This window comes from Thermus sp. H19.2, assembly GCF_054979525.1.
Genome location: NZ_CM143429.1, coordinates 1901878 through 1954931 on the forward strand (window position 1 = coordinate 1901878; position 53054 = coordinate 1954931).

The 53054-nt window shown below is 68.4% G+C and carries 60 protein-coding genes, 1 rRNA gene and 2 pseudogenes (2 of these 63 only partly in view); 37 read left to right on the forward strand and 26 right to left on the reverse strand.

Annotated elements, in window-relative coordinates; all coding sequences use genetic code 11:
- A protein-coding gene (locus ACY5J6_RS10255) for a YgfZ family protein (protein ID WP_462844931.1) crosses the window boundary here: on the reverse strand, window positions 1-147 show its 5' portion. 630 nt of this gene lie to the left of the window's left edge; 147 of the gene's 777 nt are visible here — the first part of the coding sequence; its start codon is at window positions 145-147; its stop codon lies beyond the left edge, outside the window.
- A 39-nt stretch (window positions 148-186) separates the two neighbouring features.
- Between ACY5J6_RS10255 and ACY5J6_RS10260 the strand changes: the two genes are divergently transcribed.
- Complete coding sequence (locus ACY5J6_RS10260; RefSeq protein WP_462844933.1) at window positions 187-1236, forward strand: MFS transporter; 1050 nt, start codon at window positions 187-189, stop codon at window positions 1234-1236.
- Entirely contained in the window at window positions 1229-1855 is a 627-nt protein-coding gene (locus ACY5J6_RS10265; protein ID WP_462844935.1) for an HAD family hydrolase, read from the forward strand. Before ACY5J6_RS10260 ends, ACY5J6_RS10265 begins: the two co-directional genes overlap by 8 nt.
- Here the strand turns inward: ACY5J6_RS10265 and ACY5J6_RS10270 are convergent.
- Both ACY5J6_RS10270 and ACY5J6_RS10275 read right to left on the reverse strand, forming a co-directional pair.
- Window positions 1841-2926: an enolase C-terminal domain-like protein gene (locus ACY5J6_RS10270; protein ID WP_462844938.1), complete on the reverse strand. Its 1086-nt coding sequence runs from the start codon at window positions 2924-2926 to the stop codon at window positions 1841-1843. The two genes, ACY5J6_RS10265 and ACY5J6_RS10270, sit on opposite strands and share 15 nt — an antisense overlap.
- A 17-nt stretch (window positions 2927-2943) precedes the next feature.
- On the reverse strand, window positions 2944-3657 hold the full coding sequence (locus tag ACY5J6_RS10275) for a DEAD/DEAH box helicase family protein (protein WP_462844940.1): 714 nt from the start codon (window positions 3655-3657) through the stop codon (window positions 2944-2946).
- A gap of 32 nt (window positions 3658-3689) precedes the next feature.
- Here ACY5J6_RS10275 and ACY5J6_RS10280 point away from each other — a divergent pair, with 32 nt between their 5' ends.
- Window positions 3690-4181 (forward strand): bioflim formation protein, encoded by a 492-nt coding sequence (locus ACY5J6_RS10280; protein WP_462844942.1) that lies wholly within the window; start codon window positions 3690-3692, stop codon window positions 4179-4181.
- 4 nt (window positions 4182-4185) lie between these two features.
- A complete protein-coding gene (locus ACY5J6_RS10285) occupies window positions 4186-5031 on the forward strand; it encodes a carbohydrate ABC transporter permease (protein ID WP_462844944.1) in 846 nt (281 codons plus the stop codon).
- Here ACY5J6_RS10285 and mltG read toward each other — a convergent pair.
- Genes mltG through alaS form a run of 4 tightly spaced genes read right to left on the reverse strand, consistent with a single transcriptional unit; the run spans window position 5010 to window position 9745 of the window.
- Window positions 5010-6029, reverse strand: a complete 1020-nt coding sequence (mltG, locus tag ACY5J6_RS10290; protein ID WP_462844946.1) for an endolytic transglycosylase MltG — start codon at window positions 6027-6029, stop codon at window positions 5010-5012. The two genes, ACY5J6_RS10285 and mltG, sit on opposite strands and share 22 nt — an antisense overlap.
- Window positions 6013-6420: a Holliday junction resolvase RuvX gene (gene ruvX / locus ACY5J6_RS10295; RefSeq protein WP_462844948.1), complete on the reverse strand. Its 408-nt coding sequence runs from the start codon at window positions 6418-6420 to the stop codon at window positions 6013-6015. The genes mltG and ruvX overlap by 17 nt, the downstream gene beginning before the upstream one ends.
- Complete coding sequence (locus ACY5J6_RS10300) at window positions 6401-7087, reverse strand: hypothetical protein (protein WP_462844950.1); 687 nt, start codon at window positions 7085-7087, stop codon at window positions 6401-6403. The genes ruvX and ACY5J6_RS10300 overlap by 20 nt, the downstream gene beginning before the upstream one ends.
- A 9-nt stretch (window positions 7088-7096) precedes the next feature.
- The gene (gene alaS, locus ACY5J6_RS10305) at window positions 7097-9745 is read right to left on the reverse strand and encodes an alanine--tRNA ligase (RefSeq protein ID WP_462844952.1); all 2649 of its coding nucleotides are present in this window, start codon (window positions 9743-9745) and stop codon (window positions 7097-7099) included.
- 31 nt (window positions 9746-9776) lie between these two features.
- Between alaS and ACY5J6_RS10310 the strand changes: the two genes are divergently transcribed.
- The 16 genes from ACY5J6_RS10310 (at window position 9777) to ACY5J6_RS10385 (ending at window position 25825) form a co-directional block, all read left to right on the forward strand.
- Window positions 9777-10052, forward strand: a complete 276-nt coding sequence (locus ACY5J6_RS10310; protein WP_462844954.1) for an NIPSNAP family containing protein — start codon at window positions 9777-9779, stop codon at window positions 10050-10052.
- Window positions 10053-10097: 45 nt separating this feature from the next.
- On the forward strand, window positions 10098-11240 hold the full coding sequence (locus ACY5J6_RS10315; protein ID WP_462844956.1) for an ABC transporter permease: 1143 nt from the start codon (window positions 10098-10100) through the stop codon (window positions 11238-11240).
- Window positions 11241-11924, forward strand: a complete 684-nt coding sequence (locus ACY5J6_RS10320) for an ABC transporter ATP-binding protein (RefSeq protein ID WP_462844958.1) — start codon at window positions 11241-11243, stop codon at window positions 11922-11924.
- Window positions 11925-12023: 99 nt separating this feature from the next.
- Window positions 12024-13355 carry an FAD-dependent oxidoreductase gene (locus ACY5J6_RS10325; RefSeq protein WP_462844960.1) on the forward strand — a complete coding sequence of 444 codons (1332 nt, stop codon included), beginning with the start codon at window positions 12024-12026 and terminating at the stop codon, window positions 13353-13355.
- 185 nt (window positions 13356-13540) lie between these two features.
- Window positions 13541-14857, forward strand: coding sequence for an isocitrate lyase (gene aceA, locus ACY5J6_RS10330; protein ID WP_462844962.1), 1317 nt, complete (start codon window positions 13541-13543; stop codon window positions 14855-14857).
- Between the two features lie 230 nt (window positions 14858-15087).
- Complete coding sequence (locus tag ACY5J6_RS10335; protein WP_462844964.1) at window positions 15088-17850, forward strand: hypothetical protein; 2763 nt, start codon at window positions 15088-15090, stop codon at window positions 17848-17850.
- An 85-nt stretch (window positions 17851-17935) separates the two neighbouring features.
- Entirely contained in the window at window positions 17936-18688 is a 753-nt protein-coding gene (gene sufC / locus ACY5J6_RS10340) for a Fe-S cluster assembly ATPase SufC (RefSeq protein WP_462844966.1), read from the forward strand.
- Window positions 18685-20091 carry a Fe-S cluster assembly protein SufB gene (gene sufB, locus ACY5J6_RS10345; protein WP_462844968.1) on the forward strand — a complete coding sequence of 469 codons (1407 nt, stop codon included), beginning with the start codon at window positions 18685-18687 and terminating at the stop codon, window positions 20089-20091. The genes sufC and sufB overlap by 4 nt, the downstream gene beginning before the upstream one ends.
- A 60-nt stretch (window positions 20092-20151) precedes the next feature.
- Window positions 20152-21444, forward strand: coding sequence for a Fe-S cluster assembly protein SufD (gene sufD, locus ACY5J6_RS10350; protein ID WP_462844970.1), 1293 nt, complete (start codon window positions 20152-20154; stop codon window positions 21442-21444).
- Between the two features lie 74 nt (window positions 21445-21518).
- Window positions 21519-21821 carry a Rieske (2Fe-2S) protein gene (locus ACY5J6_RS10355; protein ID WP_462844971.1) on the forward strand — a complete coding sequence of 101 codons (303 nt, stop codon included), beginning with the start codon at window positions 21519-21521 and terminating at the stop codon, window positions 21819-21821.
- 119 nt (window positions 21822-21940) lie between these two features.
- Window positions 21941-22141: a CopZ family metallochaperone gene (locus ACY5J6_RS10360; protein ID WP_462846526.1), complete on the forward strand. Its 201-nt coding sequence runs from the start codon at window positions 21941-21943 to the stop codon at window positions 22139-22141.
- Between the two features lie 2 nt (window positions 22142-22143).
- On the forward strand, window positions 22144-22428 hold the full coding sequence (locus tag ACY5J6_RS10365; RefSeq protein ID WP_054638354.1) for a metal-sensing transcriptional repressor: 285 nt from the start codon (window positions 22144-22146) through the stop codon (window positions 22426-22428).
- A 4-nt stretch (window positions 22429-22432) separates the two neighbouring features.
- Window positions 22433-24811 carry a heavy metal translocating P-type ATPase gene (locus tag ACY5J6_RS10370; RefSeq protein WP_462844973.1) on the forward strand — a complete coding sequence of 793 codons (2379 nt, stop codon included), beginning with the start codon at window positions 22433-22435 and terminating at the stop codon, window positions 24809-24811.
- A gap of 37 nt (window positions 24812-24848) precedes the next feature.
- Window positions 24849-25061, forward strand: a complete 213-nt coding sequence (locus tag ACY5J6_RS10375) for an SHOCT domain-containing protein (protein WP_054638423.1) — start codon at window positions 24849-24851, stop codon at window positions 25059-25061.
- A 285-nt stretch (window positions 25062-25346) separates the two neighbouring features.
- Window positions 25347-25616 carry a DUF4258 domain-containing protein gene (locus tag ACY5J6_RS10380; RefSeq protein ID WP_462844975.1) on the forward strand — a complete coding sequence of 90 codons (270 nt, stop codon included), beginning with the start codon at window positions 25347-25349 and terminating at the stop codon, window positions 25614-25616.
- A complete protein-coding gene (locus tag ACY5J6_RS10385) occupies window positions 25613-25825 on the forward strand; it encodes a DUF2283 domain-containing protein (RefSeq protein ID WP_462840765.1) in 213 nt (70 codons plus the stop codon). Before ACY5J6_RS10380 ends, ACY5J6_RS10385 begins: the two co-directional genes overlap by 4 nt.
- Window positions 25826-25842: 17 nt before the next feature.
- Here the strand turns inward: ACY5J6_RS10385 and ACY5J6_RS10390 are convergent, their stop codons facing one another.
- Entirely contained in the window at window positions 25843-26469 is a 627-nt protein-coding gene (locus tag ACY5J6_RS10390; RefSeq protein WP_462844976.1) for a class I SAM-dependent methyltransferase, read from the reverse strand.
- Window positions 26470-26552: 83 nt separating this feature from the next.
- Here ACY5J6_RS10390 and ACY5J6_RS10395 point away from each other — a divergent pair, with 83 nt between their 5' ends.
- From ACY5J6_RS10395 to ACY5J6_RS10440, 10 genes and pseudogenes are all read left to right on the forward strand, one after another.
- Window positions 26553-26792 (forward strand): SHOCT domain-containing protein, encoded by a 240-nt coding sequence (locus tag ACY5J6_RS10395; protein WP_462844977.1) that lies wholly within the window; start codon window positions 26553-26555, stop codon window positions 26790-26792.
- A complete protein-coding gene (locus ACY5J6_RS10400) occupies window positions 26789-27403 on the forward strand; it encodes a peptidase M4 (RefSeq protein WP_462844979.1) in 615 nt (204 codons plus the stop codon). The genes ACY5J6_RS10395 and ACY5J6_RS10400 overlap by 4 nt, the downstream gene beginning before the upstream one ends.
- A gap of 22 nt (window positions 27404-27425) precedes the next feature.
- Window positions 27426-27815, forward strand: coding sequence for a DUF302 domain-containing protein (locus ACY5J6_RS10405; RefSeq protein WP_462844980.1), 390 nt, complete (start codon window positions 27426-27428; stop codon window positions 27813-27815).
- A gap of 28 nt (window positions 27816-27843) precedes the next feature.
- Window positions 27844-27948 (forward strand): annotated as a pseudogene (locus tag ACY5J6_RS10410) (multicopper oxidase domain-containing protein); the annotation flags it as partial.
- Between the two features lie 190 nt (window positions 27949-28138).
- Window positions 28139-28504, forward strand: a pseudogene (locus tag ACY5J6_RS10415) (HAD-IC family P-type ATPase); the annotation flags it as partial.
- 37 nt (window positions 28505-28541) lie between these two features.
- Window positions 28542-28778: an SHOCT domain-containing protein gene (locus ACY5J6_RS10420; RefSeq protein WP_462844981.1), complete on the forward strand. Its 237-nt coding sequence runs from the start codon at window positions 28542-28544 to the stop codon at window positions 28776-28778.
- A gap of 36 nt (window positions 28779-28814) precedes the next feature.
- Entirely contained in the window at window positions 28815-30029 is a 1215-nt protein-coding gene (locus ACY5J6_RS10425) for an aminotransferase class V-fold PLP-dependent enzyme (protein ID WP_462844983.1), read from the forward strand.
- A 7-nt stretch (window positions 30030-30036) separates the two neighbouring features.
- Window positions 30037-30453 (forward strand): Fe-S cluster assembly sulfur transfer protein SufU, encoded by a 417-nt coding sequence (gene sufU / locus ACY5J6_RS10430; protein WP_462844984.1) that lies wholly within the window; start codon window positions 30037-30039, stop codon window positions 30451-30453.
- Entirely contained in the window at window positions 30450-30656 is a 207-nt protein-coding gene (locus ACY5J6_RS10435; RefSeq protein WP_462844986.1) for a hypothetical protein, read from the forward strand. Before sufU ends, ACY5J6_RS10435 begins: the two co-directional genes overlap by 4 nt.
- A complete protein-coding gene (locus tag ACY5J6_RS10440) occupies window positions 30653-31363 on the forward strand; it encodes an alpha/beta fold hydrolase (protein ID WP_462844988.1) in 711 nt (236 codons plus the stop codon). The genes ACY5J6_RS10435 and ACY5J6_RS10440 overlap by 4 nt, the downstream gene beginning before the upstream one ends.
- Here the strand turns inward: ACY5J6_RS10440 and ACY5J6_RS10445 are convergent.
- The 6 genes from ACY5J6_RS10445 to ACY5J6_RS10470 all read right to left on the reverse strand — a co-directional run bounded on the left by ACY5J6_RS10445 (window position 31360) and on the right by ACY5J6_RS10470 (window position 37097).
- Window positions 31360-31896, reverse strand: coding sequence for a Uma2 family endonuclease (locus tag ACY5J6_RS10445; protein ID WP_462844990.1), 537 nt, complete (start codon window positions 31894-31896; stop codon window positions 31360-31362). The two genes, ACY5J6_RS10440 and ACY5J6_RS10445, sit on opposite strands and share 4 nt — an antisense overlap.
- 113 nt (window positions 31897-32009) lie before the next feature.
- Window positions 32010-32975 carry an NAD(P)H-dependent glycerol-3-phosphate dehydrogenase gene (locus tag ACY5J6_RS10450; protein ID WP_462844991.1) on the reverse strand — a complete coding sequence of 322 codons (966 nt, stop codon included), beginning with the start codon at window positions 32973-32975 and terminating at the stop codon, window positions 32010-32012.
- Window positions 32972-33970 (reverse strand): hypothetical protein, encoded by a 999-nt coding sequence (locus ACY5J6_RS10455; RefSeq protein WP_462844993.1) that lies wholly within the window; start codon window positions 33968-33970, stop codon window positions 32972-32974. The genes ACY5J6_RS10450 and ACY5J6_RS10455 overlap by 4 nt, the downstream gene beginning before the upstream one ends.
- Before the next feature lie 3 nt (window positions 33971-33973).
- A complete protein-coding gene (pyrE, locus tag ACY5J6_RS10460) occupies window positions 33974-34525 on the reverse strand; it encodes an orotate phosphoribosyltransferase (RefSeq protein ID WP_462844995.1) in 552 nt (183 codons plus the stop codon).
- Between the two features lie 5 nt (window positions 34526-34530).
- Window positions 34531-35304, reverse strand: a complete 774-nt coding sequence (pyrF, locus tag ACY5J6_RS10465) for an orotidine-5'-phosphate decarboxylase (RefSeq protein ID WP_462844997.1) — start codon at window positions 35302-35304, stop codon at window positions 34531-34533.
- Between the two features lie 273 nt (window positions 35305-35577).
- Window positions 35578-37097 (reverse strand): 16S ribosomal RNA (locus tag ACY5J6_RS10470).
- A 127-nt stretch (window positions 37098-37224) separates the two neighbouring features.
- Here ACY5J6_RS10470 and ACY5J6_RS10475 point away from each other — a divergent pair.
- A complete protein-coding gene (locus ACY5J6_RS10475; RefSeq protein ID WP_462846527.1) occupies window positions 37225-37893 on the forward strand; it encodes a PIG-L deacetylase family protein in 669 nt (222 codons plus the stop codon).
- Window positions 37884-38303: an archease gene (locus tag ACY5J6_RS10480; RefSeq protein WP_462844999.1), complete on the forward strand. Its 420-nt coding sequence runs from the start codon at window positions 37884-37886 to the stop codon at window positions 38301-38303. Before ACY5J6_RS10475 ends, ACY5J6_RS10480 begins: the two co-directional genes overlap by 10 nt.
- Here ACY5J6_RS10480 and plsX read toward each other — a convergent pair.
- From plsX to ACY5J6_RS10505, 5 genes are read right to left on the reverse strand one after another with little or no spacing between them, the layout of a single operon-like run.
- Window positions 38292-39272, reverse strand: coding sequence for a phosphate acyltransferase PlsX (gene plsX, locus ACY5J6_RS10485; RefSeq protein WP_462845000.1), 981 nt, complete (start codon window positions 39270-39272; stop codon window positions 38292-38294). The genes ACY5J6_RS10480 and plsX overlap by 12 nt on opposite strands.
- Window positions 39269-39601 carry a thioredoxin gene (trxA, locus tag ACY5J6_RS10490; protein ID WP_054638712.1) on the reverse strand — a complete coding sequence of 111 codons (333 nt, stop codon included), beginning with the start codon at window positions 39599-39601 and terminating at the stop codon, window positions 39269-39271. Before trxA ends, plsX begins: the two co-directional genes overlap by 4 nt.
- A gap of 58 nt (window positions 39602-39659) precedes the next feature.
- Window positions 39660-40034: a S1 RNA-binding domain-containing protein gene (locus ACY5J6_RS10495; protein ID WP_054638711.1), complete on the reverse strand. Its 375-nt coding sequence runs from the start codon at window positions 40032-40034 to the stop codon at window positions 39660-39662.
- 56 nt (window positions 40035-40090) lie between these two features.
- The gene (gene folK / locus ACY5J6_RS10500) at window positions 40091-40570 is read right to left on the reverse strand and encodes a 2-amino-4-hydroxy-6-hydroxymethyldihydropteridine diphosphokinase (protein ID WP_462845002.1); all 480 of its coding nucleotides are present in this window, start codon (window positions 40568-40570) and stop codon (window positions 40091-40093) included.
- A gap of 13 nt (window positions 40571-40583) precedes the next feature.
- The gene (locus ACY5J6_RS10505; RefSeq protein ID WP_462845004.1) at window positions 40584-41378 is read right to left on the reverse strand and encodes a hypothetical protein; all 795 of its coding nucleotides are present in this window, start codon (window positions 41376-41378) and stop codon (window positions 40584-40586) included.
- Between the two features lie 141 nt (window positions 41379-41519).
- Between ACY5J6_RS10505 and lysJ the strand changes: the two genes are divergently transcribed.
- From lysJ to ACY5J6_RS10530, 5 genes are read left to right on the forward strand one after another with little or no spacing between them, the layout of a single operon-like run.
- Window positions 41520-42707, forward strand: coding sequence for a [LysW]-aminoadipate semialdehyde transaminase LysJ (gene lysJ, locus ACY5J6_RS10510; protein ID WP_462845005.1), 1188 nt, complete (start codon window positions 41520-41522; stop codon window positions 42705-42707).
- Between the two features lie 4 nt (window positions 42708-42711).
- Entirely contained in the window at window positions 42712-42915 is a 204-nt protein-coding gene (locus ACY5J6_RS10515) for a DUF1902 domain-containing protein (RefSeq protein ID WP_054638177.1), read from the forward strand.
- Window positions 42912-43151 carry a type II toxin-antitoxin system HicA family toxin gene (locus ACY5J6_RS10520; protein ID WP_462840793.1) on the forward strand — a complete coding sequence of 80 codons (240 nt, stop codon included), beginning with the start codon at window positions 42912-42914 and terminating at the stop codon, window positions 43149-43151. Before ACY5J6_RS10515 ends, ACY5J6_RS10520 begins: the two co-directional genes overlap by 4 nt.
- The gene (locus ACY5J6_RS10525; protein WP_462845007.1) at window positions 43123-44199 is read left to right on the forward strand and encodes a [LysW]-lysine hydrolase; all 1077 of its coding nucleotides are present in this window, start codon (window positions 43123-43125) and stop codon (window positions 44197-44199) included. Before ACY5J6_RS10520 ends, ACY5J6_RS10525 begins: the two co-directional genes overlap by 29 nt.
- Before the next feature lie 22 nt (window positions 44200-44221).
- Window positions 44222-45829, forward strand: a complete 1608-nt coding sequence (locus ACY5J6_RS10530; RefSeq protein WP_462845008.1) for a GGDEF domain-containing protein — start codon at window positions 44222-44224, stop codon at window positions 45827-45829.
- A 44-nt stretch (window positions 45830-45873) separates the two neighbouring features.
- On the opposite strand, the gene ACY5J6_RS10535 is transcribed toward ACY5J6_RS10530, so the two are convergent.
- The 7 genes from ACY5J6_RS10535 to ACY5J6_RS10565 all read right to left on the reverse strand — a co-directional run.
- Window positions 45874-46485 (reverse strand): helical membrane plugin domain-containing protein, encoded by a 612-nt coding sequence (locus ACY5J6_RS10535; protein ID WP_462845010.1) that lies wholly within the window; start codon window positions 46483-46485, stop codon window positions 45874-45876.
- Window positions 46486-46494: 9 nt separating this feature from the next.
- The gene (locus ACY5J6_RS10540; RefSeq protein WP_462845012.1) at window positions 46495-47628 is read right to left on the reverse strand and encodes an NAD(P)/FAD-dependent oxidoreductase; all 1134 of its coding nucleotides are present in this window, start codon (window positions 47626-47628) and stop codon (window positions 46495-46497) included.
- 83 nt (window positions 47629-47711) lie between these two features.
- Complete coding sequence (locus tag ACY5J6_RS10545) at window positions 47712-48710, reverse strand: hypothetical protein (protein WP_462845013.1); 999 nt, start codon at window positions 48708-48710, stop codon at window positions 47712-47714.
- Complete coding sequence (locus ACY5J6_RS10550) at window positions 48694-49209, reverse strand: c-type cytochrome (protein WP_462845015.1); 516 nt, start codon at window positions 49207-49209, stop codon at window positions 48694-48696. The genes ACY5J6_RS10545 and ACY5J6_RS10550 overlap by 17 nt, the downstream gene beginning before the upstream one ends.
- Window positions 49202-49720, reverse strand: a complete 519-nt coding sequence (locus tag ACY5J6_RS10555) for a DUF3341 domain-containing protein (protein ID WP_462845017.1) — start codon at window positions 49718-49720, stop codon at window positions 49202-49204. The genes ACY5J6_RS10550 and ACY5J6_RS10555 overlap by 8 nt, the downstream gene beginning before the upstream one ends.
- 9 nt (window positions 49721-49729) lie before the next feature.
- Window positions 49730-51076, reverse strand: a complete 1347-nt coding sequence (gene nrfD, locus ACY5J6_RS10560) for an NrfD/PsrC family molybdoenzyme membrane anchor subunit (protein ID WP_462845019.1) — start codon at window positions 51074-51076, stop codon at window positions 49730-49732.
- Window positions 51069-53054: the 3' portion of a 4Fe-4S dicluster domain-containing protein gene (locus tag ACY5J6_RS10565; protein ID WP_462845021.1), read on the reverse strand. 648 nt of this gene lie beyond the right edge of the window; 1986 of the gene's 2634 nt are visible here — the last part of the coding sequence; its start codon lies beyond the right edge, outside the window; it ends in the stop codon at window positions 51069-51071. The genes nrfD and ACY5J6_RS10565 overlap by 8 nt, the downstream gene beginning before the upstream one ends.

A 53054-nucleotide genomic window follows, 5' to 3' on the forward strand; every position in this document is an offset into this window, starting at 1 on the left:
GACCCCGGAAGGGCCCGAAAGCCGCCGCAGGTCCCGGGTGCCCTGCCCCTGGAGGAAGGAAAAGGCGTCGGGGCCCCGGAGGAGGAGGACCCCGGGGAAGGCGAAGAACCCTTCGCCGGAAAGGGCTTGGGCCAAAAGCCGCTCCATCCTCCCCATTATTGACCAAAGGGTCACCCAGGGGAGAGAATGCGGTCCGTGCGCTTTCTCGCCGGCTCTTTCCTCGCCCTCTTCCTCGTGGGGGTGATTGTGGCCCTCCCCGGGGCGGCCCTGCCCTACTGGCGGGAGCGGTACGGAGGGGAAGAGGGAACCTCCCTCTACTTCGCCGCCCTCCTCCTGGGCCTCCTCCTCGGGGTGCGCCTGGGGCAGGAGGAAAGGCGCCACCCCCTTCTTCCCCTGGCCCTGGGCCTGGTGGGCCTCGCCTTCCTCGGCCTTCCCTTCGCGCCCTCCTACGTCTGGATGGCGCCCCTGGCCTTCCTCCTCGGCCTGGGGGAGGGGGTGATGAACGTCCACGGGAACAGCCTCGTGGGGGAGCTTTACCCGGAAAAGCGGGTGGAGCTTTTAAACCGGGTCAACGTGGCCTTCGGCCTGGGGGCGGTCCTCACCCCTTTGGCCTTGGGCTGGCTCCCCTACGCCGCCTTTCTGGCCCTGGCGGGCCTTCTCGCCTTCCTCGGGGGGGTTCTCGTCCTCGAGGCGCCCCCGGCGGAAAGGCCCAAGGAAAGGCCCCGGGGGGCCCTCTGGCCCTTCCTCCTCGCCGTGGGGCTCTACACGGGGCTGGAAGGGGCCCTGGCCACCTGGAACCGGGTCTGGCTGGAAGCCGCAGGCCACGCCACGGCCCTAGGCGGCCTCCTCCTCACCCTCTACTGGCTCTTCCTCGCCCTGGGCAGGCTCCTCCTTGCGGGAAGGGTGGCCAAGGACCCCTTGAGGGCCCTCCGGGGGCTTCTCCTCGGGGTGATGGGCCTCCTCCTCCTCAACTTCCTCCCCCAGACCGCCCTCCTCTTCCCCCTCGCGGGCTTCCTCCTCGGCCCCCTCTTCTCCACCCTCTTCGCCCTGGTCCAGGCCCGCTTCGGCCACCGGGCCCTGGGCGGGCTCATGTACGCCGGGGCGGCGGGGAGCACCCTCATCCCGGGGCTTTTCGCCCTCCTGCCCCACGGGGGGATCCCCTTGGGGCTTTTCGCCCTAAGCCTCGCCCTCTACCTCCTCCTCCGGGGCGCGGAGCGGGAGGTGGCCCGTGCCTAAGGCGGTCCTCTTTGACCTGGACGGCACCCTGGCGGACACCGACCCCCTGCACCTCCTCGCCTGGCGGGAGGCCTTGAGGCCCTATGGCCTAAAGGTGGACCCCGCCTTCTACCGGGAGAGGATCTCGGGGAGGCTGAACCCGGAGATCGTCCGCGACCTCCTGGGCCTGGAGGGGGAGGAGGCGCAAAGACTCATCGCCGCCAAGGAGGCCCGCTTCCGGGCCCTCGCCCAAGGGCTCAGGCCCACCCCGGGGCTTCCGGAGCTTCTGGAGAAAATCAGGGAAAGGGGGCTCCTCTGGGGCGTGGTGACCAACGCCCCCAAGGAGAACGCCCGCCACGTGCTGAAGGCCCTGGGCCTGAGGCCGCCCCTCTTGGTCCTGGCGGAGGAGGTGGGCCGGGGTAAGCCCGACCCCTTCCCCTACCAAGTGGCCCTAGGGCGCCTTGGGGTGGCCCCCGGGGAGGCCCTGGCCTTTGAGGACTCCCCTTCCGGGGTGAGGAGCGCCGTGGGGGCGGGGATCCCCACCTATGGCCTCCTCACGGGGCACGGGGCGGAGGCCCTTCGGGAGGCAGGGGCGAGGGGGGTTTTCCGGGACTTCCGGGAGGCGTTAGGCCTCCTTTAAGGCGTACCGGGCGAAGGCCTCCTCGTCAAAGCGCCCCTCCACCAGGTCCTCCCAGTAAAGCCACCCCTCCCGGAAGGGGGGGAAGGGGAAGAAGCCGCCCTCGGCCTTGAGGTGGAAGGCGAGCTCATTGGGCTCCGTCACCCCCTGCTGGAAGGCGAGGAGGGCGGACTGGTAGGCCCCGAAAGCGCTTTGCGCCTGGCTTCCCACCATGGCCCTCTTGCCCCGCTCCCGGGCGAGGGCCAGCATCTCCAGGGTCCAGGTGACCCCGGTGCGGGCGGGCTTGAGGTTGAGGACGTCAAAGGTGTCCAGCTCTAGCTCCCGCCTGAGGTCCTTCAGGGTCATAGCCGAGTCGTCGGCGATGAGGGGGAGGATCCCCTTTTCCTTTAGCCTCCGCCGCGCCCCCACCTCCTCTATGGGCAAGGGCTCTTCCACGTAGCGGAGGCCAAGCTCCTTCCAGGCCAAAAGGTAGCGCTCGGCCTCCTTGGGGGGAAGGGACTCGTTGGCGTCGGCGTAGAGCTCGGCCTCGGGGAAGGCCTCCTTCAGGCGGAGGATACGGCGGGTGTCCCTCTCCAGGTCCCGCCCCACCTTCACCTTGAAGATCCTGACCCCCGCCCCAAAGGCCATGCGGGCGTCCTCCAGGACCTCGTCCTCCTCCCCGAGGCCCAGGAGGTAGGCCACCCGCACCCGGTGCTTGGCGGGCCTCAGGACCTGGTAAAGCTCCTCCCCCTCGCTCCTCGCCCAGGCCTCCCAGAGGGCAAGGTCCAGGGCGCCCTTGAGGCCGAAGTTAAAGGGGAAAGCCTCCAGAACAGCCCTAATCCCCTCCTGGTCGTCGGCCTCGAGGCCCAAAAGCCTCGGCCTCAAGTGCTCCAGCCCCGCCCTCACGCTCCCCAGGGTCTCCCCGTAGATGGTGGGGCGGATGGCCACCTCGGCCCGGCCTATGGAGCCGTCGGAGAGCTCCACCTCCAAAAGGGCGTGCTCCAAGGCGGCAAGCTCCGAGGCCTTCCCCCAGCGCAAGGGGGCCTTCAGGGGAATGCGGAAGGGGATGAGGCGCAGGTTCCGTACCGTCGGCATAGAGCCCATTCTACGGGCTAGCGAAGGTTCTCTCGGAGGAAGCGCCGCACCGCCAGGACCTCCTCCTCGGGGGAGAGGGCCTCCGTGTCCAGGACCAGGGCCCGGGGGTGGCCTTTAAGAAGGCGTAAAGGCCCCTCGGGGTCGTAGTTTTTCTTCTCCTCGGCCACGATCTTGAGCTTGGCCAGGACCTCCTCGAGGGGGGCGAGGGAAAGGGCTTCCCTTAGCTCCTCCTCCGCGAGGACCCCTTGGGCCAGGGCCCTAAGGCGGGCCTCCTCCTCGGGGGCCACCTCCACCCGGTCAAAGGCGTCCCGGCGGGAAAGGAGCCGCTTAAGCCGCGTGGCCTCCCGGGCGTGGAGGACCACGAAAAGGGCCTTAGGGAGGTGTTCCAAGGCGAAGGCCACCTCCCCCTCCCCCCTCAGGCCGTCAAAGAGGAGGAGGGGCTTGGGGGGCACGTACCCCCGGGCGAGGACCTCCGCCACCCCCCCGGGGAACTCCTCCCGGAAGCGCCGGGTGAGGCGGAAGCGCTCCTCCCGGGGGATGGGAGGCTCTGCCCCGTAGCGGGGGAGGACGTAGCGGTCCACGAGCTCGCGGCGGTCGGGGAGCCGGGGGAGGCCCAGGGCCTCCACCAGGGTGCTCTTCCCCACCCCGGTGAGCCCCACCAGAACCACGAGGGGGGCTTCCCGAAGGGGAACCAGGCCGGGAGCGGGCTCCAGGGAAAAGGCCACCTCCATGCCCCCATGCTACCTGGTAGGATGGAGGGGCCATGAAGCGGGCTCTCTCCCTCCTTGGCCTTCTTCTGGGCCTCGGCCTGGCCCAGGCCCCGGCCTACCCGGAGAACACCCTGGGCTTAGGCTACGCCCCGGACAAGGGCCTCTACCTCCAAGGAAGCGCCCTACTGCCCTTTAGCCCCTTGGGGTTGGACACCGGCTTGGACCTCCAGGTCCTCCTTTCCCAGAACCCAGAAGTCCACGCCCTCCTCAAGGCCAACCTCCTCCCCGGCCTCGTCCTCGCCGACCTCTACACCTCCTTGGGGTTGGGCCTCTCCCTCCGCTACCCCTTCGGGGTCCACCTCGGCCCCCTCGCCAGCCTGGAGCTTCCCGGCGGGGCCCTTTCCCTCGGCCTCGGCCTCGGCTACCAGGCGGGGTTCCACCTGGCCTGGGGCGCGGGGTTTAGGCTCTACCTGGAGCCTTTGGCCCTGGAGGTTTCCGCCTCCGACCGCTACCCCTTCCTTCTCTCCCTCCTCTACCTCTGGTAGCCCCGTGCGGAAGAAACTTCCCCTGCTCCTCTTCTCCCTCCCGGCCCTCCTTCCCCTCTTTCTCTTCGTCCTCTACCCCTTTTTGGACGTCCTCCGCTTCTCCACCTGGGACTGGTCGGGGCTTTCCGAGCCCAGGCCCGTGGGGCTCAAGAACTACCGGGACCTCCTCCAGGACCCCGCCTTCTGGGGAAGCCTCTGGGTCACCCTGAAGTTCATGCTCCTGGCCCTTCCCCTCTTCGTGGGACTTTCCGTGGCCCTGGCGGTGGCCCTGGAGGGGATGCCCTACGAGCGCCTGGCCAAGAGCCTCCTCTTCCTGCCGGGCCTGGTCACCTTGGGCGGGGCCACCCTAAGCTGGTACACCCTCTTCACCCCCGAGTACGGGGCCCTGGCCCAGTTCCTCCCCATCCCCCCCTGGGACCGGGAGGGGTTCTGGGCCCTCCTCATGGTCGTGGCCTTCACCTTATGGCGCCACCTGGGCTACGGGGTCCTGGTGGCCTCGGCCAGGCTCAAGGCCATCCCCAAGACCCTCCTCGAGGCCGCCTACGTGGACGGAGCGGGACCCTTTGAGGCCTTCCGTCACGTGGTCCTCCCCCTCATGCGCCCGGCGGTGGCCTTTTTGGTGGTGGTGGGAACCATCCTCGCCCTGCAGTCCTACGCGGCGGTCTTCCTCCTCACCCGGGGGGGGCCCTACGGGGCCACGAGGGTCCTGGGCTACTACCTGTACGAGACGGGCTTTGAGAACTTCCGCCTGGGCTACGCGGCGGCGGTCACCGTGGTGATCCTCCTCCTCACCCTCCTCTTCGCCTACGCCCAGCTCCGCCTCCTCCGTCAGGGGGACGGGGAGGCGTAGCGGTAGCGGGCCAGGTCCCGCAGGTGGGCCTCAAAGTCCACGTTCAGGTAAAGCTTTCCCCGGGCATGGAAGAAGTAGAGGTAGGGGCGGCCCCCCCGGTCCTGGCGCACGGGGTTCAAGACGGCGAGGAGGGCCTTCTGCCCAGGGTTGGCGATGGGCCCCGGGGGAAGGCCTGCGTAGCGGTAGGTGTTGTAGGGGGAGTCCACCTGAAAATCCCCCCCGGGGCGGGAGAGTTCGGGCAGGCGCTTCCCCAGGGCGTAGGCCACGGTGGGGTCGGCCTGGAGGGGCATGCCCCGCTCCAGGCGGTTCAGGAAGACCCCGGCGATGTAGGGCATCTCCTCCTCGCTTCCCGCCTCGGCCTGGACGATGGAGGCTAGGGTGACCCAGGCGTGCACGGAAAGCCCCCGCTCCGCAAGGAGGCGCCGCGCCACCGGGGTGAGCTCCGCCTCAAAGCGGCGGAGCATGGCCCGCACCACCTCCTCGGGGGTGGCCAGGAGGTCAAAGGTGTAGGTGGCGGGAAAGAGGTAGCCCTCGAGGCCCCTTCCCTCCACATAGGGGGGCTTCAGGGCCCCCGGGCGTTCCACGAGCCTGAGGAAGCCCTCCCCGTCCAGCCCCGCCTGGGAGAGCCTCCGGGCGTAGTCCGCCGCCCTTTCCCCCTCGGGGAAGGTGAGGGTCACGCTTAGGGGCCTTTCCCCGCCCGTGAGGGCCCGGGCCAGGCGGAAGGCCCCTTCCCCCTTCAGGCGGTAGACCCCGGGGACCAGGCGCTTGGCCCTTCCCGAAAACCTCAGGTAGGCGGAAAAAAGGTACCCCGAGCGCAGAAGCCCGGCCTCCTCCAGAATCCTCGCCACCTCCGCCCCTCTGGCCCCCTTGGGGATGCGCACCAGGGCCTCCTTCCCCGTGGGGCCAAGAAGCCATAGGGCATAGAGGAGCAAAAGGGCGAAAGTGAGGAAAAGGACCACCACCCCCCGCCAAAGCCACCTTCTAGAGCCCTCGGGCAAGGTAGTCCTCCAGAAGCACCAAAGCGGCGAGCTCGTCCAGCTTCCCCTTGTCCCGGCGAAGCCGCTTGGGAGCGTGTTTTAAGCGCTCCTTGGCGAGCCTGGTGGTGAAGCGCTCGTCCCATAGCTCCACCTCCACCCCCTTAGCCCTCAAGGCCTCCACCAGGGGAAAGACCTTCTTGGCCTGGGCGCTTTCCTTGAGGTCGGTGCGCAAGGGGAGGCCCACCACGAGCTTCCCCAGGCCCTCCCGCCGCACGAAGTCCAGGAGGGCCGCCACGTCCTCCTCGAGGGTCCGCCGCATCAGGTAGCCCCGGCCCGAGGCCAGGGGCACCCCCTCCTCCCCCACGGCGAGGCCGATCCGGGCCTCCCCCACGTCAAGCGCGCCCACCCGCATACCGCACGCTCTTGTCCGCCAGGGCCACCCCCAGGTAGAGGAGGGCCACCCCCAAAGCCCTTCCCCCTTCCTCCAGGCCCGCCACCCCGAAGCGGTTTAGGGCGCTGGTGGAGGCGAGGACCAGGGTGGCCAGGAAGACCAGGACCGTGCCCTGGGCCCTTAGGGGGTTCCTCCGCCAGAAGAGGAGGGTGGTGTAAAGGGCCACCCCGGCCATGAGGGCCGTGCCCAGGAGGTTGAAGGGGATGGTCCAAAGCCTGGGGGAGAGGAGGCCAGGGGGGGGGAAGGCCGCCCCCGAGGGGGTGTAGGGCTCGGGGAGGCGGGCGAAGTCCAGGGGGGCCGAGGCCACCAGGTAAAGGCCCCAGAGGAAGAAGGGGCCTAGGGCGAGGAGGAAGGCCCGGGCCGCCTTGGGGTTGAGGAGGGCGAGGCTCCCTAAGCCCAGGAAGGTCACCCCGTGCATGGCCCCGGTGAAGTACCAGAGGCGGTAAAGCAAGGGACTCCAACCCCCCAAGAGGCGGGCGAGGAGCTCGGCGGAAACCGCCACGGCGAAGAAGAGGAGGCCGAGGCTATAGAGGGCGTTGTGGAGAGAAGGCCTCCTTTGGTACCGGCCGAAGGTGAGGGCGAAGAGGGCCCAGGAAAGGGCCACCGCCAAAAGGCTCAGGAGAAGCATACCCCCATCTTAGGGCAAAAGCCCGGGCAGGGCGGCCTTGGCCCGCTCCGGGTCCAGGCCGCCCCCCTGGGCCAGGGCCCCCTTGCCCCCGCCCCGGCCCCCCGCCTTCTCCGCGAGGGCCCGGAAGAGGCTTCCCGCCTCGAGGCCCATTCCCTGGGCCTTCGGGGAGAGCTTCAGCACCGCCTGCCCCCCCGAGAGCACCAGGGCCACGTCCGCCCCCCGGGCCACCAGGTCGTCCGCCGCCTGGCGCAGGGCCTTGGCGTCCAAGCCGGGAAGCTCCGCCACCGTCCACTTCAGGCCCCCCTTCTCCTCCAGGGAAGGCCCCCCGCCTCCTCCCAGGGCGGCCTGGACCAGGCGGGCCTGGAGGCGCTCCACCTCCCGCTCCTTCTCCTTGAGCTCGGAAAGGAGCTTCTCCAGCCTCTCCTCCAAGGCGGCCTCCCCCACCTCGAGGCGGCCCGCCAGGGCCTTCAGGCGGTTCAGGCTCCCGCGGGCGAAGCGGATGGCCTCCTCCCCCGTCACCGCCTCTATGCGGCGCACCCCGGCGGAGACCGCCTCCTCGCCGGTGATGAGAAAGGCCCCGATCTCCCCGGTGCGGCGCACGTGGCACCCGCCGCAAAGCTCCTTGGACTCGAGGCCCTTTAGGGGGCTTCCCTCCACCCGCACCACGCGGACCACCTCCCCGTACTTCTCCCCGAAGAGGGCCATGGCCCCCTCCTTCCTCGCCTCCTCCAGGGGCATGTACCGCCAGGTCACGGGGAAGTCGGCCTGGATCCAGCGGTTCACCAAAAGCTCCACCCGCTCAAGCTCCTCGGGCTTCAGGGGCTCGGGGTGGGTGAAGTCAAAGCGGAGCCTATCTGGGGCCACCAGGCTTCCCGCCTGGCGCACGTGGGGGCCGAGGACGGCCCTTAGCGCCGCATGAAGGAGGTGGGTGGCGGTGTGGTTCCTCTCCGTGTCCCGCCTTTTGGGGTCCACCACCGCCCGCACCCTCTCCCCTACCCTCAGCACCCCTTCCTCCACCCGGGCCTTGTGGAGGAAGATCCCCTGCTCCGCCTTCTTCGTGGTCTCCACCCGGGCCAGGCCCCCAGGCCACTCCAAAACGCCGAAGTCCCCGATCTGCCCACCCCCCTCGGCGTAAAAGGGGGTCTTGTCCAGGACCACCTGGACCTCGGTGCCGGGCCCCGCCTCCTCGAGGCTTTGGTCCCCGGCGAGGAGGGCCAGGACCTCGGCCTCGGCCTCCAGGGTGTTGTAGCCCAAAAACTCCGTGGCCCCCCGCTCGGCGTAGAGCTCCTCCAGGACCTGGGCGCTCTTCTTGAAGATCTCCCGCTCAAAGGCCATGGCGGCCCGGGAGCGGCTTTGCTGCTCCTCCATGGCCTTCTGGAAGCCCTCCGTGTCCACGCCAAAGCCCCGCTCGGCGGCGATCTCCACGGTGAGGTCCAGGGGAAAGCCGTAGGTATCGTAAAGCCTGAAGGCCTCCTTCCCGGGAAGGACCTCCCCGGGCTTGAGGCCGGAGAGGAGGGCGTCCAGGCGCTTGAGGCCCCCCTCCAGGGTCTCCAAGAAGCGCTCCTCCTCGAGGCGGATCTGCTTCTCCACCGCAGGGAGGTTCTCCCGCATCTCCGGGTAGAAGTCCCCGAGGAGTTCGGCCACCAGGGGGGCGAGGCGGTGGAGGAAGGGGTCGGAAAGCCCGAGGAGGTAGCCGTGCCTTAGGGCCCGGCGGAGGAGGCGCCGGATCACGTAGCCCCGCCCGGTGTTGGAGAAGGTAGCCCCGTCGGAGAGGGCCGCCACCACCGCCCGGACGTGGTCGGCGATCACCCGGTGGCTCACGCTTCCCTTCCCCTCGTAGGGCCTGCCACTCATCCGGGCCACTTCCTGGATGAGGGGGAAGAAGGTGTCCGTGCGGTAGAAGTCCTCCACGTCCTGGAGGATGGCCGCCACCCGGTAGAGGCCCATGCCCGTGTCAATGTTCTTCTGGGGCAGGGGCTTGAGGATCCCGGGCCCGGGGATGGGGCCTTGGCGGTCGTACTGGGTGAAGACCAGGTTCCAGATCTCCACGAACCGGTCCCCACTCCCCGTGTTGGGGCCGGTCTCGTCCGGGGTGCCGTAGGCCGGGCCCCGGTCGTAGAAGATCTCCGAGCAGGGGCCACTGGGCCCATTGGGCCCGTGGGTGATGGCCCCGCCCGGCCAGTAGTTCTCGTCCTCGCCGAAGCGGCCGATTCTCTCCTCGGGGACCCCCACGAGGTCGCGCCAGATCCCGTAGGCCTCCTCGTCGTCCTCGTAAACCGTGACCCAAAGGCGCCCAGGGTCCAGCTTCAGGTGCTCCGTGAGGAACTCCCAGGCCCAGAGGATGGCCTCCTTCTTGAAGTAGTCCCCGAAGGAGAAGTTGCCCAGCATCTCAAAGTAGGTGTTGTGCCGGCTGGTGCGGCCCACGTTCTCTATGTCCCCCACCCTCAGGCACTCCTGGCAGGTGGTGACCCTGCGCCACTCCTTGCCCCCGAAGATGGGCTTCGCCCCCAGGAAGTAGGGCTTTAGGGGGGCCATCCCCGCCGAGGTGAAGAGGAGGGAGGGGTCGTCCTCGGGGATGAGGCTGAAGGAAGGAAGGCGCAAATGCCCCTTGCCCTCAAAGAAAGAGAGGAACTTCTCGCGGATCTCCGCCGTGCGCATGGCTTTGATTATAGGCGCTTACAATGGACCCATGAAGGTCCAGATGCGCCGCTACACCCTGAAGGAGGGGACCAGGGGGGCTTTTGAGAAGGTCTTTCTGGAAACCATCGTCCCCCTGAGGCAGGCCCTGGGCTTTGAGGTCCTCGGGGCCTACTGGCTCTCCGAGCGGGAGTTTCTCTGGTTCGTGGCCCACGAGGACTTTGACCGGGCCGAACAGGCCTACTACCAGCACCCCGAAAGGCAGAAGGTGAACCCTCGGGAGTTCCTGGAGGCCATGGAGACCCGCTTCGTGGAGCGCCTTTTGTAGGCCGGGCCACGCCTATGGCCCCGCCTTGGGGTAGCCTCGGGGAGGATGGAGCTTTTCCTCCTCGTGCTCCGCAACCTCCTGGCCCGGCCCGTCCGGAGCCTCCTCACCCTCCTCGGGGTCCTGGTGGCCACGGGGAGCATGGTCCTCTTCCTCTCCTTCGGAGAGGGCCTGAGGCGGGCCCTCTTCCAGGAGCTTTCCCGGGTGGGGCCCGCCATCCAGGTGGTGCCGGAAGGGGCGGAGGGCTTCGTCTTCGGCGCCCTCCCCGAGATCCCCCCCGAGACCCTGAAGGCCCTGGAGGAGGCGGGAAAGGCCCTAGGGGTGCGGGCGGTGGTCCCCACCCTCTTCCTCACCCGGGGGGGCTTTGACCCCAGCACCAGCTTCCTCTTCCAGGGCCTGCCCGAAGGAGTCCCCCCAGACCTCCTCTACCCGGGGCTAAAGGCCAAGGAAGGCCGCCTCATCCCCTCGGGGAAGGGCGCCGTGGTGGGGGCCAAGGTGGCGGGGCGGAGCGGCCTCGGCCTGGGAAGCGTCCTCAGGCTTTCCCCCAGGCTGGAGCTTAGGGTGGAGGGGGTCTTGGAGGAGACGGGAGGCCTCGCGGACAACCTGATCTTCGTCCCCTTGAGGGCGATCCAAGAGGCCTTGGGCACGGAGAACGTGACCGCGGTGCTGGTGGCCCTAAGCCCCGGCCAGAAGGCGGAAGAGGTGGCCCGGGCCCTGGAAAGGGCAGTGCCCGGGGTGAAGGCCCAGACCACGAGCGAGGTGATGCGCTTCGCCGAGCGCGCCTTAAGGATCAGCGATCTGGTGCGCTTCGGCATCAGCCTAGTGGCCCTGGTGGTGGGGGGGCTTCTGGTGGCCAACACGGTGATGATGTCCGTGTACGAAAGGGTGCGGGAGTTCGGGGTCATGCGGGCCCTAGGGGCGAGGCGGGGGTTCATCTTCCGCCTCGTCCTTTTGGAGGCCCTCCTCCTCGCCCTTTTGGGCGGGGCCCTGGGGCTTGGGCTCGGGGGCCTGGCCTCTTCCCTCATCAACCTCTACACCCTGGACCAGGTGGGCCTGGCCCTCTCGGCGGTGACCCCGAGGCTCGCCCTCTTCGCCCTGGGGGTGGCCCTTGGCCTCGGGCTTATCGCCGGGCTTCTTCCCGCCTACCACGCCAGCCGCATTCCCGTGGTGGAGGCCTTGGGGAGGGTGTAGATGACCCTAAGGGCGGAAAACCTCACCAAGCGCTACCGGCAAGGGGAGAAGGAGGTGGTGGCCCTTCTCGGCTTCACCTACGCCTTCCCCCCGGGGGCCACGGCGGTGGTGGGCCCCTCGGGAAGCGGCAAGACCACCCTCTTGAACCTCCTCGCGGGCTTTGACCTGCCCATGGAGGGCGGGGTCTACCTGGGGGACACGCCCCTCCACGCCCTCTCCGAGGACGAAAGGGCCGGGGTGCGGCTTAGGCATATGGGCTTCGTCTTCCAGCAGTGGAACCTCATCCCCACCCTCACCGCCTTGGAGAACGTGGCCTTCCCCCTCCTCCTCGCGGGCTGGCCCAGGAGGGCGAGGCTAGCGCGGGCGGCGGAGCTTCTGGAGCGGGTGGGCCTAAAGGACCGCCTCCACCACCTGCCAAGCCGCCTCTCCGGCGGGGAGCAGCAGCGGGTGGCCCTGGCCCGGGCCCTGGCCCTGGACCCCCCCATCCTCTTCGCCGACGAGCCCACGGGGAACCTGGACCTGGAGTCCCGGGAGCAGGTGGCGGACCTCCTCTTCTCCCTGGGCGAGGCGCGCACCCTCGTCCTCGTCACCCACGACCTGGAGCTGGCCCAAAGGGCGGGGCGCATCCTCCACCTAAAGGGCGGGAGGCTTTGGAGGGAGGAGGCCGGCAAGGCCCAGACCTAATACCCCTTCTCCTTCGCCTCCCTGGCCTGGGGAAGTCCCCCAGGGACCTCTTGCCAGGAGGGACATCCCGCCCACCCCTTTCGTGGCACAATACCCCCCATGGGCAAGCGCATGGTGGTCGTGGGCGGGGTGGCGGGCGGGGCCTCCGCCGCCGCCAAGGCCAAGAGGGAGAACCCCGAGCTGGAGGTGGTGGTCTACGAGAAGTCGGGGTGGGTTTCCTACGGGGCCTGCGGCCTCCCCTACGTGCTTTCCGGGGAGATCCCCCGCCTGGAAAGGCTGGTGGCCCGCACCCCCGAGGAGTTCCGGAAAGGGGGGGTTCTGGTCCACACCCGCCACGAGGTGGTGGACGTGGACTACGAGCTCCGCACTCTGACGGTGCACGACCACGCCGAGGGGAGGACCTTCCAGGACCGGTTTGACCACCTGGTCCTGGCCACGGGAGCAAGGCCCACCATCCCCCCCATCCCCGGCACGGAGCAGGACGGGGTCTACACCTTAAGGAGCATGGAGGACGGGGAGAGGCTTTTAGGGGCCCTTTCCCAGGCCCGGCGGGCCGCCATCCTGGGGGCGGGGTACATCGGCCTCGAGGCCGCCGAGGCCTTCCGCAAGCGGGGCCTGGAGGTAACCCTCCTGGAGGCCAAGGACCGCCCCCTCCCCCACTGGGACCCCGAGGTGGGCGCCCTCCTCCGGGAGGAGCTGGAGCGGCACGGGGTGGAGGTCTGGACCGGGGTGAGGGTGGAGGCCCTAAGGGGCCAGGGCCGGGTGGAGGCGGTGGAGACCTCGGAAGGGGTGGTGCCCGCCGACCTGGTCCTCCTGGCCACGGGGATCCGCCCTAACACCGAGCTCGCCCAGGCCATGGGGGTGGCCCTGGGACCTACCGGGGCCGTCGCCACCGACGAAAGGATGCGCACCAACCTGGAGGGGGTTTACGCCGCCGGGGACGTGGCGGAAAGCTTCCACCAGGTTCTCAAGCGCCCCTACTGGCTTCCCCTAGGGGACGTGGCCAACAAGCACGGCCGCACCGCAGGGAGCGTCATCGCCGGCAAGGAGGCCCGCTTCCAAGGCGTGGTGGGCACGGCCATCTTCAAGGCCTTCGGCCTGACGGTGGCCACCACGGGGCTTTCCCTGGAGACCGCCCTCAAGGAGGGGTTCAAGGCCCGGAAGGTCTTCATCCAGAGCCGGGACGGGGCCCACTACTACCCGGGAAGCCAGCCCCTCTGGGTGGAGCTGGTCTACGAGGAAGGGACGGAGAGGCTTTTGGGCGGCGCGGTGGTGGCCCACGGGCACGGCGCCCTCCGCATAGACGCCCTGGCCGCCCTCCTGGCCCGAGGGGGTACGGTAGAGGACCTCCTGGCCCTGGACCTGGCCTACGCCCCGCCCTATAGCCCCGTCTGGGACCCCCTACTCATCGCCGCTCAGCAGGCGCGCTAAGTACCTCGCCGCGGTGGGGGCTCCCCCCCAGCCCTGGTTCGGGCATTTCGTGTTGCGAAACCAAGGTGCGGGCGCTTAGGAGTGTAGCCCAAGGCCGGATACACCCGCTTGGGGTGTGAAGCCTGCGGGCTTACACCCTACACCGGAGCCTTCCCCGCCCCCAGACTGAGGGCCGGAGGTGATCCATGGAACCCTTAAGCGTGCTCACCCCGGAGATGCGGCAAGAGGCCGAGGCCCTTCGCCAGGAGTGGGAGACGAACCCCCGCTGGAAAGGCGTCCGGCGGGACTACCGGCCCGAGGACGTGGTGCGGCTCCGCCCGAGCGTGATGGTGGAGCACACCCTGGCCAAGCGAGGGGCGGAAAAGCTCTGGCGCCTCCTCCACGAGAGGCCCTACGTCCACACCTTCGGGGCCTACACCGGGGCCATGGCGGTGCAGATGGTGCGGGCCGGCCTCGAGGCCATCTACCTCTCCGGCTGGCAGGTGGCTGCGGACGCCAACCTGGCCTGGCAGACCTACCCCGACCAGTCCCTCTACCCCTATAACTCCGTCCCCCAGATCGTGAAGCGCATCAACAACGCCCTCATGCGGGCCGACCAGGTGGAGCGCGCCGAGGGCAAGGTGAGCCGGGACTGGTACGTGCCCATCGTGGCCGACGCCGAGGCGGGCTTCGGCGGGGCCCTCAACGTCTTTGAGCTCACCAAGGCCATGATCGAGGCCGGGGCCGCCGGGATCCACTACGAGGACCAGCTGGCCAGCGAGAAGAAGTGCGGCCACCTGGGCGGCAAGGTCCTGGTGCCCACGGCCCAGCACATCCGCACCCTCCAGGCCGCCAGGCTCGCCGCCGACGTGATGGGCGTGCCCACCCTGATCGTCGCCCGCACCGACGCCGAGGCCGCCACCCTCATCACCAGCGACATCGACGAGCGCGACCGGCCCTTCATCCTTTCCGACGAGCGCACCCCCGAGGGCTTCTACCGCTTCAAGAACGGGATTGAGGCCGGCATCGCCCGGGCCCTGGCCTACGCCCCCTACGCCGACGTCCTCTGGATGGAGACCTCCAAGCCCGACCTGGAGGAGGCCAGGAAGTTCGCCGAGGCGGTGAAGCGGGAGTTCCCCGACAAGCTCCTCGCCTACAACCTCTCCCCCTCCTTCAACTGGAAGAAGTTCCTGGACGACGAAACCATCGCCAAGTTCAACCGGGAGCTGGGGGAGATGGGCTACAAGTTCCAGTTCATCACCCTGGCGGGCTGGCACACCCTCAACTACTACACCTGGGAGCTGGCCAAGGGGTACAAGGCCCGGGGCATGCCCGCCTTCGTGGAGCTGCAGCAGAAGGAGTTCCTGGCCCAGGCCCAGGGCTTCACCGCCGTGAAGCACCAGCGGGAGGTGGGGGCGGGCTACTTTGACGAGGTGGTCCTGGCCCTGACCCAGGGGGAGGCCTCCACCCTGGCCCTCAAGGGCTCCACGGAGGAGGCCCAGTTCACCGAGCCCGTCCAATAAGGGCCTTCCTTCCGGGCCGCCCCTAAAGGGGCGGCCCTTGCCCCTCTTGAAGGGAGGTCCCATACCCCATGCTGGCCCAAGCCCGCATGGGGGCCCCGGTAAAAACCATCCGTAGGGCCTCCACGCCTGGGCTTAGGCGAAACACTCACGCCAAAGGGGCATCAAAGAGGTACCCTGCGCTTGCAGCCTTGTTGCCAAAGGGCACACCGGCCGGGTAAAGTGTAGATATCATGCACGAAGCTTCTACACCCTGGCTTCGCTACCTGGAAGCCCTCCGTCCCCACCTGCAGGGCCAAGACCACCGGGGGAAAAGGGGGTCCTTGCGCTGGCTCGAGGCCCTCATGGCCGAGCGGGGAGGCCGGGCGGGGACGGTGCGCAACATCCTCTACAAGGACCTGGGGAGCCCGGAGGAGAAGGAGCGGCTCTACGGGCTCATCGCCGACCTTTACCGGGAGGTGGGCCTAAAGCCCCCGCCCCCGCCGGCGGAGCTCTTCCTGGAAAGCGCCCGCAAGGTGCTGGGCCGGGACAAGCGCCGCATCTTCCGCCGCTTCCTCAAGGAGCTGGAGGCGGGGGAAAGGCCCCAGATGGTGGTGGTGGGGGGGCCGGCCACGGGCAAAGGGGTCCTCCTCTCCGCCCTGGCCCGGGCCCTTTCCGCCCTCCCCCACCAGGAACCCCACCTCCTCAACCTGGGAGGGGAGGTGGCCCAGGCCCTGGTGCCCTTGGCGGAGGCCCTGGAGGTGGGAGAGGAGGTGCGGGGGCTTCTGGCCCAGCTCTCCCCCACCCAGCCCTACGCCCTCCAGGGGGCCCTGCAACAGGAGGTCCTCACCCTCCTGGCCCAGGCCCTGAACGGGCAAGGCCGGCCCCTCCTTCTCCGGGCCGAGGCGGAGGGCACCCTGGAGGGCCTACCCCTCAGGGGCCCTGAAGGAACCCAGAAGGGGCTTGCCGCCTGGCTGGAGCCCTTCCTACGGAGGCTCAGGGTGCCCTACCTGGCCGCCCTCTCGGAGCCTCCTCCCACCCTCCCCTACCAGCCCCTCTCCCCGCCCAGCCGGGAGGAGGCCCGCCGCTTCGTAAGGGAAAGGCTTCCCCACCTCCCCCCGGAGCGCCTCGAGGCCCTGGTGAACCAGGCGGGGCGCAACTTTGGGGAGCTTTCCCGCCTGGTGCTCCTGGAGGCCGCCAAGCACGACCCCAAAACCCCCCTGCAGGACGACCCCGCCCTGAGGCCTCTCCTCGAGGCCCTTTCCGCCTTCAGCCCCGAGGCCGACCCCGCCTTTCCCCTCGCCCTCCTGGAAAAGGCCCTGGGCAAGCCCCTGGAGAGGCTTTCCCAGGCGGAGCGGGCCCTTTTGGACTGGGTAGGGGAAGGCCTGGTGCGCCCGGCCCTGAGGAGCCTCCTGCCCGAGGAAGCCCCCAAGGAGCTCCACCGCCTGGCCCTGGAACACTTCCCCCAGGAGAACACCTTCCGCAAGCTCTACCACGCCCGCAAGGCCGGGGAGCGGGGGGTTCTTTTGGATCTACTACAGGAAGATCCCGCCCGCCTGGCCCTGCTCCCCGGCCTCTGGGAGGAGGCCCAGGCCTGGCCGCAGGAGGACCTGGAGGCCTTGGCGGGGGTGGTGGTCCGCTACCGGGCGGTCCTCGGCCAGTACGCCCACCCCGAGGCGGAGGCCGCCCTAAAGGTGCTCTCGGAGTCCCAAACCCCCACCTTGCGCACCTGGGCCCGCATCAAGGCCGCGGAGGCCAAGGCGGACGCCGCCCTCTACAAGGAAGCGGAAAGCCTCCTCCCTCCCAAAGAGGACCTTGCCCTCCTGGACGAGACCGCCCAGGCGGAAGGCCTCCTGGTGATGGCCGCCGTGGAGCGGTGGAAGGGGGACTACGAAAGGGCCGCCCGCTTCGTGGCCGAGGCCGAGGCGCTCCCCGTGGCCCCTTTTCTCCGGGACCGGGTGCAGCTCTGGCGGGGCCTGGTGGCCAAGGACCTGGGGCGGTACGAGGAGGCCCTCGCGGCCCTGGACCAGGTGGGGCACGACGCCCTCCTCCTGGGCCGGGCCCGCTACCAGATGGGGGACCTCCTCATGCGGCTGGGCCGCCTCGAGGCCAAGGCCCGGATGGAGGAAGGCCTCAAGGCCCTGGAGGAGGCCGGGGCCCCCAAGGACGAGGTGGCCCGGGTGCGGGCCCGCTACGCCACCCTCCTCCGGCGCCTGGGCCTTTACCAGGAGGCGGAGGAGGCCATCCAAAGGGCCCTGGGGGAGGCGGAAGACCCCTTCACCCAGGCCCGGGTCCAGAGCGAGGCCGGCATCCTCGAGGCCGCCAGGGGCCGGCCCTTTGAGGCCCTGGCCCACTTGGTGCCCGCCGAGGCCTACTTCCGCACCACTTCCGAGCGCCCCAAGGAAGCCCGCTACCGCCACCTGCGCACCCTCTTCCGCTTGGGGGCGGCCTACCTCCTCCTGGAGGCGGGCCAGCCTTACCGCCCTCCCTTCCTGGGAGGGCTTTACGCCCCCCAAGCCAAGCGCTTGTTGGAAAACCTTCTTGAAAAAATCCCCGAGGAGCCCACCGAGCGCTACACCGCCCTCAGGCTGGACGCGGCCAGCCTCCTCGCTCTCCTCCTCCCCCCCGCCGAGGGCAAGGCCCTCCTCAGGCCCCTCCTGGAGCTGGAAAACCCCTACCTAAGGGCCCAGGCCCGCCTGGGCTACGCCGAGGCCTTGGCCCGGGAGGGTAGCCTGGGGGAGGCCCTGGCCCAGATCGTGGCCCTGCCGCCCCTGGAGGACCCCGGGCTCCTGGCCCAGGCCCGGGCGGTGGAGGTCCTGGCCCTTTTGGGCCTAGGGGAGCGGGAGGCCGCCTGGCAGAAGCTTCTGGAGGTGCGGCAAGGCCCTCTCCCAAAGACCTTCCGCTTCCAGCTCGGCCGCGCTCTGGGACGCTTCTGCCCCGAGCTGGAAAGGAGGCTTCCCCCCACCCCCTTGGGCCTGCCCGAGGCCCTGGGCTTCCACCTGGCAAATCCCGACTAAACCACTATACTTTATGAGGGAAGGGCGGTATACTCTTACTGCAAGCGGGTCGCAGTAAGAGGCCGGCCCGAACTCAGGAGGCAAGATGAACCAGCTAGAAATCCGCGACCTCTGGGCTTCCATCGACGGGGAAACCATCCTCAAAGGGGTGAACCTGGTGGTTCCCAAGGGCCAGGTCCACGCCCTCATGGGCCCTAACGGGGCGGGCAAGAGCACCCTGGGCAAGATCCTGGCCGGGGACCCCGAGTACACGGTGGAGAGGGGGGAGGTCCTCCTGGACGGGGAGAACATCCTGGACCTCTCCCCGGACGAAAGGGCCAGGAAGGGGCTCTTCCTCGCCTTCCAGTACCCGGTGGAGGTGCCCGGGGTGACCATCGCCAACTTCCTCCGCCTCGCCCTCCAGGCGAGGCTAGGCCGGGAGGTGGGGGTGGCGGAGTTCTGGGCCAAGGTGAAGCGGGCCCTGGAACTTCTGGACTGGGACGAGAGCTACCTCTCCCGCTACCTCAACGAGGGCTTTTCCGGTGGGGAGAAGAAGCGGAACGAGATCCTGCAGCTTTTGGTCCTTGAGCCCACCTACGCCGTCTTGGACGAGACGGACTCCGGCCTGGACATCGACGCCCTCAAGGTGGTGGCCCGGGGCGTGAACGCCATGCGGGGGCCCGGCTTCGGCGCTTTGGTCATCACCCACTACCAGCGCCTCCTGAACTACATCGTCCCCGACCGGGTCCACGTGATGATGGACGGGCGGGTGGTGGCCGAGGGGGGCCCGGAGCTCGCCCTGGAGCTGGAAGCTAAGGGGTACGAGTGGCTTAGGGAAAGGGTAAGGGAGGGCGCATGAACGAAACCGACCTGAAGACCCTAGGGGAGGAGTACAAGTACCACTTCATAGACGAGGTCAGGCCCGTCTTCGTGGCCGAGCGGGGCCTCACCCGGAGAGTCATCGAGGCCATCAGCTACCACAAGGGCGAGCCCGAGTGGATGCTCAAGTTCCGCCTGCGGGCCTTTGAGATCTTCCAGAAGAAGCCCATGCCCACCTGGGGCCCCGACCTCTCGGGCCTGGACCTGGACAACCTGGTCTACTACGTGAAGCCCGCCGAGGTGCGGGACGCCAAGAGCTGGGAGGAGATCCCCGAGGAGATCCGGAAGACCTACGAGCGCCTGGGCATCCCCGAGGCCGAGCGCAAGGTGCTCGCCGGGGTGGGGGCCCAGTACGACTCGGAGATGGTCTACCACCGGGTCAGGGAGGAGCTTGAGCGCCAGGGGGTCATCTTCGTGGCCATCGAGGAGGGGATGAAGAAGTACGAGGACCTCTTCAAGGAGTACTTCGCCAAGGTGGTCCCCCCCGAGGACAACAAGTTCGCCGCCCTGAACTCCGCCGCCTGGTCCGGGGGCTCCTTCGTCTACGTGCCCCCGGGGGTCAAGGTGGAGCTCCCCCTCCAGGCCTACTTCCGGGTGAACACCCCCGAGTTCGGCCAGTTTGAGCGCACCCTCATCATCGTGGACGAGGGGGCCGAGGTGCACTACATCGAGGGCTGCACCGCCCCCATGTACTCCACGGAAAGCCTGCACACCGGGGTCATTGAGATCGTGGTGAAGCGGGGGGCGAGGAGCCGCTACACCACCATCCAAAACTGGTCCACCAACATGTACAACCTGGTGACCCAGCGGGCCCTGGTCTACGGGGACGCCTTCCACGAGTGGCTGGACGGGAACCTGGGCTCCAAGGTCACCATGAAGTACCCCTCCAGCTACCTCCTGGAGCCGGGGGCCCGCACGGAGATCCTCTCCATCGCCTTCGCCAAGACGGGCCAGCACCAGGACACCGGGGCCAAGATCCTCTTCGGGGCTCCCCACACCTCGGGGACCATCGTTTCTAAGAGCATCTCCAAGGGCCAGGGCCGGGCCAGCTACCGGGGCCTGGTGAAGGTCCTGGAAGGGGCCCGCCACGCCAAGGCCAACGTGGAGTGCGACGCCCTGCTCATTGACCCCGAGAGCCGCACGGACACCTACCCCTACATTGAGATCGAGGAGGACACCGCTCACGTGGGCCACGAGGCCACGGTTTCCAAGATCAACGACGAGCAGATCTTCTACCTCCAGTCCCGGGGCCTCAAGGAGGACGAGGCGGCGGCCCTCATCGTGCGGGGGTTCATCGAGCCCATCGCCAAGGAGCTTCCCTTGGAGTACGCCGTGGAGCTCAACCGGCTCATTGAGCTGGAGATGGAGGGTTCCGTAGGCTAAGGGACTTGGCCCAGGGGGCGAGGCCTCCGCGCCTCCCCCCTTCCCGTGCAAGGAGGCAGGATGCAGGTACTGGACAAAACGCAAGTGGAGGCCCTTTCCCAGGCTCTGGGCGAGCCCGCCTGGGTGCTGGAGAAGAGGCTAAAGGCCCTCGAGGCCTTCGCCCGCCTCCCCTATCCCAGCAAAAAGGACGAGAACTGGCGCTACACCGACCTCTCCGAGGCCCCTTTGGAACAGGAGGCGGAGGCCCCCAAGGGGCTTAGGCTTTCCCGGGACAAGCTCCCCGAGCCCGTGAAGCGCCGCCTGGAGAAGACGGACGTCTCGGGGTTTTTGGTCTTCGTGGGGCCCGACCTGGTCTACGCCGAGGTGCCGGAGGGGCTAAAGGAGAAGGGCCTCGTCTTCACCTCCCTGGCCGAGGCCCTGAAGACCCACCCGGAAAAGGTGGAAGCCGCCCTCTTCCAGGCGGTCTTCACCGAGGACAAGTTCGCCGCAAAGAACAGCGCCCTCTTCACCCACGGGGCCTTCCTCTACGTGCCCGCGGGGCTAGAGGTGGAAAAGCCCCTCGGGGTCTTCAAGGTACTCCTGGAAGGGAAGGCCTCCTTCGGCCGCACCCTCCTCTTCCTGGAGGACAACGCCAAGGCCGCCTACATCGAGGAGTACCTCTCCTTGGACCTCCCCCCCACCCTCCACCTCTCCGCCACGGAGATGGTCCTGAGGCCCGGGGCCCGCCTGCGCCACGCCCACGTCCAGACCTTTGGAGAGGGGGTGTGGCACTTCCACCGGCAAAGGGCCCTTTTGAAGCGGGACAGCGGCCTCAACGACCTCGTGGTGAACCTCGGGGGCGCCTACGCCCGGAGCGAGGTGGCCTCGGAGCTTGTGGGCCCGGGGGCGGAAAGCGAGATGCTCGGCCTCTACTTCGGCCACGGCAGGCAGCACTTTGACCACTACACCCTGCAGCACCACGTGGAGCACCACACCCGAAGCGACCTCCTCTACAAGGGGGCGGTGAAGGACGAGGCCCGGGCGGTCTTCTCCGGGCTCATCAAGCTGGAACGGGGCGCCCAGAAGACGGACGCCTACCAGGCCAACCGCAACCTCCTCCTCTCCCCCACGGCCCGGGTGGACTCCATCCCCCAGCTGGAGATCGGGGCCAACGACGTGCGCTGCACCCACGGGAGCACCACCGCCCCCGTGGACGAGATGCAGCTTTTCTACCTCCAGTCCCGGGGGCTCCCTCGAGGCCTCGCCCAGGAGCTTCTGGTCAAGGCCCACCTCGCGGACGTCCTCTCCCGCATCCCCCTGAAGGCCCTGAGGGCCCACATCGAGGCGGTGATCGAGGAGAAGGTGCGCATCTAAGCACCCCGCTCTGGCTTTCGCCAGAGCAGGGGCCCCAAAAGGGCTTCTCCCTAGCCCCCATGGAGGCAGTTAGCATGTGGACGCCTGTGGCCAAGCTCGGCGAGTTTCAGAACGGCCGCCTCGTGGTGAAGCGGCCCGAGCACCGGAAGCCCATCCTCCTCCTCTACACGGGGGAGGAGGTCTTCGCCCTGGAGGACGTCTGCACCCACGACGACGGCCCCCTCCACGAGGGGGAAGTGGAGGACTGGGCCATCGTCTGCCCCCGGCACGGGGCCCGGTTTGACCTGAGGACGGGGCGGCAGACCCTCCCCGCCCCGAGGCCCGTGAAGGTCTTCCCCGCCCGGCTGGAGGGGGAGACCGTTTTCCTAGACCTTTAGGCCCAGGCCGCAACCCGCCCCGGGGACTCTGCCCGGGGCGGTGGTCCTTGACGGGGATGGGGAAAAGGGTTAGGGTAGAGATACCCACCCCCCCTGGGGAGGGGTAGGAGGTGCGCGGAATGCTAAAGCTCAAGGTAGAAGGCATGACCTGCAACCACTGCGTCATGGCGGTGAAGAAGGCGCTCCTCAAGGTGCCCGGGGTGGAGAGGGCCGAGGTTTCTCTGGAAAAAGGGGAGGCCCTGGTGGAAGGCCAAGCGGACCCCCAGGCCCTTGTCCGGGCGGTGGAGGAGGAAGGGTACAAGGCCGAGGTCCTGGCCTAGCCATGTCCCACCCCCACCTGCACCTGGACCCCAAGGTGAGGGAGGAGGCCAAGAAGCGCCTCCTCTCCGCCAAGGGGCACCTGGAGGGCATCCTCCGCATGCTGGAAGACCCCCAGGTCTACTGCGTGGACGTCCTCAAACAACTCAAGGCGGTGGAGGGTGCCCTGGACCGCGTGGGGGAGATGGTCCTAAGGGCCCACCTCCGGGACCACGTGGCCACCGCCCACGAGCGAGGGGACGTGGAGGAGATCGTAGAGGAGCTGATGGAGGCCCTCAAGTACCGGTGAGGCCATGGCCCAGGAGATCAAGGTAGGCGTCAGGGGCATGACCTGCGCCGCCTGCGTGGCCCGGGTGGAAAGGGCCTTGAAGCGGGCGGAGGGGGTGGAGGAGGCCCGGGTCAACCTCACCACCGAGGAGGCCTTTTTGCGCCTCCAAGAGGGCGTGGACCTTAGAGAGGTCCTGAAGCGGGTGGAGGAGGCGGGTTACGAGCCCGTGGTGGCCCGGGCCGAGATCCCAGTAAAGGGCATGACCTGCGCCAGTTGCGTGGCCCGGGTGGAACGGGCCATTGGCCGACTGCCCGGGGTCCTCTCCGTAAGCGTCAACCTGGCCACGGAGAAGGCCTTTGTGGAATACCTTCCGGACGCCGTGAGCCTGCCCCGCCTGCACCAGGCCATCCGGGAAGCGGGGTACGAGCCTGTGGAGGTGGCCGAGGAGGAAGCTAAGCCCCTTCCCACCTACCGCAACGACCTTCTCCTCGCCGTCCCCTTCGCCCTCCTCACCCTGCTCCTCGCCATGGGGCCCATGCTCCTTTCCCTGACCCACCCCCCCGGCTTTCTCCAGGCCCTCGCCGCCCTCCCCGTCCTCTATGCGGGTAGGCGCTTCTTCCGCCAGGCCCTGGCCGAGGCCCGCCACCTTTCCTTCGGCATGAGCACCCTGGTGGCCCTAGGGGCGGGAAGCGCCTACCTCTACTCCTTCCTGGTCCTCCTCTTCCCGGGGCTTTTCCCCGAGGAGGCCCGCCACCTCTACTTTGAGGCCGGGGCGGTGATCCTCACCCTCGTCCTCCTCGGCAAGCACCTGGAGGAAGGGGCCAAGGGCAAAGCCTCGGAGGCCATCAGGAAGCTCCTCGCCTTAAGGCCTAAAACCGCCCGCGTGGTGCAGGACGGGGAGGAGAAGGAGATCTCCGCCTTGGCCCTGATCCCCGGGGACCTGGTGCGGGTGTTGCCGGGAGAACGCATCCCTGCGGACGGGGTGGTCCTGGAAGGGCAAAGCCACGTGGACGAGTCCATGCTCACCGGGGAGCCCATCCCCAAGGCCAAGGGCCCCGGGGACGAAGTGGTGGGAGGCACGGTGAACGGCGAGGGGGTCCTTCTCGTGCGGGTGAGCCGGGTGGGCGAGGCCACGGTGCTGGCCCAGATGGCCCGGATGGTGGAGGAGGCCCAAGGCCACAAGCCCAAAGTCCAGGAGCTCGCCGACCGCATTGCGGGCGTCTTCGTGCCCGTGGTCCTGGGGATCGCCCTCCTCACCTTCCTCCTCTGGCTCTTCCTGGGCCCCGGCCTCGCCCACGCCTTCGTGGCCGCCCTCGCCGTGCTCCTCATCGCCTGCCCCTGCGCCATGGGCCTTGCCACCCCGGCGGCCATCGCCGTGGCCACGGGACGGGCGGCCCAGATGGGCCTCCTCTTCCGCAAGGGAACGGCCCTCGAGGCCCTGGCCCGGGCGGACACCGTGGTCCTGGACAAGACCGGGACCCTCACCAAGGGGAAGCCCACCCTGGTCAAGGTCCTCCCCTTCGGCCTCTCCCGGGAGGAGGCCCTAAGGCTTGCCGCCGCCCTGGAAAGGGGAAGCGAACACCCCCTGGCCAAGGCGGTGCTGGAGGCGGCGAAGGGCCTGCCCCAGGCCCAAGCGGAGGAGGTGCGGGCCCTTCCCGGGGAGGGGGTGGAGGGCCGGATGGAAGGAAGGCGCCTCCACCTGGGAGGCCCCGCCCTCATGGAGCGCCTGGGCGTGCCCCTTCCCGAGGAGGCCAAGGCCCTCCCCGAGGAAGGGTACACCCCCCTCTACCTGGCGGAGGAAGGCCGCCTTCTCGCCGCCTTCGCCGTCTTTGACCCCCCAAGGCCCGAGGCCCAGGGGGTGGCGGCGGCCCTGAAAGCCCTGGGCCTGAGGCTCGTCCTCCTCACCGGGGACCACCCCGCCCCGGCCCGGCAGGTGGCGGAAGCCCTGGGCATCCCCGAGGTCCTCGCCGGGGTGAGGCCTGAGGGAAAGGTGGAGGCCATCCGCAGGCTCCAGGCCGAGGGGCGGAAGGTGGTCTTCGTGGGAGACGGCATCAACGACGCCGCCGCCTTAGCCCAGGCGGACGTGGGCCTCGCCATGGGGAGCGGCACGGACATCGCCCTCGAGGCCGGGGACGTGGTCCTCCTCACCCCTGACCTTTGGGGGGTGGTAAACGCGGTCCGGCTCGCGAGGCGCACCTTGCGCACCATCTACCTCAACTTCTTCTGGGCCTACGCCTACAACCTGGTCCTCATCCCCGTGGCCGCGGGGGCCCTCTACCCCTTCACCGGCCTCCTCCTCAACCCCATGCTGGCCGCGGCGGCCATGAGCCTCAGTAGCCTCTTCGTCCTCACCAACTCCCTGAGGCTACGGGGTTTCCGGCCCCAAGGCTTTACTGGGGCTTAACCCAACCGAGCTAAGGTAACCCTTGGAGGTGATGGGCATGTGGTGGTGCGGAAGCGGCTGGTACCTGGGCTGGTGGGGGCCCCTCTTCGGCCTCCTCTGGTTCGTCCTCCTGGGCCTCTTCGTCTACTGGCTCGTCCGGTACCTGGCCCCGGAAAGGCGGGACCGGGCCCTGGAGGTTTTGAGGGAGCGGTACGCCAGGGGGGAGATTGACAAGGAGACCTTTGAGCGGATGAAGCGGGACCTCGCATGAAAGTCCTCCTGGTGGACGACGACCCGGCCCTCCTGGAGGTCCTCGGGGCTTTTCTGAGGGGGGCCGGGGTTTGAGGTCTTAGGAAAAGGCTCTGGCAGGGCGCGGTCTTAGCCCTCGCCGCCCATCCCCAGGAGGCGGGAAGGCTCGTTTTCATCGACGGCCAAGGGCGGGTCTGGAAGCTTCCGTAAGGACGCGTCCCTGCCGAAAGCCCAAGGATCGGGAAGGCTGCCCCCAGATCTCCTTCTGCTTGAAGGGAAGCCCAAGGGAGGCTACCCTAGCTTTAGGGTGCCGAAGCCCGGCATGGGGAGCCTGGAATACGTCCTCACCCAGCACGCACGGGAGGTTCTGGAGAAGAGGGGCATCCCCCTAGAGTGGATAGAGCGGGCGCTGGCCTTTCCAGAAGCCGTGGAAAAGGACCGGGTAGACCCCTCACTGGAGCACCGCCTCGTCCGGATTCCGGAGAGGGAGAATAAGGTACTCCGAGTTGTCGTGAACCCTAAGCCCCACCCCATGCGGGTGGTAACGGCGTTTTTGGACCGGAGGGTAGTCTTATGAGGCTAAAGATAGACCGTGAAGCGGATGCGCTCTACTTGACGCTAACCGAAGGTCCGGCCAGCCGCTCGGAGGAAGTGGCCCCCGGGATCATCGTGGACTACGACGAGGAGGGCCGGATCGTGGGGGTGGAGGTGCTCTACCTGAGCCAGCGGGCCCCTGAAGCGGAGCTGCAAAGGTTTTTGTTCGAAACCGTGCCCTCGGAGCGCTGAAGGGGAGCCCGTATCCCCTACTCCTTGAAGGCGAGCCCCGCCACGTGGGGAGCCACCACGGGAAGGGGGAGGGAAAAGGCCTCCGCCTTCACCCGGGGAAAGCAGGCCCGGATTAGGGCGAGGGTCTCGCGGTTGGGGTGGCACCCATCTCCGAAAAAGGCGAACAAAGGCGTGGCCACTCCTTGGAGGAAGCGCAAAGAGGTCCCTGGGGAAGCGGCCACGTGCTCTAGAAAGAGGTAGGCCCCGCCCGGCCTTAGGACCCGGTGGACCTCCTCCAAGGCCTTTTCGGGGTCCGCCACCGAGCAGAGGACCAGGGTGCCCACCACCAGGTCCGCGCTTTCCCCGGGGAGGGGAATAGCCTCGGCCCGCCCGGGCAGCAGGGTGAGGGCGAGGCCCCGCTTCCTCGCCTCCTCCCGCAGGTGGGGGTGGAAGAAGGGGTTGGGCTCGAGGGCCAGGTACGCCACCCCCTCGGGCAGGTGGGCCAGGTTGGTGCCGGGCCCGGGGCCGATCTCCAGAACCTTTTCCGGCCGCACCCGCCTAAGGGCCTCCTGGAAAAGGGCCCGCTTCCTCTCCGCCACCAACGCCTCGTGCCGGGCGGAAAGCCCGGGGTAGAGGCGGGCGAAGAGGCGCTTACGGATCACCAAGACCAGCCTACCCCGGCCCGCGCCTCCTTTACGCGGGCTTAACAGTACGGGGCTAGGGTATAGATGGGAGGTAGACGATGGGCATGATGGGTTGGGGCGGAATGGGCGGCTTCGGAGGCTTCTTCGGGCTTTTCAACATGCTCCTTTTCCTGGCCCTTTTGGCCTTCCTGGTCTACCTGGGCTTTAGGGCCCTGGAGGGGTGGGAGGGCCGCAAGGGAAAGGACGAGGCCCTGGAGGCCCTCAGGCTCCGCTACGCAAAGGGAGAGCTGGACGAGGAGACCTTTAAAAAGCTCAAGAGGGAGCTGGAAGGAGGGGAAGCATGAAGCGGACCGGTTGGGTTTTGGGTTTGGCGGCCCTTGGGCTTTTGGGGCTCGCCCTCACCCAGGGCATGATGGGAGGCTACGGCCCCGGCTACGGGATGATGGGGATGGGGGGCATGGGCATAATGGCCGTATATCCCCCGGAGGCGAAGCCCATTCCCCAGGAGGTGGCCAAGGCCCGGATGGAGGCCTACGCCAAGCGGCTTTACCCGGGGGCGCGCCTCAAGGACTTCATGGCCTTCAGCCAGAACTACTACGTCCAGGTGGTGGACGAGCGGGGCCAGGGGCTTTTTGAGCTCATCGCCGACCGCTACACCGGAGTGGTCTCCCCCGAGCCCGGGCCCAACATGATGTGGAACACCCGCTACGGGATGCACGGCCCCGTCCAGGCCCCGGTGCGCTACGGCCTCGAGGAGGCCAAAAAGCTCGCCGAAACCTTCCTCAAGGGCTTCCTCCCCGGAGCCCGGGTCCTGGAGGAGGGCGCCTTCCCCGGGTACTACACCCTGGACTTCGGCTGCAAAGAGGTGGAGGGCATGCTCTCCGTGAACGCCTACACCGGGGAGGTCTGGGTCCACACCTGGCACGGCCCCTTCCTGGGCGGGCACGGGGAGTAGACTATAGGGGTAGGAGGTATCCATGACCGGGATGAGCAAGGTCCTCAAGGCCAACCTTTCCGAGGCCCGGGCCCAGGTGGAGGCCGCCCTCAAGGAGGAAGGCTTCGGGATCCTGACCGAGATTGACCTGGCCGCCACCCTAAAGGCCAAGCTCGGCCTGGAAAGGCCCCCCTACCTGATCCTCGGGGCCTGCAACCCCCACCTGGCGGCGCGGGCCCTGGAGGCCCTTCCGGAGATCGGCCTCCTCCTCCCCTGCAACGTGGTGCTCCGGGAGGCCGAGGAGGGGGTGGAGGTTCTGGTGCAAGACCCCGGGGAGATGTTCCGGGTCCTCCCCGAGGCCACCCAAAGGGCCCTCGCCCCCGTGGCCGAGGAGGCCCGCGCCAGGCTTTCCCGGGCCCTCGCCCGGCTTTAGGGGCTTTACGCGCCTTAGCCCAAAGGGCATGCTGGGGCTCCCCGGGCCCACTCTCCGGGTCCGCCCCAAGGACACGGTGCACCTCACCCTGGGAAACCGCCTCTCTGAGCCCACCAACCTCCACTGGCACGGCCTGCCGCTTGCGGAAAGAGGGCCGCTTCCCTTGCCCAAGGCCCTAAGCCCCTTCCCCACCCTGCCCGCCCCCGTGGCCACCCGCCGCCTGGTCCTCACCGAGGACATGATGGCGGCCCGCTTCTTCACCAACGGCCAGGCCTTTGACCCCGGGCGGGTGGACCTGAAGGGGAAGGCCCAGACGGTGGAGGCCCACCGCCTTCGTGGGCGACGGGATCAACGACGCCCCGGCCCTCCTCGAGGCCGACCTGGGCATCGCCATCGGGGCGGGGACCAACGTGGCCATAGAGGCTGCGGACCTCGTTCTGGTGGAGAGCGACCCCCTGGATGTGGTCCGGGCCCTGAAGCTCGCCCGGGCCACCTACGCCAAGATGGTGCAGAACCTCTTCTGGGCCACGGGCTACAACGCCATTGCCCTCCCCCTCGCCGCCGGGGTGGCCTACCCCTTAGGCATCGTCCTTTCCCCGGCGGTGGGGGCCCTCCTCATGAGCCTCTCCACGGTGGCGGTGGCGGTGAACGCCATGCTCCTCCGCCGCACGGCCCTTACCGCCCTCTAACCGCCCCGGCCTACCCTGAGGCCAGGAGGTGGGAGGGATGACGGCGTGGGCCCACGGATGGTACGGCTACGGCCCTCACATGGGCCTGGGGCTCTGGGGCTGGCTTCTGCCCCTGCTCTGGCTGGGGCTTCTTGTCCTTGGGGTGTACTTGGTGGTCCGCACCCTCCCCCGGCGGGAAAGGGTGGACCGGGCCTTGGAGATCCTGAGGGAGCGGTACGCCCGGGGGGAGATAGACCAGGAGACCTTTGAGCGCATGAAGCGGGACCTCGCCTAAGCGCCCGCCCATGGAGGCAGGGCGTAAACTTAGGGCATGGACCTAAGCGCCTTAAGGGAGGACTTTCCCCTCCTCGCCCAGCGCCCGGAGCTCGTCTACCTGGACTCCGCCGCCACCAGCCAGAAACCCAAACGGGTCATAGAGGCCCTAAAGCGCTACTACGAGACCCTGAACGCCAACGTCCACCGGGGCGCCTACCGGCTTTCCGCCGAGGCCACCGAGGCCTACGAGGAGGCCCGTAGGCGCCTAGCCCGCTTCCTCAACGCCGAGCCCCAGGAGATCGTCTTCGTGCGCAACACCACCGAGGCCATGAACCTGGTGGCCTACGCCTGGGGCCTTCGGAACCTCAAGGAGGGGGACGAGGTCCTGGTCACGGAGATGGAGCACCATGCGGGCCTCGTCCCCTGGCACCTGGTGGCGGGCCTCACCGGGGCCAAGGTGAAGGCCATCCCCCTCACCGAGGAGGGAAGGCTAGACCTAAGCGCCCTGGACGACCTCCTCACGGAGAGGACCAAGGTGGTTTCCCTGGTCCACATGTCCAACGTCCTCGGCACCATCAACCCCGTGGCCGAGATCGCCAAGAGGGCCAAGGAAGCGGGGGCGTTGGTGGTGGTGGACGGGGCCCAGTCCGCCCCCCACCTCCCCGTGGACGTGAAGGCCTTGGGGGCCGACTTCTTCGCCCTCTCCGGGCACAAGATGCTGGGGCCCACGGGAGCCGGGGCCCTTTGGGGAAGGTACGAGATCCTGGAGGGGATGATGCCCTTCCTGGGAGGCGGGGAGATGATCCGCGAGGTCCACGTGAACCGCTCCACCTACGCCCCCCCGCCCCAGCGCTTTGAGGCGGGCACGCCCCCCATCGCCGAGGCCATTGCCTTGGGGGAGGCGGCCTGCTACCTCATGGAGGTGGGGATGGAAAGGGTCTTCGCCCACGACCGGGCCCTTCTGGAGTACGCCCTAAAGCGCCTGGAGGAGGTCCCGCACCTCCGGGTCTACGGGCCTAAGGGACTGGACCGGGGCGGGGTCATCCCCTTCACCCTGGGCCGCCTCCACGCCCACGACCTCGCCACCTTCCTGGACCAGGAGGGAATCGCCGTGAGGGCGGGCCACCACTGCGCCCAGCCCCTGCACCGGAAGCTCGGCCTTGCGGCCACCGCCCGGGCGAGCTTTTACCTCTACAACACCAAGGAGGAGGTGGGCCGCTTTGTGGAAGCCCTTCTAAGGATAGAGGCCAAGTACCGGGCCTGGCTATAATGGACCAATGAGCGTCCTTGACGAGCTTTACCGGGAGATCCTCCTGGACCACTACCAAAGCCCCAGGAACTTCGGGGCCCTGCCCCAGGCCACCAAGCAGGCCGGGGGGATGAACCCCTCCTGCGGGGACCAGGTGGAGGTGATGGTGCTCCTTGAGGGGGACACCATCGCCGACATCCGCTTCCAAGGCCAGGGTTGCGCCATCAGCACGGCGAGCGCCTCCCTCATGACCGAGGCGGTGAAGGGAAAGAAGGTGGAAGAGGCCCTGGAGCTTTCCCGGAAGTTCCAGGCCATGGTGGTGGAGGGCGCCCCCCCGGACCCCTCCTTGGGCGACCTCCTCGCCCTCCAGGGGGTGGCCAAGCTCCCCGCCCGGGTGAAGTGCGCCACCCTGGCCTGGCACGCCCTGGAGGAGGCCTTAAAGTGAAGCGCTACCCGGCCCACAAGGTGACGCCCCTCCTGGTGGCGCACCCCGACCTCATGGAGGCCTGGAAGGAAGCCGCCAAGGAGGGGAAGATCCGGGCCAAGAGCCTGGGCAAGGAGAACGTGGTCATCGTGGAGGACCCTGCCCTCATCGCCCGCCTCGAGGCCCTGGGCCTCAAGGGCGAAGCCGTGGTGGAGGAAGCATGAAAGGCGTGGTCTTTCTGCACGCCTTCCCCTATAGCCCCAGGATGTGGGAGAAGGAGGTGGCCCTTCTCAAGACCCGCCTCCCCGTCCTCGCCCCCCACTACCTGGGGCTCCCTTTGGGAGAGGCCGCGGGGAAGGTGCTCCGGGAAATGGAGGAAGCGGGGCTGGAGCGGGCGGTCTTCGTGGGGCTTTCCATGGGGGGGTACCTCATCTTTGAGCTCTTCCGGAGGGCCCCGGAGCGCTTCCTGGGCGTGGTCCTCTCCAGCACCCGCTCAGGGCCCGACAGCGAGGAGGCCAAGCGGAACCGGTACGCCCTAAGAGAGCGGGTCCTTAAGGAAGGGGTGGGCTTTCTGCCCGAGGCCCTCCTCCCAAGCCACCTGGGCCGGACGACCCAGGCCACCAAGCCCGAGGTGGTGGAGAAGGCCAAGGCGATCCTCCTGGAGGCGAGCCCCGAGGCCGTGGCGGAAAGCCTCACCGCCCTCGCGGAAAGGCCCGACTCCACCCCCCTCCTTTCCCGCATGCAGGTGCCCGCCCTGGTCCTCGTGGGGGAGGAGGACACCCTCACCCCCCCGGAGGAGGCCAAGCGCATGTGGAAGGCCCTAACCGACGCCCGCATGCTCATCCTCCCGGAGACAGGCCACCTCGCCAACCTGGAAAACCCCAAGGCCTTCCGCACCGCGCTTCTGGGCTTCCTCGCCGAGTTCTTTTAAAGCCGGAAGGCGTCCTCGAGGGAGAGGCAGAGGTCCAGGCAGGGCACGTACACCTCCTCGCCCTCCTCCTCCACAAACCCCTCCGGGGTAAGGCGGTAGGCGGTAAAGCGGCGCCTCTCCGGGTCCACCAGAAGGTAGACCTGGAGGCTATCCAGACTCAGGTACATGGCCCGTTTCTCCCTGCGGTCCAGGGCCTCGGTGGCGGGAGAGAGGACCTCCACCACGGCACAGGGGGCTTTCTCGTAGTACGGGTGGGGCGGGCCTTCCCCGCAGACCACCATCACGTCCGGGTAGTAGACCGCCTCGTCCCGGATGCGGAGCTTCATGTCGCTCATGTAAACCCGGCACCCCCGGGGCCGGGCCGCCTCCAGGAAGCGGGCGGCAATATTCAGGGCCACCCGGTTGTGGAGGGCGCTGGCCCCGGCCATGGCGTAGGGAAAGCCCCGGTAGAACTCCCGCTTCACAGGGCTTTCCGCCTCCTCTTCCAGATAGTGCTCCAAGGAAAGGGGCTTTCGGGCAAGCATTTTCTCCATGCTACCTCCGGACCCCCTCCCCTTTCGCTTCCTTCGCCCGGCTGGCCCGAGGAAGCCCCTTGAAAACCCCTTGCCGGGACCCCCATGCCAGCTTGGGCCAGCATGGGGTGGCATCACTCCTCCTTAGGCTCCCGGGCCATGAGGGCCTTGAGGGCCGCCAGGGGGTCCAGGCCCCCGTAGGCCACCTGGTAGACGGCCTCGGCGATGGGAAGCTCCACCCCCGCTTCCTTTCCCCAGGCCACCATGGCCTGCACCGCGTAAAGCCCTTCCACCACCCCCCGGTCCTCGAGGCGCTCCCGGGCCTCCCCTCGCACCAGCCTCTCCCCGGCCCCGCGGTTGCGGGAGTGAAGGCTGTAGGCGGTGGCCAGGAGGTCCCCAAGGCCCGCAAGTCCGTAGAAGGTGGCCTCCTCTCCCCCAAGCGCGGTGCCGAAGCGGACCATCTCCCTAAGGCCCCGGGTGAGGAGGGCGGCCTTGGCGTTGTCCCCAAGCCTGAGGCCATCCACCATGCCCGCCGCCAGGGCCAGGACGTTCTTCACCGCCCCCCCAAGCTCCACCCCCCGCCGGTCCCGGCTGGTGTAGACCCGGAAGGTGGGCCCAGAGAAGAGGGCCTGGACCCGCCGGGCGAGGTCTTCCGGCCCCGCGGCCACGCTGGCCGTGGGGAGGAAGCGGGCCACCTCCTCGGCGTGGTTGGGCCCGGAAAGGACCACGGCGGGCCTACCGGTCAAGGCCTCCACCACCTCCGCGGGCGTTTGGACTTCCTCCTCGTAGTAGAGGCCCTTGGTGGCGGAAACGTACCAGGGGGCCGGGGGAAGGATGGCGAGGGTCTCCCGCAGGGCCTTGGAGGGCACCACCACCACCGCGAGCTCCACCCCCTCCAAGGCCTCCTCGGGGTCGTGGGTGGGGTAGAGGTAGGCGGGGAGGGCCACCCCGGGCAGGTGGTCCTTGTTCTCCCGAGATGCCCTAAGGGCCTCGGCGTGCTCCCGGCGCCTCGCCCACAGGGCCGTGGGCACCCCCTTGCTGGCGAGGAGGACGGCCAGGGCCGTCCCCCAGGCCCCCGCGCCCAGCACCGCCACCCTCATAGGAGGAAGACCACCTCCCAGGCCTCGTACCAGGCGGCGAGAAGGAGCACGTAAGCCCCCAGATAAAAGGCCAGGAAAAGCCCCCTTAGGCCCCTCCTATACCCCTCCCCCCGGAGGGTCTTGAGGAGGAGCACAAGCCCCCCAAAGGTCACCAGGATGTAGGCCTGGAGCTCCAGGAGCAGGGTGGGCAGGTGGGCCAAAAACATCCCCCCCAGGAGGACCGGGGAAAGGGCGAAGCCGAAGACCAAGTAACGCAGGGCGTTCAAGAGGAGAACGGGAAGTCCCAAGAGGAGGGCAGGGAGAAGGCCGGTGAGGAGGAGCCCCTGGGTGAAGTTCCAGTGGAAGATGACCCCCGCCAGGACCAAAACCCCCTTCCCCACCGCCCCTTCCAGGCCTAGGGCCTCGAGGGCCCCCCCGAAAAGGGTCTGCAGGGCCCGGGCCAGCTCCGGCATCCCGTAAGCCATCCCCGCCCCCAGGGCGAAAAGGCCGTAAAGGAGAAGGTTGGTGAAGAGGTAAAGCCTCCGATGACCCCTAAGGAGGGCCAAGGCCTCCAGCCACCAGGCCCGGAAGGGAGAGGGCTGAAAAAGAAGCAGGGTCCAGAAGAGGGAGAGGAAGAAAAACCCCCACCCCGCCCCGGGGGTGAGGAGGTAAGGGGGCACCCCCAAACCCTGGGGGCGGAAATAGACCCGCCGCACCCTCTCCCCTTCCAGGGCCACCACTACCTCCCCCACCTCCTCCCCGAGGGCGGCCGGGAAGTAGACCCGGCCCTCCTCCACCCGGGGGCTTGCCAGGTTCACGGAAAGCCCTTCAGGGGGTGGGGGGAAGAGGGCGTAGCGCTCCAGGAGCTTCGGGACCTCCTCCGGGGGGGCCCTAAGGACCTCCTCGAGGCCCGGGGATAGCTCCCCCCTAAGCCAGCGGGAAACGGCTTCCTTGGCCACCTCCTCCGGGGCCGCGAGGGCTAAAGCGAAGAGAAGAAGGAAGGCCAGGCCCCGCATCGCCTAGACCTCCTCCAAGGGCACCCCCGCCCGGCAGAGGGGACAGGCCTCCTTCGGGTACTGGGGCGCCTCGAGGCGGGCCAGGGCCCGGAAGGGCACGCCGAAGTCCACCCCTTCCCCGCTCCGGTCTACCAAGGCCCCCACCCCCACCAGCACCCCTCCCCGGGCCTCCGCCGCTTGGATCGCCTTGCGGACGCTTTCCCCGGTGGTCACCACGTCCTCTACCGCCAGGAAGCGGTCCCCCGGGTTCACGGTGAGCCCCTTGCGGAGGGTCATGCCCCCTTGGCCGTCCTTCTCGGCGAAGAGGGCCCTGGCCCCGAGGGCCCTCGCCACCACGAAGGAGAGCACCACCCCCCCGAGGGCGGGGCCGATGACGAAGTCCACCTTCTCCTCCTCAAAAAGCTTTCCCAAGGCTTCCCCCACGGCCTCGGCGTAAAGGGGGTGCTGGAGGAGGGCCGCCGACTGCAAAAAGAGGGGGGAGTGAAGGCCCGACCTGAGGAGGAAGTGGCCCTCTAAAAGAGCCCCCGTCCTCCGGTAAAGCTCCAGGACGTCCATCCCCCCTACTCTACCAAAGCCTTAAGGAGGGCCTCCGCCACCCGCGCCGCAGCCTCCAGGTCCGGCCTTCCCTCGGGGTAGTAAAGGGCCCGGCTCGCAGCAAGGAGCAGCCCTTCTCCCCCAAGAGGCCTTCCCCCCTGGGCCCCCACCCCGGGAAGGAGGAGGGGGGCGTGGGGGGCGGCTTCCCGCACCGCCCGGACCGCCTCCGGGTAGGTGGCCCCCACCACCATCCCCACCCGGCTCCAGGGGCCCTCCCGGTACCCTTCCCCCTCCCGGGCCAGGGCCCAGGCCAGGTGGAGGTAAAGAGGCCTCCCCTCCACGGGGAGGTCCTGGAGGAAGCCGGAGCCGGGGTTGGAGGTCTTCGCCAGGACGAAGACCCCGCCCCCCGTGCGGGAGGCGGCCAGGAAGAAGGGCTTTAGGGCGTCCAGGCCCAGGTACGGGTTCACGGTGAGGGCGCTTCCCGGGAAGGCTTCCAGATACGCTTGGGCGTAGGCCTCGGCGGTGGAGCCGATGTCCCCCCGCTTCCCGTCAAAGATCACGGGGAGGCCCATGACCCGGGAAGCGCTGGCGAGCTCCACCAAGAGCTCCATCCCCCTAGGCCCCAGGGCCTCAAAGAAAGCGAGCTGGAACTTCACCGCCCCAAGGCGGGGAGCCAGGGCCTCCAAAAGCTCCAAGGTGTAGCGGCGGATGTGGGCCAAGGGCTCGGGACCGTGGAGCTTTGGCCTTGGGTCCACCCCGAGAACGAGGGGGGGACGGGAAAGGGCCTCGAGGAAGTCCATGGGCTTCACTATAGGGCCTGACACCCTGAACGCCCAAGAAGGCCGAGGTCAAACAGACCCTTCTGCACAACGCCAAAAACGCCGCGGGCTGGAACAACACCTCCGGCCACCCCCACCCCGAGCCCTTCCTTAACGTGCGTGGGTTTTAAGAAAAAGCCCCGCCGGGGCCAGGCCTCGGCGGTAAAAAAGCACCCCCCCGTTATGGGGGGGTGCGCTGCCGACCAGAGCGGAGCGGCTTGAAAGCGCGGGAACAGGCTTAGAGTTACTCCTTAGAAAGGAGGTGATCCAGCCGCACCTTCCGGTACAGCTACCTTGTTACGACTTCGCCCCAGTCACGGGCCCTACCCTCGGCGCCTGCCCGTAGGCTCCCGGCGACTTCGGGTAAAACCCGCTCCCATGGCGTGACGGGCGGTGTGTACAAGGCCCGGGAACGTATTCACCGCGGCATGGCTGATCCGCGATTACTAGCGATTCCGGCTTCATGGGGTCGGGTTGCAGACCCCAATCCGAACTACGCCCACCTTTTCGCGATTCGCTCCCCGTCACCAGGTCGCCTCGCTCTGTAGTGGGCATTGTAGCACGTGTGTCGCCCAGGCCGTAAGGGCCATGCTGACCAGACGTCGTCCCCGCCTTCCTCCCGCTTTCGCAGGCAGTCCCGTTAGAGTGCCCGGCCTCACCCGCTGGCAACTAACGGCAGGGGTTGCGCTCGTTGCGGGACTTAACCCAACATCTCACGACACGAGCTGACGACGGCCATGCAGCACCTGTGCTAGGGCTCCCCTCACAGGGCACCCCAGGCTTTCACCCGGGTTCCCCAGCATGTCAAGGCCTGGTAAGGTTCTTCGCGTTGCTTCGAATTAAACCACATGCTCCACCGCTTGTGCGGGCCCCCGTCAATTCCTTTGAGTTTCAGCCTTGCGGCCGTACTCCCCAGGCGGCGCGCTTAACGCGTTGGCTTCGGCCCCCAGTAAACCCAAAGACCTAGCGCGCATCGTTTAGGGCGTGGACTACCCGGGTATCTAATCCGGTTTGCTCCCCACGCTTTCGCGCCTCAGCGTCACGAACGGACCAGGTGGCTGCCTTCGCCATCGGCGTTCCTCCCGGTATCTGCGCATTTCACCGCTACTCCGGGAATTCCACCACCCCCTCCCGCCGTCTAGCCTGAGCGTATCCCACGCTCCCCCACGGTTGAGCCGTGGTCTTTCACATGGGACGCCCCAAGCCGCCTACACGCCCTTTACGCCCAGTAAATCCGGGTAACGCTCGCGCCCTCCGTATTACCGCGGCTGCTGGCACGGAGTTGGCCGGCGCTATTACCCCGGTACCGTCAGCCCCCTCCACAGGGATTTCGTCCCGGGTTCAGGAGTTTACACCCCGAAGGGCTTCCTCCTCCAAGCGGCGTCGCTCCGTCAGGCTTGCGCCCATTGCGGAAGATTCCTAACTGCTGCCTCCCGTAGGAGTGGGGCCCGTGTCTCAGTGCCCCTGTGGCCGGCCATCCTCTCAGACCGGCTACCCGTCGTCGCCTTGGTGGGCCTTTACCCCACCAACCAGCTGATGGGACGCGGGCCCATCCGGAAGCGGGCAAAACCCTTTAAACGTACCCCACAGGGCACGTCCACATGGGGGATTAGCCCGGGTTTCCCCGGGTTGTCCCCCTCTTCCAGGTAGGTCACCCACGCGTTACTCACCCGTCCGCCGCTGACCACGGAGTAAAACCCCGCAGCCCGCACGACTTGCATGTCTTAGGCACGCCGCCAGCGTTCACCCTGAGCCAGGATCAAACTCTCCAAGAAAAAACGCCTAGAAGGCGTCTTGTGCTTGCGTTTGGCCTATTCCCGCGCTTTCAAGATCCCCCGCCGGTCCAACCGGCGCAACATTGAATGTACCAGGGGGGAGGCTTTCTGTCAAGATGGGGGCATGGTGGACCTCCTGGTGGTGGTGCCCCACCCCGACGACGAAACCTTTGGGGCAGGGGGCGCCCTCCTTTTGGCCAAGGAAGCCGGGCTTAGGACCGGGATCCTCACCCTTACCCGGGGGGAGGCGGGGCGAACCCTGGGCCTTTGCCCCCCGGAGGCCCTGCCCGAGGTGCGCCTGGCGGAGCTTAAGAGGGCAGCGGAGATCCTCGAGGTGGACTTCCTCGAGGCCCTGGCCTTCCCCAACGCCCTTCCCCCAAAGAGGGAGGGGGAGCCCAGGGGAAAGGTCAGCGGCAGGGGGCTCGCGGACCACCCCGAGGCGGCCCTGGCCATCCGCGAGCGGCTTCTTAGCCTTAGGCCCCGGTACGTGCTCACCTTTCCCCCGGACGGCATCAACGGCCACCCCGACCACGTGGCGACGAGCCGCTACGCCTGGGAAGCCGCGGAGGACCTGGCCCAGGTGGTCTACTTCGTCCGCCCCCAAGGCCCCTTTCCCGTGACCCACCGGTTGCGCCTCCCCGAGTGGGCCCTGGCGCGGAAGCTTCAGGCCCTGGCCCAGCACAAGACCCAGGCCCTTTCCGTTCTGGCCTTTATGGAGCAGTACCCGGAGCGCCTCTGGACGGAAACCTTCCACCTGGCGGGCGCCACGGGGGAGAAGGAGGGGGCGTGGTGGTGAGGCCTTTAGCGCACACCGCCGACGTGGGCTTCGCCCTGGAGGCGGAAAGCCTAGAAGGCCTCTTTCAGGCGGCCCTCCAAGGCCTTCTGGAGGTGATGTTCCAGAACCCGCCCCGAAGGGGCCAAAGGAGGCGCAGGGTGGTCCTGGAGGCCGAGGACCTGGAAACCCTCCTGGTGCGCTACCTGAACGAGCTCATCTACCTGATCCAGACCAAGGGCTTCGTGCCCGCCAAGGCCCGGGTGCGCATCTTTCCCCAGGAAGGGGGCTTCCGCCTCGAGGCCACCCTCCTGGGCGAGCCCTTCCAGGAAGCCTTCGGCTTCCAGGGGGAGGTGAAAAGCGCCACCTACCACGGGCTCTCCGTGGTTCGGGAGGGGGGCTTGTGGAGGGCCCAGGTGATCCTAGACGTGTAGGGCAGCCAGGCCCTGGCGCACGCGCTCCACAAGGCCCGCTTCCACCAGGGCTTTGGCCCTGAGGAGGGCGTTTTTCACCGCCAGGGCGTCGGCGGAGCCGTGGCCGATGAAGACCGCCCCTTCCACCCCCAAAAGGGGCATGGCCCCGTATTGGGCGGGGTCCACCCGCTCCTTGACCCGCCGGAGGGCCCCCCGGGCCAAGAGGGCCCCCAGCCGGGCCCAGGGGGAGGAGGTAAGGGCCTCCTTGATCCAGGAGAAGAGGACCCTGGCCTCTCCCTCCGCCAGCTTCAGGGCCACATTCCCCGTAAAGCCGTCGGTGACCACCACCTCTGCGGTGCCCAGGAAGATGTCCCGCCCCTCCACGTTGCCGTAAAAGCGGGGACCGAGGGCCCCCTTAAGGAGGGGATAGGCCTCGAGGACCAAGGCGTTCCCCTTCCCCTCCTCCTCCCCGATGGAGAGAAGGCCCACCTTGGGCCCAGGGACGCCGCTGGCCTCGGCGTAGGCCAGACCCATGGCGGCGAACTGGACGAGGAAGGAAGGGCGGCAGTCGGCGTTGGCCCCCCCGTCCAGGAGGAAGGTGCGCCCCCTCTGGCTCGGAAACTCCACCAGGAGGGCGGGCCTTTCCACCCCCCTAACCCGGCCCAGGGTGAAGAGGGCCGCGGCCATGGTGGCTCCGGTGTGGCCCATGGAGACCACCGCCCCCACCTCCCCCCCCTTGAGGAGGCCCATGGCCACCATGATGGAGCTCTGGGGGCGGCGGCGCACCTCGGTGGCGTGCTCCTCCATGGGGATGTGGTCCGGGGCGTGGACCAGGGGAAGGCTTCCCCCATGGCGGGCAAGCTCCGCCTTCAAGGCCTCCTCATCCCCCACCAGAACCACCTCCACCCCCTCCCGGGCCGCCCACAAGGCCCCCAAGACGGTGACCCCGGGGGCCTGGTCCCCCCCCATGGCGTCCAGGGCGATTCTCATGCGCTGGGAGGCAGGTGCTTCTCTATCTTGGCCTGGAAGTTGCGCTTGGGTTGGGCCCCCACCAGGACCTCCACCGGCTGGCCGTTTTTGAAGAGGATCACCGTGGGGATGCTCATCACCCTAAAGCGCATGGCCGTCTTGGGGTTCTCGTCCACGTCCAGCTTGGCCACCACGAGCTTCCCCTCGTACTCCTTGGCCAGCTCCTCCAGGATGGGGGCGATCATCCGGCAAGGCGCGCACCACTCGGCCCAGAAGTCCACCAGGACCAGGGGGTGCCCCCCCAGGGTCGCGTCAAAGTTGGCGTCGGTCACCTCAATGGGCTTCCCCATACCCCACCACTTTACGGCAAAACCCGGGGGCGTACACCCCCGGGGCCCATACCGCGGCTTAGCGCTTCCTTTTGCCGCCCTTCTTCTTGCCTCCACCAAAGCCCCCCGTGCCCCGGAGGAAGCTCTTGAGTTTGTTCTCAAACTCGGGGGACTGCTTGGGCAGGCGCCGGGGCCTGGGAGGCGGCCCTCCCTCGGGGGCCGGGGTCAGGTCCTTGATGGAAAGGTCCAGGCGCCCCTTGGGGTCGCGCCCTTTCACCATGACCTGAACGATGTCCCCCTCGTTGAGGAAATCCCGAACGTTTTTGACGAACTCGTGGGCGATCTGGGAGATGTGCACCAGGCCCTGTTCTCCGCCCGGGAGCTCCACGAAAGCGCCGAAGTCCGTCACCCGCACCACGCGGCCCTCTACGATGCTTCCCGCTTCTAGCTCCACTTTCCTTCTCCTCGCGCGGTCTTGCCGCGATGCCCCCACTATAGCACAAGGGCCCCCTAGGGACGGTAGGGCCACACCCCTCGAGGCTCCAAGGCGGCCAGGAGCTCGGCGAAGGTGCGGCCCAAGAGGGGGTGGCGCCCCTCGGGGATGAGATCGGAGAGGGGCACCAGGACGAAGGCCCGCTGGTGCAGGCGGGGGTGGGGCACCCTCAGGCCCTCCTCCTCCAAGACCAGGTCGCCGTAAAGGAGGAGGTCCAGGTCTATGGTCCTGGGGCCAAAGCGCTCCTTCCGCTCCCGGCCCAGGGCCTCCTCTATGCGGAGCATCTCCTCCAAGAAGGTCCTTGGGGGAAGCCCCGTCTCCACCTCGGCCACCAGGTTCAGGTAGCGGGGCTGGGGCGGGCCCACGGGGTCGGTCTCGTAGACGGGAGAGAGGCGGAGAAGCCGGGTCTCGGGCAGCCGAGAGAGGGCGGAAAGCCCCGCAAGGAGGTAGCCCGCCCGGTCCCCCAGGTTGCTCCCCAGGCCCACGTAAGCGCGCACGGGGCCATTTTAATCAGAGGGCGAAGGCCAGGGCGAGGTTCAAGAGGTTCGCCCAAAGGCCCCACACATCCTCCGGGCCCTTCTGCGCCGAGAGCCGGAAGGGGGCCTGGAGGCGAAGCTGCGCCTCCACCCCCTCCCCTAGGGAAATGCGGTAGCCCAGGTAGGGGAAGGCCATCCAGGCGTCCCCCACCCGGTGGCCCAGCCCCAGGCCCAGGAAGGCGTCCCCCAGGTAAGCCTGGGCCCCCAGGGCGGGGAAGAGGGCGCCGAAGCCCGCAAAAGCCCACCCCCCAAGCCAGAAGGCGTAGCCCCCCTCCTCGTAGGCCAGGGCCGGGGTCAGGGGCAGGCCCGCGGGGAAGGGCACATAGAGGCGGAAGCGGCCTTGGGGGTCAAGGGAGGGGGTGAAAACCTCCCGCCCCGAGGGATAGTAGCGGAGGCCGAGGCCGAAGTGAGCCCCACCCAGGCCGTAGAGGGGAGCCATGCCTTCCAGGAAGAGGGCGAAGGACTCCCCCAGGAAGGCCTCGAGGCCCAAAAGCCCCGAGGGGCGCGCAGGACCCCCCTCCAACCCAAAGCCCAGGTAGTAGGCTCCAGGCAAGCCCCAAAGGGGGGACAAGGGGTTCGTGGTCCCCCCCCGGCGCAGGTAGAGGTGGGCACTGTACTCCAGGTTGTGGTCCACCCCCACCCGCCCCCACACCCCACCCAAAAGAGCCCCACCGACGCTGAAAACGCTCCGGTCCATTCCGCCCAGACCGAAAAAGACCTGGGCCTGGGCCAGGGAGAAGAGGGCAAGAAGCGCCACCCACCTTGCCATGGCTCCATGCTATTCGGGTTGACACCCAGGGGCAATCCCCCTAGCCTTAGGGGGATGGGGCCCCGGGGCAAAGCCTGAAGAGGCCCGGGAAGCGGCGCTTCCCGGGCGGCCCCCGGGGCTTTTCTTTAGGGGAGGTGCCAGGTGGAACGCGCGGTGAAGGAAGACTGGCGGGCCCTCTTGGAGGCGGAGAAGGCCCTGGACACCGGGGTCTACACCAAGCACGACCTCCTCCTCGTCCGCGGCCAGGGCGCGAAGGTGTGGGACGCGGAGGGCAACGAGTACATAGACTGCGTGGGCGGGTACGGGGTGGCCAACCTGGGCCACGGCAACCCCGAGGTGGTGGAGGCGGTGAAGCGCCAGGCGGAAACCCTCATGGCCATGCCCCAGACCCTCCCCACCCCCATGCGGGGGGAGTTCTACCGGACCCTCACCGCCATCCTCCCCCCGGAGCTCAACCGGGTCTTCCCCGTGAACTCGGGCACCGAGGCCAACGAGGCCGCCCTCAAGTTCGCCCGGGCCCACACGGGCAGGAAGAAGTTCGTGGCCGCCATGCGGGGCTTCTCCGGAAGGACCATGGGAAGCCTCTCCGTCACCTGGGAGCCCAAGTACCGGGAGCCTTTTTTGCCCCTGGTGGGGCCGGTGGAGTTCGTCCCCTACAACGACGTGGAGGCCCTGAGGAAAGCGGTGGACGAGGAGACGGCGGCGGTGATCCTGGAGCCCGTGCAAGGGGAGGGGGGCGTGCGCCCGGCGACCCTCGAGTTTTTGCAGGCGGCCCGGGAGATCACCCAGGAAAAGGGCGCCCTCCTCATCCTGGACGAGATTCAGACCGGGATGGGCCGCACGGGGAAGCGCTTCGCCTTTGAGCACTTCGGCATCGTCCCCGATATCCTCACCCTGGCCAAGGCCCTGGGGGGCGGGGTGCCCCTGGGCGCCGCGGTGATGCGGGAGGAGGTGGCGCGGAGCATGCCCAAGGGCGGGCACGGGACCACCTTCGGGGGGAACCCCCTGGCCATGGCCGCCGGGGTGGCCGCCATCCGCTACCTGGAGCGCACGAGGCTTTGGGAAAGGGCCGCGGAGCTTGGGCCCTGGTTCATGGAGAAGCTTAAGGCCATCCCCTCCCCCAAGATCCGGGAGGTGCGGGGCATGGGCCTCATGGTGGGCCTGGAGCTCAAGGAAAAGGCCGCCCCCTACATCCAAAGGCTTGAGAAGGAGCACCGCGTCCTCACCCTTCAGGCGGGGCCCACGGTGATCCGCTTCCTGCCGCCTTTGGTCATCGCCAAGGAAGACCTGGAGCAGGTGGTGGAGGCGGTGAGGGCGGTGCTAGCATAGGGGGATGAGGCAGCGTTACCGCGTGGTGGTAGAGCGGGACGAGGAGGGCTACTTCGTGGCCCACGTGCCCGAGCTTCGCGCCCACACCCAGGCCCAAAGCTTTGAGGAGCTCCTCCAGCGCCTGCAGGAAGCCATCGCCGTATCCCTGGAAGAGGAGAAGGCCGAAGTCGTAGGCCTGGAGGGCGAGCTAGAAATCGAGGCCGCGTGAGCCCCCGCCTTATCCCCATCACCGGCCAGGAGCTCGTCCGGCTTCTGGAGGAGGAAGGGTTTCAGGTGGTGCGGGTCCGGGGAAGCCACGTGCGGCTTCGGCACCCCGACGGCCGCGCCACCACGGTACCCGTGCACCCGGGGGAGACTTTAAGGCCGGGGACCCTCCTTGCCATCCTAAAGGACGTGGGCTGGAGCAAGGAAACCTATGAGCGGAAGCGCCTTGGATCCCGTTGAGTTCCTAAAGGGGGCCCTGGAGATCCCCTCCCCTTCCGGGGAGGAGCGCCTGGTGGCCGAGTATCTGGCCGAGGGCATGGCGCGCCTAGGCCTAAGGGGCTTCGTGGACGAGGCGGACAACGCCCGGGGCCAGGTGGGGGAAGGGCCCGTCCAGGTGGTCCTCCTGGGGCACATTGACACCGTGCCCGGCCAGATCCCCGTGCGCCTGGAAGGGGGTAGGCTCTTCGGCCGGGGGGCGGTGGACGCCAAGGGGCCCTTCGTGGCCATGGTCTTCGCCGCGGCGGGGCTTTCGGAAAAGGCGAAAAAGCGCCTCACCGTCCACCTGGTGGGGGCCACGGAGGAGGAGGCCCCAAGCTCCAAGGGGGCCCGGTTCGTGGCCCCCCGCCTCAAGCCCCACTACGCGGTGATCGGGGAGCCCTCGGGCTGGGAGGGGATCACCCTGGGCTACAAGGGAAGGCTCTTGGTGAAGGCCCGGCGGGAAAAGGACCACTTCCACTCCGCCCACCACGAGCCCAACGCCGCCGAGGAGCTCATCAGCTACTTCGTGGCCATCAAGGCCTGGGCCGAGGCCATGAACGTGGGCCAGCGCCCCTTTGACCAGGTGCAGTACACCCTCCGCGACTTCAAGGTCCACCCCGCCGAGCTCAAGCAGGTGGCGGAGATGTTCTTTGACCTAAGGCTCCCTCCAAGGCTTCCCCCCGAGGAGGCCATCCGCCACCTCACCGCCTACGCCCCCCCCACCATAGAGCTGGAGTTCTTCGGCCGGGAAGTCCCCTACCAGGGGCCCAAGGACACCCCCCTCACCCGGGCCTTCCGCCAGGCCATCCGCAAGGCCGGGGGGAGGCCCGTGTTCAAGCTGAAGACGGGTACGAGCGACATGAACGTCCTCGCCCCCCACTGGCCGGTGCCCATGGTGGCCTACGGCCCCGGGGATTCCACCCTGGACCACACCCCCCACGAGCACCTGGAGGTGGAGGAGTTTCTCAAAGGGATTGGGGTTTTGCGCCAGGCCCTCGAGGCCCTGGCAGAAACGCACCCGCCGGGATAGGCCCCTGGGCTAAACTGGGCTCGTGGCCTCCTATGGACTCGGGCTCCTCGTCCTTATCCTCCTCGCCCTATTTCCCCCCACCGCCCCCTGGAGCGAGCGCCTGGTCACGCCCCTGGTGGCCCTGGCGGCCGGGGCCTACGTGGCCCGGAAGAGGAGGCAAAGGGCCTTCGGGTTCGCCCTCCTCTTCCTCGGGCTGGGCGACCTCCTGTGGACCCTGGAGGACCTGGGGCGCCTCCGCCCAGGGCTTTACCTGGAGTTCCCCTACCTGCTGGGCTACGCCCTCCTCACCCTGGCCCTTCTCCGGCTCCCCGGCAAACCTCCCCGCCTCGCCCTGGCCCTCCTGCCCCTAGGGCTTCTGGGCCTCCTCACCGCCCTGAATCCCGCCCTCGGGGTAGACCGAATCTACAGCGCCTGGGACGCACTCCTTCTCCTTCTTCTTCTCCCCAGGCTGGAAAGGCTCTTTGAGCGCTTCCTCCCCGGGCGGGCCCTCCTCGGGGCCGGGCTCCTCCTCTTTCTGGTGGCGGACATGGCCTACGCCTTCCTGGAGGCGGGCCCGGGCTACCCTACGGGCCACCCCGTGCACCTCCTCTGGACCTTGGGCTACCTCCTCCTGGCCCTGGGGGTGGAGGCGGAGGACCAGGAGGAGCCCCCCTTCCCCTTCCTGGCCCTGACGCTGGGGGGGCTTTTCCTGATGCCCGCCCTCCTAACCCAGGAGCCCACCCCCTTGGGGGTGCGCCTTTTGGCCCTCTACGGGGGGCTTGTGGGGAGCCTGGGGCTCCTCTACGCCACCTTCCTGGGGTGGCGGCGCACGGCGGCCCACACGGAACGCTGGACCCGCTTCCTGGAAGCCCTGGCCCGGCTCTCCCCCCGGGTCACCCAAACCCTGAGCCCAGAGGGGGTTCTCCTCGGCGCCCTCGAGGCCGCCCAGGAGCTTTTCCCCGAGGCGGTGGGCCTGGAGCTCAGGGCCCGGCGGGGCCTGGTGGGGGAGCGCACCCCCCACGCCCTTCCCGTTCCCCTAAACGGGGACACCGCCTACCTTTACCTCCAAACCCCTCCTAAGGAAGAGGTGCCGGAAGGCTTCCTCTCCCTCCTGGGGGAGCGCCTGCGCCAGGTCCTGAGGCAGGCGGAGTGGGGCCTCCTGGCCCTCACCGACCCCCTCACCGGCCTTTTAAACCGCCGGGGCCTCGAGGCCGAACTCCCCAAGCTCCTCGCCCTCGCCCGGCGCTACCAGGCCCCGGTGAGCGTGGTCATGCTGGACATAGACCGCTTCAAGCGGGTGAACGACACCTACGGCCACCCCGTGGGGGACGAGGTGCTAAGGCGCCTGGGGCGCATCCTGGAGGCCAGCGTGCGCAAGGAGGACCTGGCGGTGCGGTATGGGGGGGAGGAGTTCCTCCTGATCCTCTTCGGGGCCGGGCGCGAGGCGGCCAAGGAGGTGGTGGAGCGCGTGCGAGAGCGCTTCCGCACCGAGCGGGTTCCCCCCGTCCCCCACCCCCTCACCCTCTCCGCCGGGATCGCCGGGGGGGAGGTGCCGGAAGGGAAGGAGGTCTTGGAAGAGTGGGTTCTTAAAGCCGACTACGCCCTTCTCCGGGCCAAGGAGGCGGGGCGGGACCGGGTGACCCTGGCCTAAAGCGCCCCGTTGCGGCTTCCGCCAGAGCGGGGGCCCCAACCGAGCTACTTCCTGGGCATCATCTTGGCCATAAGGGCCTCGAGGGCCTTCCGCTCCTCGTTCATGTGGCCGAAGGCCTTGCCCAGGACCTTCAGAAGGAGGAAAAGCACCCCCAGGGCCTTCTGCACCTCGGGGTCGGCAAGCTGCTTGAAGAGCCCGGCGAGGCCCACCCGGGGCGGGTCCTGCATCACCTCGGGGGTGAAGGTTTCCGAAAGGCCCTTCTGCAAGGCCCCCGCCATCATGCCCACGGCGGCGGGCTCAATGCGGGAAAGGATGTCCAAGAGGTTCGCCCCGTGGGAGACGAGCCTGAGGAGCTGGGGCTCCATGAGCATCCCCAAACCCTCCCCGAAGTTCTCCGAGAGGTGCCCCAGGAAGGCCAAGGCCCCGGACTTGTCCAGCTTCTCCAGGGTCTCCGCCAGCTTCTCCAGAGCCTCCGCCTGGTCCAGGAAGCGGGCGAGGAGGGAGACAAGCTGCAGGTTCTTGGGGTCCATGAGGAGGCCCAGGTTCTCGGCGAGGGTCTCCCCCACCCCCATCTGGGCCAGGAGGCCGAGGCCGCTTTTCTCCAGCACCTCTTCCAGGCGGGCGAGGCGCTCTTCCACGCTGAGGGCGGTTTCCATGCTCACCTCCTACTCAATGAGGGTGGCGAACCAGAAGCCCTCAAAGAGCATCTTGGTCACCCGCACCCACTTGCCCACGGCCATAACCCCGCAGGAGGGCATGCCCGTGCCCGCCAGCACCCGGTCAAAGGAGCACTGGGGCAGAAGGGCGTTGTCGCCGAAGTCCATGATGCACATGGCCACGGGGTTGAAGGGCTCGCCGATGTAGGCCCCCTTGAGGTCCGAGGCAATGACCCCGGCCACGTACTCCCCCTGGAAGTGGGCCACCACCCCGGCAGGGGGAAGCATGAGGGCGGGGTTCACCGTGTCCCCGATGACGAAAACGTTGGGGAACCTGGGGGAGCGGAAGGTCATACGGTCCACCTCGGGGAAGCCCTGGGGCCCGGCGAGGGGGCTTTCCCGCACCACCCGGTTGGGGGCGAAGGGAGGCACCAGGATGAGGAGGTCGTAGGCCAGTTCCCGGCCGTCCTTGGCCCTGACCTTCCCTCCCTCAAAGGCTGTGGGCTCAAACTCCCCGTGGAAGGCGATGCCCTTGGACTTTAGGATTTCCAAGACCTTCCCCGAGATCACCGGACCCATGCCCGCAAGGGGCGCCGGGTTCACGTGGAAGACCTCCACGGTGCTTTTTTCCCGGACGCCCTTCACCTTGAGGGCGAACTCCACCTGCCCCGCCACCTCGTAGGGGGCCGGGGGGCAGGGGTAGTAGGGGGAGGAGACCCCCACCACCACCCTCCCGCCCTTAAAGCCCTTCAGGGCCTCGCGGAGCTTCATGGCCCCCGCCAGGCTCCAGGGGGCGTGGCCGTCTTGGGCCGGGGAGGGCAGGGCCTCCGCCCCTAAAGAGACGATGAGGTAGTCGTAAGCGAGCTCCCCGGCGGTGGTCTTCACCCGGTTCCTCTCCGGGTCCAGGGCCTCCACCGTGGCCTGGAGGTACTGGATGCCCCGCTTCTCCAGGTTGGCCAAGGGGCGGCGGATCTCCTCGGGCTCCCGCATGCCGAAGGCCACCCAGGGGTAGGCGGGCATGAACTCGTGGTGGGTGTTCCGGTCCACCAGGGTGACCTCCACCCCCCTCCCCAGAAGCCGCTTCACCTTGTTGGCCGCCACCAGGCCGCCGGAGCCACCGCCCAAGACCAGAACCCTCGTCATCTTCCACCTCCCGGGTACGCGTACCGCGTACCCCTATCTCCAGGGTGAACCCGGAGGGCTTGTGAGGGTAGGTGCAAATGCCCCTACTCCCGCAAGCGGGAGGCGAAGAGGAGGCCGAGGCCCAAAAGCCCCAAGGCCTCCCCCACCCCAAACCCCCGCGCCAGGGCGGGGAGGAGGTACCAGGCCAGGTGCACCAGGCGGAAGAAGGCCACCCAAAGGGCGGCGGGCAGGAGGTAGCGGGCCTCCCGCTTGGGCAGGTTGGTGAGGAGGTAGAGGAAGGGGAGGAAGAACCCCCCCACCACCCAAAGGGCAGCCACCCCGTTCCAGGGTTCTTGGAGGCGCCTCAGGTAGAACTCCACCTCGTGGGGGAAGTCGGCTCCCCAGACGATGATGAGGGTGGTGGCCTCCAGGTAGATCCAGACGATGGAGAGGGCGAGGAGGAGGTTGGTGTGGTTCTGGGCCTGGCCCAGAAGGGCCGCCGTGCCCCGCCGCGCGGCCAAGGCCACGCCCACGGCCAGGGCCAGGATGGCGGCGGAGAGGAGGACGATGGCCCCGTAGGAGGCGGAGTAGAAGTGGGCCTCGAGGCTCATGAAGAGGTCAAAGGAGAGGAAGGTGCCCGCCACGAAGGCCAAGGGCAACCCCCAGGCCCCCACCTCGGCCCGGTGCTCCCCGGGTCTGAGCTTGAGGAGCACCCAGGAAAAGAGGGCGAAGAAGAGGACGTAGCGCAAGAGCATGAAGGGGGCGTTCAGGTAGGGGCTCCGGTGGGCCAGGATGGGGTCCAAGGGGGCCTCGGGTCTCGCCCAGGGAAAAAGCTCCGGCAGGAAGAAGAAGAAGGGGAGGCCCAACAGGCCCATCAGGGGCAAGAGGCGGGCCAGGGGGTAGAGGTAGGGCTCCAAGGGAAGGCCCCAGCGGCTCTTTAGGGCGTTGTGCAGGAGGAGGACGAGAAGGGCGCCTAAGGAGAGAAGGAGGAAGAAGGCGAAGGGGAAGTAGGCGGCCTGGACCCCGAAAAGAAAGGCCAGGGCGTAAAGGCCAAGGCCCAGAACCAGGGGCCAGGCGGGCCGCGCTTCAATAGACCTCTGCATTCACCACCTCCAAGGGACAGGCCTCCTCGAGGAGGCACCGCTTGATGTAGTGGGCGATGAGCCAGCGCTCCCGCTCGGGGATCCGGCTCCGGTAGGAGAGCATGCGGCCAAAACCGTTGGTGGCGGCGAAGTAGAAATAGCCCTCGGGCATGGCCTTCACCCCGGGGTCGTGGAAGGAGCGGGGCCTCGGCACCCCCAAGGGGATGACCCGGCCGTCCCCTTGGGCGTTCAGGCCGTGGCAGATGGCGCAGAAGCTCCGGTAGAGGGCCTTGCCCCGGAGGAGGTCCTCCTCCGTGAAGGCGAAGGGGTTCTCCGCGAAGCCCCCTTCGGGCTTGAGGCCCAGGCGCACCTCGGGGTTCAGGTTCTCTCCGAAGCGCACCCGCTCGGGGGAAACCTCCACCTTGAGGGGGGCTTCCCGAAAGGCCTTGACCTTGGGCTGGTCCCACATCCAGCCGCAGGCGGAGAGGAGGGGCAGGAGGAGAAGAAGGAGCCTAGTCACGCCGCACCTCCTCCACCTCCGCCCCCAGGCCCTCCAAGAGGGCCCGGGTGGCCTCGAGGTCAAACCGGGGGTCCGAGGCGTAGACGAAAACCCCGTACTCGTCCAGAAGGACCCGGGCGTAGGCCCTGGCCCGCACCGCCGGGTGGGCTGAAAGAGGCAGGCCGTTGACGTAGAGGAGGTAGAGGAAGATCCCCACGGTGATGGTGAGGATGGTGAGCTCAAAGGTCACGGGGATGTAGGCGGGCCAGCCCAAAAGGGTCTTTCCCCCGGCGTTGTGGGGGTAGTCCAGGGTGGTGTAGACCTGGAGGAAAAGCCCGAGGCCCGCCCCCAGCACCCCTAGGGCGAAGGCCACCCAGGGGATGCGCCCGTCCCCTCCCAAGACCTCCTCCACGCCCTCCACGGGGTTGGGGGTGAGGGCCTCGAGGTGGCGGTACCCCTTCTCCCGCAAAACCCGTAGCGCCATAAGGAGCTTTTCCGGCGCGTCGAAGTAGGCCATGAGTCCGTAGAGCATCCCGCCCTCCTAGTGCTTCCTCAGCTTGTGGAAGAGGTGCACCATCTCCGCCACGGCGATGGGAGGGAAGAGGCGGATGAAGGCCGCAAGGCCGAAGAGGAAGAAGCCCAGGGTACCCAGAAAGAGGGTCCAGTCCACCCAGGTGGGGAAGTAGAGGCGGAAGTTCCCCGGCAGGAAGTCGTGGGAGAGGCTGATGACCACGATCACGAAGCGCTCCAGCCACATCCCCACGTTGGCCAGGATGGAGAAGACGAAGAGCCACGCCAGATTCCTGCGGAACCTGGGGAACCAGAGGGTCTGGAGGAGGACCACGTTGATGAGCATCATGGCCCAGTAGTAGGGGGCGTAGGGCCCGGTCATGCGCCAAAGCTGCTGAGCCCACTCGGCGGGCTCGGCGGAGTACCAGGCGATGAAGATCTCCAGGAGGTAGATGTAGGCCACCCCGAGGCCGCTGGCCAGGGTCACCTTGGCCATCCAGTCCAGGTGGCGCTCGGTGATGACCCCCTCCAGGCGGTACCACTTCCTCAAGGGGATGATGAGGGTGAGGGCCATGGCGAAGCCCGAGTAGATGGCCCCCGAGGCGAAGAAGGGCGGGAAGACGGTGAGGTGCCAGCCCGGCACCACCCCGTAGGCGAAGTCCATGCTCACCACGGAGTGCACGGAGATGACCACCGGGGTGGCGAGGCCCGCGAGGAGCACGTAGACCGCCCGGTAGCGCTGCCAGTGCACCGCGTTTCCCGTCCAGCCCAGGGAAAGCCACCCGTAAAGCTTTCTCCGCCAGCCCCGGCTCCTTTCCCTGAGGAGGGCCAGGTCGGGGATGAGGCCCAGGTAGAGGAAGAGGGTGGAGATGGTGAGGTAGGTCATGATGGCCAGCACGTCCCAGGAGAGGGGGCTTTTGTACTGGGGCCAAAGGGCCACGTGGGTGGGGTAGGGCATGACCCAGTAGAAGTGCTGGGGCCGGCCCATGTGGATCAGGGGGTAGGTGGCGGCGCAGAGCACGGCGAAGAGGGTCATGGCTTCCGTGACCCGGTTTAGGGAGTCCCGCCAGTTCTGGCGCATGAGGACCAGGATGGCGCTGATGAGGGTCCCGGCGTGGCCGATGCCGATCCACCAGACGAAGTGGACGATGTCAAACCCCCAGAGGACGGGCTGGTTGATCCCCCAGGTGCCAAGGCCCTTCACAAAGGTGACGAAGATGGCGTAAAGCCAGGCCAGGGTGAGGGCGAAGCCCACCGCCACCACCACCTTCCAAGGCCTGGGCGGGGGCTTCTCCACGGGCTCCAGGAGCTTTTCCACCAGGGTCCTTTCCGTCCACTCCCCCTGGATCAGGTCGTGGTCGGGATGCCTTTCAGCCATGGGCCTCCTCCTTCTTTAGGCGGGGGTTGGGGTTTTTCAGGTGGGCCAGGTACGTGGTGCGGGGCCAGGTGTTGGCCTCCTCCAAGAGGGCGTAGTGCCGCCCCTCCTTCCGGTGGGCCTGGATGGGGTCCTCCGGGTCCAGGAGGTCCCCGAAGTGGATGGCCTTCCCGGGGCAGACCTCCTGGCAGGCGGTCTGGATCTCCCCGGTGCGGATCCCCCGTCCCTCCTTGGCGGCCTCGGCGCGGGCGAGCTCAATGCGCTGCACGCAGTAGGTGCACTTCTCCATGACCCCGCGGCTTCGGACCGTCACCTCGGGGTTCATGAGGAGGGCGAGGGGGCTCTCCTTGGCCCGCCTCGGGTCCCCTTGGCCGAGGAAGGCCTCGGCGTAGGGAAAGAAGTTGAAGCGCCGCGCCTTGTAGGGGCAGTTGGCGGAGCAGTACTTGGTGCCCACGCAGCGGTTGTAGACCATGAGGTTGAGCCCCTCGTCGGAGTGCTCCGTGGCCGCCACGGGGCAGACCGCCTCGCAGGGGGCCTTCTCGCAGTGCTGGCACATCACGGGCTGGTGGAGGACGCCCTCCTCGGCGAAGTAGCGGTCCACGCGGATCCAGTGCATCTCCCGGCCCCTCTGCACCTCCTCCTTGCCCACCACGGGGATGTTGTTTTCCACCTGGCAGGCCAGGGTGCACAGGCCGCACCCCAGGCACCGGGCGAGGTCCACGCTCATGGCCCAGGCGTGCTCCCCCTGGGGCCAGGGGGGGTAGAAGGAGAGGCGCTTCTCCTCCTTGGGCTCCGCCTTCAGGGCCTCGGCCTCGGTGAGGACCTTCACCGCCTCCACCTCCCCCAGGTAGCCGTGGTACTGGGTGGAGACCAAAGGGTAGTCCCGGCCCGTGGGGGCCACCTCCGCCGCAAAGACCACCCCCTCCGGGTGGAAGAAGTGGGAAAGGGGCGCGGTGAGGCTTCCCGGGGGGAGGAGGGGCAAAGGCCAGAGGGGAAGGAGGGCCTCCCTTCCCGAGGCCCGCACCCGGAGGAGGGGCCTTCTGGGGTCGGCGCGCCGCTCCCGGGCGCGGATCCCCTCCAAAAGCCCGAGCTTCTCGGCCTCCTTCTCCCCGGCGAGGATGGCTCCGTCCCAGACCAGCCGGGAGAGGGGCCGGGGAAGTTCTTGGAGGTAGGGGTTTTGCCGGTAGCGGCCATCAAAGAGGCTCGCGTCCGGGCGGAGGGTGAGCTCCAGGGGGGCCTCCCGCCTAAGGGGGGGAAGACGGCCCTCCAGGCCGGGCAGGGCCTCCAGGGCCAAGGGCTCGGCCTCCGCCAAGGGACGGCCCTCGGCCAGGGCCCGCTTCTCCTCCGGGGCGAGGGCGGGAAGCTCCTCTCCCAGAAGACCCGCCAGGACCTCCTCCAGGCCCTTCCCCCCGTAGAGGGGCTGGACCAAGGCCTGGGCGGTCCAGAGGCGGCCACGGGCGTCCCGGTGCTGGCCCCCGGCCTCCAGGGGGTGGGCCAGGGGAAGGCTAAAGGGGGCCTCCTTGGGGTAGTGGGAGAGGACCGCGGCCAAGGCCTTGCCTTGGAGGTTCGGCAGGGGGCCCTCCGCCGCCCATACCAGGCGGGAAGCCCCTTCCGCCTCGAGGAAGGCCCGCGGGGTGGCGGGCTCCGCCTCCAGGGGAGGGACGTAGGCCACGGGGGCCTTCAGCCTCGCGTTCACCGCCATGGCCAGGGCCTGGGCCCCAGGGGATAGGTGGACGCCGGGGAGGAGGAGCCCTCCCCGCTCAAGGTCCTCCACGAGGGCGGGAAGGAAGCCCCCGTAGTCCGAGGCGGGGCTTCCGGGGAGGACCCCCAGGGCCTTGGCCAGGTCCAGGAGGAAGCCCTCCAGGGCGCTCGGCTTCAGGGCCAGGCGGTGGTCGGCCATGGCCCCAAGAAGCCCCGCCCCGCTTTCCACGGCGTAGATCCGGTTCATGGGGGGAAGGCGCCTTCCGCTTAAGGCGGCCCA

What these genes read in the sequence shown, in the direction of transcription:
- ACY5J6_RS10260 (WP_462844933.1), top strand. Translation starts at nt 187, where the DNA reads ATGCGGTCCGTGCGCTTTCTCGCCGGCTCTTTCCTCGCCCTCTTCCTC.
- ACY5J6_RS10270 (WP_462844938.1), bottom strand. Translation starts at nt 2,926, where the DNA reads ATGCCGACGGTACGGAACCTGCGCCTCATCCCCTTCCGCATTCCCCTG.
- ACY5J6_RS10275 (WP_462844940.1), bottom strand. Translation starts at nt 3,657, where the DNA reads ATGGAGGTGGCCTTTTCCCTGGAGCCCGCTCCCGGCCTGGTTCCCCTT.
- ACY5J6_RS10280 (WP_462844942.1), top strand. Translation starts at nt 3,690, where the DNA reads ATGAAGCGGGCTCTCTCCCTCCTTGGCCTTCTTCTGGGCCTCGGCCTG.
- ruvX (WP_462844948.1), bottom strand. Translation starts at nt 6,420, where the DNA reads ATGCGGGTGGGCGCGCTTGACGTGGGGGAGGCCCGGATCGGCCTCGCC.
- ACY5J6_RS10300 (WP_462844950.1), bottom strand. Translation starts at nt 7,087, where the DNA reads ATGCTTCTCCTGAGCCTTTTGGCGGTGGCCCTTTCCTGGGCCCTCTTC.
- alaS (WP_462844952.1), bottom strand. Translation starts at nt 9,745, where the DNA reads ATGCGCACGGCGGAGATCCGCGAGAAGTTCCTCTCTTTCTTTGAGGGC.
- ACY5J6_RS10310 (WP_462844954.1), top strand. Translation starts at nt 9,777, where the DNA reads ATGAAGGTCCAGATGCGCCGCTACACCCTGAAGGAGGGGACCAGGGGG.
- ACY5J6_RS10315 (WP_462844956.1), top strand. Translation starts at nt 10,098, where the DNA reads ATGGAGCTTTTCCTCCTCGTGCTCCGCAACCTCCTGGCCCGGCCCGTC.
- ACY5J6_RS10320 (WP_462844958.1), top strand. Translation starts at nt 11,241, where the DNA reads ATGACCCTAAGGGCGGAAAACCTCACCAAGCGCTACCGGCAAGGGGAG.
- ACY5J6_RS10325 (WP_462844960.1), top strand. Translation starts at nt 12,024, where the DNA reads ATGGGCAAGCGCATGGTGGTCGTGGGCGGGGTGGCGGGCGGGGCCTCC.
- aceA (WP_462844962.1), top strand. Translation starts at nt 13,541, where the DNA reads ATGGAACCCTTAAGCGTGCTCACCCCGGAGATGCGGCAAGAGGCCGAG.
- ACY5J6_RS10335 (WP_462844964.1), top strand. Translation starts at nt 15,088, where the DNA reads ATGCACGAAGCTTCTACACCCTGGCTTCGCTACCTGGAAGCCCTCCGT.
- sufC (WP_462844966.1), top strand. Translation starts at nt 17,936, where the DNA reads ATGAACCAGCTAGAAATCCGCGACCTCTGGGCTTCCATCGACGGGGAA.
- sufB (WP_462844968.1), top strand. Translation starts at nt 18,685, where the DNA reads ATGAACGAAACCGACCTGAAGACCCTAGGGGAGGAGTACAAGTACCAC.
- sufD (WP_462844970.1), top strand. Translation starts at nt 20,152, where the DNA reads ATGCAGGTACTGGACAAAACGCAAGTGGAGGCCCTTTCCCAGGCTCTG.
- ACY5J6_RS10355 (WP_462844971.1), top strand. Translation starts at nt 21,519, where the DNA reads ATGTGGACGCCTGTGGCCAAGCTCGGCGAGTTTCAGAACGGCCGCCTC.
- ACY5J6_RS10360 (WP_462846526.1), top strand. Translation starts at nt 21,941, where the DNA reads ATGCTAAAGCTCAAGGTAGAAGGCATGACCTGCAACCACTGCGTCATG.
- ACY5J6_RS10365 (WP_054638354.1), top strand. Translation starts at nt 22,144, where the DNA reads ATGTCCCACCCCCACCTGCACCTGGACCCCAAGGTGAGGGAGGAGGCC.
- ACY5J6_RS10370 (WP_462844973.1), top strand. Translation starts at nt 22,433, where the DNA reads ATGGCCCAGGAGATCAAGGTAGGCGTCAGGGGCATGACCTGCGCCGCC.
- ACY5J6_RS10375 (WP_054638423.1), top strand. Translation starts at nt 24,849, where the DNA reads ATGTGGTGGTGCGGAAGCGGCTGGTACCTGGGCTGGTGGGGGCCCCTC.
- ACY5J6_RS10385 (WP_462840765.1), top strand. Translation starts at nt 25,613, where the DNA reads ATGAGGCTAAAGATAGACCGTGAAGCGGATGCGCTCTACTTGACGCTA.
- ACY5J6_RS10395 (WP_462844977.1), top strand. Translation starts at nt 26,553, where the DNA reads ATGATGGGTTGGGGCGGAATGGGCGGCTTCGGAGGCTTCTTCGGGCTT.
- ACY5J6_RS10400 (WP_462844979.1), top strand. Translation starts at nt 26,789, where the DNA reads ATGAAGCGGACCGGTTGGGTTTTGGGTTTGGCGGCCCTTGGGCTTTTG.
- ACY5J6_RS10405 (WP_462844980.1), top strand. Translation starts at nt 27,426, where the DNA reads ATGACCGGGATGAGCAAGGTCCTCAAGGCCAACCTTTCCGAGGCCCGG.
- ACY5J6_RS10420 (WP_462844981.1), top strand. Translation starts at nt 28,542, where the DNA reads ATGACGGCGTGGGCCCACGGATGGTACGGCTACGGCCCTCACATGGGC.
- ACY5J6_RS10425 (WP_462844983.1), top strand. Translation starts at nt 28,815, where the DNA reads ATGGACCTAAGCGCCTTAAGGGAGGACTTTCCCCTCCTCGCCCAGCGC.
- sufU (WP_462844984.1), top strand. Translation starts at nt 30,037, where the DNA reads ATGAGCGTCCTTGACGAGCTTTACCGGGAGATCCTCCTGGACCACTAC.
- ACY5J6_RS10440 (WP_462844988.1), top strand. Translation starts at nt 30,653, where the DNA reads ATGAAAGGCGTGGTCTTTCTGCACGCCTTCCCCTATAGCCCCAGGATG.
- ACY5J6_RS10445 (WP_462844990.1), bottom strand. Translation starts at nt 31,896, where the DNA reads ATGGAGAAAATGCTTGCCCGAAAGCCCCTTTCCTTGGAGCACTATCTG.
- ACY5J6_RS10450 (WP_462844991.1), bottom strand. Translation starts at nt 32,975, where the DNA reads ATGAGGGTGGCGGTGCTGGGCGCGGGGGCCTGGGGGACGGCCCTGGCC.
- ACY5J6_RS10455 (WP_462844993.1), bottom strand. Translation starts at nt 33,970, where the DNA reads ATGCGGGGCCTGGCCTTCCTTCTTCTCTTCGCTTTAGCCCTCGCGGCC.
- pyrE (WP_462844995.1), bottom strand. Translation starts at nt 34,525, where the DNA reads ATGGACGTCCTGGAGCTTTACCGGAGGACGGGGGCTCTTTTAGAGGGC.
- pyrF (WP_462844997.1), bottom strand. Translation starts at nt 35,304, where the DNA reads ATGGACTTCCTCGAGGCCCTTTCCCGTCCCCCCCTCGTTCTCGGGGTG.
- plsX (WP_462845000.1), bottom strand. Translation starts at nt 39,272, where the DNA reads ATGAGAATCGCCCTGGACGCCATGGGGGGGGACCAGGCCCCCGGGGTC.
- trxA (WP_054638712.1), bottom strand. Translation starts at nt 39,601, where the DNA reads ATGGGGAAGCCCATTGAGGTGACCGACGCCAACTTTGACGCGACCCTG.
- ACY5J6_RS10505 (WP_462845004.1), bottom strand. Translation starts at nt 41,378, where the DNA reads ATGGCAAGGTGGGTGGCGCTTCTTGCCCTCTTCTCCCTGGCCCAGGCC.
- ACY5J6_RS10515 (WP_054638177.1), top strand. Translation starts at nt 42,712, where the DNA reads ATGAGGCAGCGTTACCGCGTGGTGGTAGAGCGGGACGAGGAGGGCTAC.
- ACY5J6_RS10525 (WP_462845007.1), top strand. Translation starts at nt 43,123, where the DNA reads ATGAGCGGAAGCGCCTTGGATCCCGTTGAGTTCCTAAAGGGGGCCCTG.
- ACY5J6_RS10535 (WP_462845010.1), bottom strand. Translation starts at nt 46,485, where the DNA reads ATGGAAACCGCCCTCAGCGTGGAAGAGCGCCTCGCCCGCCTGGAAGAG.
- ACY5J6_RS10540 (WP_462845012.1), bottom strand. Translation starts at nt 47,628, where the DNA reads ATGACGAGGGTTCTGGTCTTGGGCGGTGGCTCCGGCGGCCTGGTGGCG.
- ACY5J6_RS10545 (WP_462845013.1), bottom strand. Translation starts at nt 48,710, where the DNA reads ATGCAGAGGTCTATTGAAGCGCGGCCCGCCTGGCCCCTGGTTCTGGGC.
- ACY5J6_RS10555 (WP_462845017.1), bottom strand. Translation starts at nt 49,720, where the DNA reads ATGCTCTACGGACTCATGGCCTACTTCGACGCGCCGGAAAAGCTCCTT.
- nrfD (WP_462845019.1), bottom strand. Translation starts at nt 51,076, where the DNA reads ATGGCTGAAAGGCATCCCGACCACGACCTGATCCAGGGGGAGTGGACG.